We start from the raw sequence: 56535 nt of genomic DNA, 5'->3' as shown, positions 1-56535 counted from the left end.
GGATGGGTCTCAGTCGCGGACGTTCGTCCTCCGGCAGGGCGTCGAAAATGGCCCTGGCGAATCCGTACCAGCTCGTCCAGCCGGTGCAGGTCAGGTTGTAAATACCGGAGGCCTTCTCGATTCCGCTCACGTCTCCCGATTCGCGGTCGCTCAACACCTGGTCGAGGATGTTCGCCGTGGTCTGTGCGATCAGGCGGCTCCACGTGGGGGAGCCCACCTGGTCGTTCACCACGCGGATTTCATCCTGCTCGCGGGCGAGACGCTGCATGGTCAGAAGAAAGTTGTGGCCGTTGAGACCGTACACCCAGCTGGTGCGGAAAATGAAATGCGGAATGCCCGCCTGCTGGATAGCGGCGTCGCCCGCGGCCTTGGTGATGCCGTACACGTTTTTGGGATTGGGCTCGTCGGTTTCCCTGTAAAAACCGTGTTTGCTTCCGTCGAACACGTAGTCGGTGGAGAAGTGCACCATCGCTGCGCCCAGTTCCGCTGCGCATTCGGCCATGACCTTGGGTGCAGTGCCGTTGATGGCCATGGCACGGTCACGTTCCTCCTCGGCGCGGTCCACCTGTGTGTAGGCGGCGGCGTTGACGATGAGGTGCGGCCGCCATTCCGTCAGGTATTGCTTCAAGGCATCGGGAAAGGCGAGATCGAGTTCGGAGGAAGAGGGTGCGCGCACATCGCCGAAAGTGTCCAGAAAGGACCACAACTCGCGTCCGATCTGCCCGGTTTTCCCGGTCAACAGTATTCGGCGTGGGGCATTGTGCGTGGAGTTGGTCATCGTTTTATCATTTTAAAATCTGCACGCCCGGAGGCGTGTTGCGCCCGGTCAGGCTCAGCAGGTACGCGCCGTAGCCGTTGTGACCGTACAGCGCGGCGAGCTTCTCCAGCTGCCCGGCATCGATCCATCCGTTCTGGTAGGCGATCTCTTCCGGGCACGCGATCTTCAGTCCCTGCCGCCGCTCGATGGTTTCGACAAAGGTGTTGGCTTCGAGAAGGGCTTCGTGCGAGCCGGTGTCCAGCCACGCAAAGCCGCGCCCCATGATCTGCACCTGGAGCGCTTCCCTTTTGAGGTAATGCTGGTTGACATCGGTGATCTCCAATTCACCACGGGCTGACGGTTTCAACCCGGCGGCGATGCGCACCACCTCGTTGTCGTAAAAGTAAAGGCCGGTCACGGCATAATTCGAACGCGGCTGTTTCGGTTTTTCCTCCAGGCTCACCGCCCGGCCGTTTTTGTCGAACTCCACCACTCCGTAATCCTGCGGGTTGTTCACCCAGTAGCCGAACACCGTTCCACCGGAGGGCTGACGGCTCGCCGCCTGCACCATGCGGTCGAGTCCTTCACCGTAATAAAAGTTGTCGCCGAGGATGAGGCTGCACCCGTCGTTGCCGATAAACTCTTTACCGATGATGAATGCCTGTGCCAGTCCTTTCGGTTCCGGTTGCACCGCGTATTGGAGGTTGAGCCCCCACTGGCTTCCGTCTTTCAGGAGATTCTGGAACTGGGGCTGGTCGTGCGGTGTGGTGATGACGAGGATGTCGCGGATACCCGCCTGCATCAAGGTGGAGAGCGGGTAATAGATCATCGGCTTGTCGTAAAGCGGAAGCAACTGCTTGCTGACGGCCAGCGTCAGGGGATACAGCCGGGATCCGGTTCCGCCTGCCAGGATGATGCCTTTGGTGATCATCGTTGAAACCTCAGGGTTTGGAGAGTCCGAGCCGTTCGCCGCGATACGCCCCGCTGGTCACGCGTTCGACCCATTCGGGGTGGTCCAGGTACCACTTCACGGTTTTGCGCAAGCCGGAATCGAAACTCTCGTCCGGCTTCCAGCCGAGTTCGTTTTGGACCTTCGTGGGATCGATGGCGTAGCGCCGGTCATGCCCCGGCCGGTCCTCGACGAAGGTGATGAGTTTTGCATTGGGTTTGTGTGGTGAACCGGGAACCATCTCGTCCAGCAGGCGGCAGAGCGTCTGCACCACTTCGAGGTTCGTTTTCTCACCATGGCCGCCGATATTGTACACCTCTCCCGGTTTGCCATTGGTCAGCACGCATTCCACTGCCTTGCAATGATCTTCCACGTACAGCCAGTCGCGAACCTGCCTGCCGTCGCCGTAAACCGGGATCGGTTCGCCGCGCAGGACTTTCTGGATGGTGAGCGGTATCAGTTTTTCCGGAAACTGGTACGGGCCGTAGTTGTTCGAACAGTTGGTGGTGAGCGTCGGCAGGTTGTAGGTGTGGTGGTACGCACGCACCAGGTGATCGGCCGCCGCTTTCGACGCCGAATAGGGCGAGTTCGGGGCGTAGGGCGTGCTTTCAGTGAACGCATCCGTCGGTCCGAGCGATCCGTACACCTCGTCGGTGGAAATGTGCAGAAAGCGGAACATGTTCTTTCCCGGGTCCGGCAGAGAATTCCAATACGTTCGCGCGGCCTCCAGCAGTTCGAAGGCGCCGACGACGTTGGTCTGGATGAAATCTCCGGGCTGGTCGATGGAGCGGTCCACGTGCGATTCGGCGGCGAAGTTCACCACTGCCTGCGGCTGGTGCTCGGCGAACAGCTGGTTGAGGAGCGTGCGGTCACGAATGTCGCCGTGGACGAACACGTGATGAGGGTCGTCGAGGACGGACGACAGGGTGTCCAGGTTGCCGGCGTAGGTCAGCGCATCGAGGTTGACCACCTTCACGTCACCACGGCGCAGCAATCCCAGCACGAAGTTGCCGCCGATGAATCCCGCGCCGCCGGTGATGAGGTAAGTTTTCATGAAATTCCCAATGAGTGCACCCGATATGTTTCTTTTCGGAAAATTTTGGTTTCTACATTAGATTTGTGAAGCCAAACCCCGGAATTCCCGGTCACATTGTACCACGGGGCAAGTTATGATAAACAAAGCTATCGGGTCTATGTCCAGGGGGACGGACACGATCTGGAATCTCCTTATATAAGGAAAGCTTTTTTGAAGATCGCACTGGCGCAAATCAATCCCACCATTGGCGACCTCGAGGGCAACGTGCGCAAGATCCGACTGGCGTACGAACGCGCCAGGGAAACTGGCGTGGAGATGGTGGTGTTCTCGGAGCTGGCGGTCTGCGGCTACCCGCCCAAGGACCTGCTCAACAAAACCGATTTCCTCATCCAGAACCGGCGTGCGCTGGACGCGCTGGTGCAGACCCTCACCGGTCCCGCCGTGGTGCTGGGTCACGTCGGCGAGAACAACGGCGCCGCGGGCAAACGCCTGACCAACGCCGCCACCGTTTTTCAGAATGGGAAAATTCTTTTGCGTGCCGACAAGCTGTTGCTTCCCGACTACGACGTATTCGACGAGTCCCGGTACTTCTCTCCCGGGGAATGCGTCCGGCTTCTCGACTGGAACGGTTTGAAAGTTGGCATCACCGTGTGCGAAGACATGTGGAACTACGCGGGCTTCTACGATCACGGGCCCTACCACCGCAACCCGGTGCAGGAACTGGCCGACGCGGGCATGCAGGCGTTGATCAACATCTCCGCTTCGCCTTACCGCACGCGGCGCTGGCAAACGCGGCGGGAACTCGCCCGGCACATCGTGAAGGAAACCGGTGTGCCGCTGGTGCTGGTCAACCAGGCCGGCGGCAACGACGACCTCGTGTTCGACGGATACAGCTTCGCTCTCGATAAAAAGGGAAATGTGCTCGCGCAGGCGAAGGGGTTTGAAGAAGACCTGGTGACGGTGGATTGGAAGACGGGCGAAGGGACAGTGCACCCGGCATGCGAATCGGAAGAGGAGGAGATGTTCCACGCCCTGGTGCTGGGCGCACGTGATTATTTGAGCAAGTGTGGGTATTCAAAAGCGGTGATCGGTTTGTCGGGCGGCATCGATTCCGCCGTGGTCGCCGTGCTTGCGGTGCACGCGCTGGGTGCAGACAACGTTCAGGGCGTGAGCATGCCGTCGCATTACACCGACCCGGTGAGTGTGACCGACGCCGAACAACTGGCGGCCAACCTCGGCATTGCCTATTCGGTGGTGCCGATCCGTGAATTGTTCGACACCTATAAGAAAACCCTCGCCCCCTTGTTGGGAGAAGGACCGGAGGACGTCACGGAGGAGAACATTCAGGCGCGTATTCGTGGCAACATCCTGATGGCGGTGTCGAATCGCACGGGGAGCATGGTGCTTTCCACCGGAAACAAAAGCGAGATGGCAGTCGGTTACTGCACGTTGTATGGCGACATGGCTGGGGGACTCGCTGTGATCTCCGACGTACCCAAGATGAAGGTGTATCAGCTGGCGCGGTGGATCAACCGTGACCGGAAGGTCATTCCGGCGAACATCCTGGAACGTCCGCCGACAGCGGAGCTGCGTCCCAACCAGACCGACCAGGACAGTCTGCCGCCGTATGAGGTCCTCGATCCCATCCTCGAAGGCTATATCGAAGGCCACCTGTCGCCTCAGGAACTGGCGGAAAAAGGATTCGACGCGGAGCTGGTGCGGGAGATCATCCGCAAGGTGGACAACAACGAGTACAAACGCAAGCAGGCCGCCCCCGGCCTGCGCGTGACGTCCAAGGCCTTTGGCAGTGGACGCCGCCTGCCCATCGCCCAGCGGTACCGTCCGGGCGAATGAATTTGTTTCCTTTATTTGAAGAAAGCGCGGATGGCGGCGACCACGTGTTTCTGCTGGGCTTCGGTCACCTCGTTGGCCGCGGGGAGCGCCAGCACTTCGTCGGCTGCCTGCTCGGAGACGGGGAAGTCGCCCTTCTTGTGGCCGAGATCGGCGAAGCATTCCTGCAGGTGCAGGGGCACGGGGTAATAAATCTCCGTCATGATTTTCTTTTCAGCCAGGGCGGCGCGCAGGGCGTCGCGTTTGCCGTCACGCACGCGGATGGAGTACTGGTTGAACGTGTGTCCGGGTACCACTTCCGGCGGAAGGCCGATGACCGTATCCAGCCCCGCTTCTGTAAACAGCCTGGTGTAACGTTGCGCGTTGGCGCGACGGAATGCCAGCCAGGTGTCGAGGAAAGGGAGTTTGGCGCGGAGCACCGCCGCCTGCAGGGCGTCGATGCGAAAGTTGCCGCCGATCAGTTTGTGGTAGTACTTGGGTGCGCCGCCGTGGACGCGCAGGATTTTGCATTTTTCGAACAGAGCCGCATCGCGTACCGTCACCATGCCGCCGTCGCCGAAGCCGCCCAGGTTCTTCGTCGGGAAGAAGCTGTAGCAACCGAAGTCGCCCATCGATCCCGCCTGCTTTCCTTTATAGGTCGCGCCCGTTGCCTGCGCCGCGTCCTCGAAGACCAGCAGGTTGTGTTTTTCCGCGATGGCGTTGATGGCGTCCATGTCCGCGCATTGACCGTACAGGTGCACCGGCATGATGGCCCGGGTATTCGGGGTGATCGCCGCTTCGATTTTTTTCGGGTCGATGTTGAACGAATCCGGCTCGATGTCCACGAACACCGGTTTCGCGCCGGTGCGGGAGATCGATCCCGCCGTGGCGAAGAAGGTGAAGGGGGTAGTGATGACCTCGTCGCCTTCGCCGATGTCCGCCGTCATCAGTGCAAGCAGCAGCGCATCGGTTCCTGAAGAAACTCCCACCGCATCGGTCACGCCGCAGTACGCCGCCATTTCCTTTTCCAGTTGTTCGACCTGCGGGCCGAGGATGAAGTATCCCGACCGGATGACCGACATCCACCCCGCCTCCGCGCCTTCCATGATCTGCGGATAGGTAGCGAGGATGTTGAGAAGCGGCACCGCCGGTTCCGGTTGTTCCGCCTGTGCAAGAACGCCGTCCAGTTGTTCCGGGGTGATCACGGTGATGTCCGATTTGGGGAACGCCGCCGGTTGTGTGGTGATGATGCCCTGCAATTTGTGGCGCGCGGCCAGTTCGAGCGCCAGGGCGTGGGAATAGGCAGGGGCATTGGATTTCAGGCCGGACTTCAATTCTTCGCCGGTTACGGGCATCAGGGTGACGGCGGAGAGGAAATCGCCCAGCGCTTTTCGCGATTCATCCGCCTTGCCGGTGGCCGACAGCCGTTCCAGGATGAGCGGTACGGAAGAAGCCATCACCCAGGCCTGCATGTCGCGCCGGTTGCAACGCTCCAGCACCTGGGTTTCCTGATTTTGCACCGCGTGAATGACGTAATCGTCGAACAGAAGAAATTGCATGGCGAGAAGTGACTGGTAAAGGGTTTGTGGATGTGCCGGGGACGTGGCACAATGGTTATTCAAGCCGAAGATTGTACCACGCACTGTCGTGAAAACGGGAAGGAATCCCGGAGGCCTTTGTTATGATCGACGAAATCAATTACTTTCCCAAGCGCGACCGCTTTCAGAAAAAGAAAAAGCCGGAAGACGACTGGAACGAGTTGAAAAAAAAACGGGCCCGGCAGGACGCGCGCAAAAAGTCTGAAAAAAATCCACCCCCCGCCACCCCGGACTCCCCGCCCGAGAAATAATCCATTCTGAAACAATGAGTTTTGTTCTGTTCAGCGGCTGTTTTTTTACCCTGTCTTGGTTGTCGCTGTTATGGGGATGGTATATACTTCCCTGAACTCAAAAACCGAATATCCATTCACCAGCTTTGGAGCCTCCCATGTGGTTCAACAGGAAAGACCGTTCATTCTCCTTTTTGCGATGTCTGATGTTTGCCGGAGCTGCGCTGTGGCTTCTGGGTTTTCCTATCCCGTCTCAGGCTACCGCCGATAGCGCGGAGGCGTTGATCCGGGAGGCCGATGCGGCCTTTGACAAAAAAGAATACCCGGTGGCGGAAAAGCTCTATGAGCAGGCGCTGGAGTTGGACCCGGACAATCCTCGGGTCATGCACTCGCTCGCCCAGGTCAAGACCGTTTTCAAAAAGTACGACGAGGCGCTCAAACTGGTGAACCAGGTGCTGGACATGCCCATCTCCGGCGGCCGCACGGTGATTGTGTACCGCAAGGGATCGTCGGAAGGCGAGGAAGCGGAACTGGTGGATGAAATCGTGCTCCCCCCCCAACGCACCAACAGCAACATGCGCAATTACGTGGACATCAAGGGCAACGACCCGATTCCGCATTACCGGCTGTTCTTCAAGGAAAAGAACCGCATGGAACTGGTGCCGCAATCGGTGGTGACCCTCAAGTACAAAGGGGTCCTGCGTGCGGTGTACCAGCAGGTGGCACTGCTCAAGACCCAGATCCAGAAAGCCATGATTGCCAAGGCAGGTTCTTCCGGTGAAGGGGAAATGGTGACTATCAAAGGAGGGTGTTTCCAGATGGGAAGCAAGCAGGGAACGCCCGCCGAGCAGCCGGTTCACGAAGTGTGCGTGGATTCCTTCCAGATGGACAAGTATGAGGTGACGCAGGCCCGGTTTCAGGCGGTGATGGATCGCAATCCTTCGGACCACATCGGCGCCAACCTGCCGGTGGAGAGCATCACCTGGAATGAAGCCAGCCAGTATTGCCAGAAGCAGGGCAAGCGTCTGCCCACCGAGGCGGAATGGGAATACGCCGCGCGCGGAGAAACGCAGACGCATTTTTACTGGGGCGACACGGTGAAAGGCAACGAAGCGAATTTCTGTGACAAGGCCTGCGAGCTCAACATCCGTGTCGCGGCCATCGACGATGGCTACCGGACCACCGCGCCGGTCGGCCAGTTCAAACCGAATTCCTACGGCCTGCACGACATGGCAGGAAACGTGGCGGAATGGACCGCCGACTGGATGGATGAGAACTACTACCGGTCCAGCCCCAAGGACAATCCCAAAGGACCGCGCCCGCTGGACAACAAGGTGGTGCGGGGCGGCGCATGGAACACCACCGCCGGGTTCCTGCGCAGTTCCAACCGCGCGGCGTTCCTCCCGGACTTCCGCAACCCGGGGGTCGGGTTCCGCTGTGTGAAGCCGATGAAATGAGGCTGGAGGGAAGGCGGGCTCAGTCCCGCCACCAAAGGCTGTAGAATCCGCTGGGAATGTGGTAACCCTGCTCTTCGTTATGCAGGTACATCTCGCCCGCGTCGAACTGTCCCCGGTTCGGCTCCACAAGATAATTCAGCATCATGTTCTTGAGCGTGAGCGCCGAGAAGCCCGGCGAGTGCGTGGTGAACAGGATGAAGCGCGGTTCGCGGCTGAGTACGTTGCGGCACCGTTGCAAAAGTTGCGGCAGGTCCTTCTCGATTTTCCAGACTTCCCCCTTGGCGCCGCGTCCAAACGTGGGCGGGTCCAGGATGATCCCTTCGTAAAACCGTTCGCGGTTGTGTTCCCGCTTTAAAAACTTCAATACATCGTCTACATACCAGCGCACCGTGCGGTCGCCCAGGCCGGACAACTCCAGGTTCTTGCGCGCCCAGTTGACCGAGGCTTTGGACGAATCCACATGCGCCACGCTCGCGCCTCCCGCGGCGGCGGCCAGCGTACTGGCGCCAGTGTAGCCGAAAATGTTGAGCACGTTTTTGGGATTGTCCTCTGGCAGGGCTTTCAGAAAATCGCGAATCCACAACCAGTGCGCCGCCTGTTCCGGGAACAAGCCCATATGGCCGAAGCCGGTGGGCTTGATTTCGAAAATCAAATCCTGGCAGGTCAGCCGCCACGCGTCTTTCGGCAGGCCGGGACGGTTGTGCCATTCACCGCCGTAGTCCTTTCCCTTGGAATAGGTGTACTCGGAGACGGCTTCATCCCATTCCTCTTTCGGCAGGGTGGCAGGCCAGATGGCCTGCGGTGCGGGACGGATGAAGCGGTGCAGGCCGAACTGCTCCAGCTTGCGCCCGTTGCCGGAATCGAGGAGACGGTAATCGAACCCGTCTATGGGATAGCGTTCCGTGTAGGAAAGAAGAGTGGATGAAGACAGGCGATTCATGCGTGGAATGATATCACATCAAACGAAAGGGAAGGGACTGCCGTCAATCAGGACGCCTGCCGAACGACCGAGGGAATATTTTTTCCGGGCTCGGGCCAGCTTTTCAGGATGAGGTCCACCACTTTCAAAAGCTGTTTCTTGCTTGCGCCGCTTTTTGCCTGTACGGCCAGGCCGGAGTTGATGGTCATGAGGTAACACGCCAACGCTTTGGGATCGCAGTCGGGCGGAAGGTCGCCTTCCTGTTTCGCCTGCTCGAAGCGTTTGGCGATCCATCCCTCCGCCGTGCCGCGCATCCTGGCCATCATCTTGCAGATTTTTTCCGATTCCGGGCTGGTCACCAGAGCTCCCTGGATCATGAGGCAACCGTTCGGCGACCCGCGGCGGGTGATCAGCTCCACTTCTCCCGTCAGAATACTTTTCACCACTTCGCGGACGGTTTCTTTCTTTAGCGCGTCGTGGTAAATGTGGCCGTTGACCTCCGCGTAACGCTCGATCGCCTGAAGAAATAAATCTTCCTTGTTGCCGAAGGCGGCGTACAGGCTGGGCGCTTTCACCCCGATGGCTTCCGCCAGAAGAGCGATGGATGTGCCTTCGTAGCCGTGCCGCCAGAACAGGTGCAGGGCGGTGTCCAGCGCCTGGGTCTTGTCAAAATTTCTGGGGCGTCCCCGTGTCATGGTATTTCTTGAATATCTGTTAAAAAAATGGATTGACTTCGAAAGCAGGGTAGCATATATTTTTAATGATTGCTAAAATATTTGCCGGGTACCTGGCTTGCGCTCAACTTTATACCGACGCGTCGGCCATAGAGGGTGCAGGTGCGAGGTCAAGTGAGGTGCGGTGTCGCCGATAAGATTTCAGAGCTTCCGATACCCGGTTTTCCCGCGTTTCTTTACCGGTCCATCCCGATTGCACAATACAACCCCGCAGCCCTGAGTGCCAACAGGAACACTGCGTGGTGAGGCTGCAGCGATTTTTTTGTATTTGGTGTTCCAGTAGCCGATAATAAAATCAATCACTTATTATGCAGGATTTGAATTGAACGACAACAGCCAAAAGCCGAGCCGCTGGATTCCTCTTCTGTTTCTGGGTGTTGTGTTGGGGGCTGTTCTGTTTGTCGCCGCCTGCCCGCAGCCGCAATCGGAAGAGGTGCGTCCGCAACGGCGGGAGTTGCAACTGCCGGTGCAGGTGGGCCATGTGATCATCAAGGATGTGGTTGATGAAATCCGAACCGTTGGGAACATCGCCGCCGAACAGCGGGTGCTCATCACCGCCGAGGTGGAAGGCCGTGTTCGCCGTTTGCCTGTTGAAGAAGGACAGACCATCCGCGCCGGCAGCCTGATCGCGTTGATCGATTCCCGCCAGTACCAGCTGAAAGTCCAGCGGCTGGAGGCGGACCAGCGCACGGCGCAGAAGGAATACGAAAAGACGCTCACCGGGGCGCGGCCGGAGGACAAGGAAAAGCTGGAAGCGCAGTTGAAAGCCGATGAAAGCGCACTTGAGCTCGCCATTAAAGAAGAAAGGCGTTTCCGCAAGCTGGTGGAAGACGGCGTGGTGCCGCAGTCGTCTCTGGACGAGGCGGTGGACCGCGTGCAGCGCGCGCGGGAACAGCTTCGTTCCAGCCGGGCGGCGTTGAAGGCGGGAACGCGCTCCCGCGATGAGGACATCCTGCAGGCGAAATCGAATCTCGACAGCGTCACCCAGCAGCTGCGGCTGGCCAAACTGGATTTGTCGAAAACGAAAATCCTCGCGCCGTTCGACGGGGTGGTGATCGGCAAACGCATCGAGGTCGGTGCCTTCGCCTCACCGGGCACGGCGGTGATTGAGATGATCGGGTCGTCCAAGCTGAAAGCGGTGCTGGAGTTGCCGCAGAGCTACCGCAACAAACTGCGGAACATTTCCTCCGCCGAGTTCCACGTGGTGGACCTCGGTCTCCGGTTTGAACTCAATCACAATCTGAGCAATACGGTACGCGTGATCCCGGACGCCAACATTTTTTCGGGCAACATCCAGGTTCAGATCGACCTGCCCGATGCCAACCCGGCGCTGTTCCCCGGCCTCACGCTGGAGGCGAAGATCCGTTTCGATACGCGAAAGAATGTGAAGCACGTTCCCTCCATTTCGCTGGTCATCGGCGAGCAGGGAACGGTGGTGTACATCGTGGATGAAGGAAAAGCGAAACTGGTGCCGGTGCGCGCCTTCAAGGAACACGAAGGATTGGTGGAAATCGATGACTTCACACACCAGCTGACGCCGCAGGCGGATCTGATCATGCGCGGTTCCGGTGCGGTGTTCCCGGGTGCGAAGGTGTTCCTCACCAACCCGGAACCGAAGGCGGAACCCCCGTTCAATTCTGCGGAAACCAACAAGGCGCCGAAGCCTTCCCAGGACTCTGAAACCTGATGAAGCTGGTCGACCATTCCATACGCAACTACCACACGGTGACCGTCGCCGTGGCCCTGGTGGCGGTGATCGGCGCCATTTGTTACAACATCCTGCCGCGCCAGCTGACCCCCACCGTGGACAAGCCGCTCATTGAGGTAACGACCGAATACCGCGGCCTGTCGCCGAACGAAGTGGAACGCAACATCACCCGCCGCATCGAAGACGAGCTGGAAAACGTCGAGGGCCTCAAGAAGATGACCTCCACCAGCAAGCACGGCGAGAGCACCATCACGCTCGAGTTCGACTGGGGCGTGGACAAGAACACCGCGACCATCGACGTCAACAACAAGCTGCAACAGGTTAAGGACCTGCCGGTGCTCGCCGAAAAGCCGGTGATGAAGTCGGTCTCGACGGACAATTCGAATCCCATCATGTGGATCATTGTCGAGAAACCGAATCCCGCCATGCCGGATATCAGCCAGAACTACATGTACAAGGTGGGCGAGGACATCATCGTTCCCTTCCTGCAACGGGTGGACGGGGTGTCCGAAGTTTGGCACTTCGGTGGCGAGGAGCGGGAGATGCGCGTCGAGTTCGATCCTTATGCCGTGGCACGCCTGCACCTGACGTACGACGACATCATTAAACGCCTCTCCGACGAAAACCAGAACACCCGCGCCGGATTCCACGATGAAACGCACCGCGAATACACGGTGCGCACGCTGGGCGAATTTACAAGTCCGGACGACATCATGAAAACCGTCATCAAGCGCGATGGCGATAAAACGATCAAGGTGAGCGACTTCGCCACCGTGGTGGACGGGTTCAAACGCACCACTTCGTTGGTGCGCATCAACGGACGTCTGTCCAATGCGTTCGGCATCATCCGCCAGCCTGGGGCCAACGTGGTCCAGACCTGCAACCTGTCGGCGCAGGCGGTGGACGAATTGAACCGGGAACTGCTCAACCGGGGTATTCCCATGCGCCTCAAGGTGGTGTACCAGGACGTGACGTACATCAATGAAGCGATGTACCTGGTGAAATCCAACCTCGCACTGGGGGCGACGCTGGCGGTGGTGGTCCTGCTGTTGTTCCTGGGATCGCTCCGCTCGGTGCTGATCGTCGCCATCAGCATACCCACCAGCCTGGTAGCCGTGTTCATCATCCTCAAACTGCTGGACCGCAGTATCAACATCATTTCTCTCGCGGGCATGGCGTTCGCCGTGGGCATGGTGGTGGACAACTCCATCGTAGTGCTCGAAAACATCTACCGCCACCTCACCATGAAAAAGGGCGTGCTGAAAGCGGCGTACGACGGCACGGTGGAGGTGTGGGGGGCGGTGCTGTCATCGACGCTCACCACCCTCGCGGTATTCCTGCCGATCGTGTTCATCGAGGAAGAGGCGGGGCAGTTGTTCCGCGACATCGCCATCACCATCAGTGCCAGCATCGCGTTGTCCCTGCTGGTGTCGATCAGCGTCATCCCGACGTTGACGACGCTCCTCATCCGCCTGAAACCCGGCGAGGAATACAAGCCGGGATTCTTCCACCGCAAGGTGTTGTGGCCGGTGGTGCAGTTCGGCAAGGGAGTGCACTGGTCGTACGGACGCATCATGCACCGCCTGCTGGCATACGGTCCGGGAAAAACGGTGCTTAAAATCGGGGTCGTGGCCGGAGTCGTGGTGCTTCTCATCTGGAGCGTGACCATCCTGCCTCAACGCGACTACATGCCGTACGGCAACAACAACATGGTATTCATGTTCATCGAACCGGTGGCCGGCACGCGCGTGGATGAAAACATGAAGTACATCGCCGACTACGAAAAGGAAATCGTGCAGATGGATGACGTGGAAAACAATTTCCTCGTGTTCTCCACCGGATTCAACGGCGGCGGCGCCATCATCAAGGAAGAACTCGCGCGCGGCCAGCGCGGCGAGGTGAAGATGGCGGTGAAATCCGACGAAATGGGAAAACGCATCTTCGCCATTCCGGGTTACCGGTTCGCCTTCGCCGTCCAGCGGCCCATCTTCCAGTCGGCGTCGAAGCAGTTTGACCTGGAGATCACCGGGCCGGACATGTTCAAACTGAAGGACGTGGCCCTTCAGATGATCGGCAAAATCTCCGGCATGACCGGCGTGCACTCGGTGAGGCCGGAGTTCAAGTTCGGCAACCCGGAGCTGCGCTTCATCCCGCGTCGCGCCAACGACGCGCGGCTGGACATGGGCGTGCCGGAGATTGGCGACATCATCGAATCACTGAACGCGGGAACGTACCTGGGCGAGTTCAACGACCAGGGGGAGCCCATCGACTTCGTTCTCGTGCAGCGCAATCAGGGCACGCTGGGGCTGAACGATTACAAGGCCCTGCCGGTGTGGACGGACAACGGCCTGATGACCAACCTCGGGCACCTGGCGGACATCGACATCGCCGCCGGTCCGGCGCGCATCGACCACATCGAAAAAGAACGCGCCATCACCCTGCTGGTGCAGGTGAAAAAATCCTCGCCCATGCAGCAGGTCATCGACAACATCGAAAACGAGGTTCTGAAACCGACGCGGCAGACCCTGTCTTCGGATTACGGCCTGCGCGTCGGCGGTTCGGCGGACGATCTTGCGGCGACGGAGTCCTCCCTGCTCAACAGTTTTTATTACGCGGTGGGTTTCATCTACCTGCTGCTGGTGGCACTGTTCAAATCGTTCATCCGGCCGTTCATCGTTCTGCTCACCGTGGTGCTGGCGGTGTCGGGGTCGTTCTTCGGCATCGTGCTCAACAACGAATACCAGAAGACCAACATCCGCGAATACCTGAAAGAGTTCAATGTGGAAAACCCGGCGGCCATGCTGGAAGACTGGAACTGGATCACGTTTGACATCCTGACGCAGCTGGGCGTCATCATCCTCGCGGGCATCGTGGTGAACAACGCCATCCTCATCGTGCACCAGATGCTGAACAACGTGCGCGCCGGGATGGACGAACGCGAAGCGCTGGCGACCTCGTGCCAGACGCGCCTGCGTCCCATCATGATGACGGTCATTTCCTCCGTGTCGGGCATGATGCCGCTCGCGTTCGGCGAAGGTGCGGGGACGGAACTCTACCGCGGTATGGGCACGGCGCTCATCGGCGGGCTGGTGTTCTCGACGTTCTTCACGCTGTTCCTCGTGCCCGTGCTGATTTCACTGATGGCCGACCTCGGCATCCACACGCGAAAAGAGGACCTCGTCAAAGATTCACTGGAAGACTCGACTCCCCCCACCGCCCAGCAACCGGCGCAATAGTTTCCGCTGCGGTCAAATCTTTGGTCAATCTTCCAGGATGGCCAGCACGAGGTCTTTGCGGCCTTCCAGCTTGGGAAGCTGTTCCTTGTCCGCCACCCGGCGGGCCATGTACGGCACTTCCTGAATGAGATACTCGTTCATCTCGCCCGTGGTGATGGTGCGGTCCTGATTGAGATCGGCCTGCCCCTTCAATCCCAGCAGGAAAAAATACGTGAACAGGCTGTGGCCTTGCTTGTCCAGCCAGGTGCTGACCTGGTCGTTCTGCGCGCTGGTGAGCACCGCCGTGTTGGACAGCGGCATCGGTCGCGATTGCGGAACGGGGACGATGGCGCTGGCCCGATTGAACAAGACGCCGTCGGGAGTCCGGCCGGAGAAACAGGTGTCGAGCACGATCACCGTTTCCTGCGAAGGAATCTTTTTCAGGTTCTCGTAGAACAGCGAAACCGAAAACCCGGACTGCGAAATGTAGTCGAGGTCGGCGTCCACCGGCACGAAGTACAACTCCTCGCCCGTCACGCCGGGGATGCCATGCCCCGTATAATAAATGAACACGCGGCTCACGCCAGGCTTCACCCAGCGGAACAGTTTGCCGCGGTGGTCCTGCGCCGTGCCGAACAGCGTGGCGAAATCGCCTTTGGTGGCGTCTTCATAGGTGATGATGTTGTCCGGGTAAAACCCCATGGTGCGGATGAGGTAGGTCTTGATCATCTCCAGGTCGCGGTGCGCGTGCTCCACCTTCGGGATTCCTTTTTTCAGGTACGTCCGGTTGCCGATGAGGAGGGCGATGTCGTCCCGCCCCGCCGATTTGCCGATAGGGATCTGCTCGCGGGGATCGTTCAAAAAGCGTCCGGCCGTGGAAAGGGTGCCGGGCGCAAGGCGCGTTTTCTTTTTTTGATGGAACGCGACCTGCGTGTCCTCCGGCTGGACGCGCGTGTTTTGCGCCAGGCTGGGATGCGTCGAGACCGCGTTGGCCAGCTTGATGGCGGCGGCGATGATGGATCGCTCCAGGCTGATCTTGGTGCGGTACTGGGCTTCGCGGTAGTCGTCGATGCTCGACGGGGTGGAAAGCCCCAGCGTGCGGAGTGCGGCGGCGACGTCCATCGCCGGGTTCAGGGTGCGTTCGTTCAGCGTCGAGCGTCCGTGGGTTTCGACCTGAAAGATGGTTTCCTGCGTTAAAGGATCTTTGCCGGTCAGCTTCAGTTCGAAATACTGCGTTTCACCGACGAATTCGGGATAGAGCAGGATGCCGTAACCCGAAGCCGTGAATTCCTTGTCCGCATCCTGCACGACCACGTCCACGAACACCTCTTTCAACGTTTCCCGGAGCAAATGAGTGAGGCCGTCGCCGATTTCCAGTTCGTTGAACACCTTGTCTTCCATTTCTGCCGGAATGAGAAGGAGGGCGGTCAAATCGTACCGGGTTTCGGGAAGCGATTCCTCGACCGGGTATTTGTTGTGAGTGAGTTCGGAATCAATGGTGCCGCCGCAGGCGGTGAGGAAACCGAATATAAGGAATAACAGAATGGACTTTAAAATTCGGCGCGGCGAGAGGCCGCGGCCGGTTGAGCAGACAGGCTTGGTGATGCCGTTTCGGGAGCGCATGGCCGGTGGTTATCCAATTCAGGGCTTACTAAAAAGTATAAGGCCTGCGCGGGGGTTGTCAATTCAGGCAGAGGCGAGTGGCCAGTCTTCGGGTGCGGGGCTTTCGAGGGTGAGGGGCTTGCCGGTGGTGGGGTGCTGGACGATCAGTTTGGAAGCGTGAAGGGCGATGCGGCCTTCGGGAAGAGTCGATTGGGCGCGGTACTTGGCGTCGCCCACCAGCGGGTGACCGAGAAACGCCAGCTGCGCGCGGATCTGGTGAAAGCGTCCGGTGTGCAGTTCCACCTCCACCAGGCTGGTCCCGCCTTTTTTCTCCAGCACGGTGTAGGTCAGTTCGGCCTGTTTCGCCTGCGGCGTGGGGCGCGGGAACACAGTCGCCTTCATCGACTTCTCTTTCCTCAAATAATGCACGAGGCGTTCGGTTTCCTTTTCCGGCACGCCTTCGACCCACGCCAGATAAAATTTTTGTGCCGTGTGATTGCGGAACTGTTCCGACAATCTGGAAGCCGCTTTCGAGGTGCGCGCGAACAGGACGACGCCGGAGACGGGTCGGTCCAGCCGGTGCACCAGTCCGAGATACACCTTTCCGGGTTTGCCGTATTCGTTTTTGATCCAGTCGCGGGTCCGGTCGAGCAGGTTCGGCGCACCGCGTACGTCCGATTGTGTCAGCAGGCCCGCCGGTTTGTCCACGGCGACGAGGTGGTTGTCCACGTACAGGATGGTGAGGTCGGGGGTGGCGGAATCCTTCACACCGGCAGGTTCCGTTTGGCTTCCGCTTCCTTGCCCGGAATGTACGGCGGGGTGACGATGCCGCAGGAGATGATGAACTTGAGGCCTTCCTCGACGGTCATGGAGAGCACGGTGACGTCCTCCTTTGGCACGAACACGAGGAAGCCGGAGGTGGGGTTGGGCGTGGTGGGCACGAACACGTTGATGAGGTCTTCGTCGGTGAGCGCCTGCACCTCGCCGCGGGTTTCGTTGGTGACGAAGCCCAGCGAGTAGATGCCCTTGCGCGGGAACTCGACCATCACCACCTTGCTGAAGGCCTTGGTGTCGGTTTGCGCGATGGTGGTCACCACCTGCTTGGCGCCGGTGTAGATGCTGCGCACGATGGGGATTTTTTCGACAATGGTTTCCCACACCTGCACGAGTTTCGCGCCGAAGATGTTTTTGGTGAAGATTCCGATCAGGAAAATGAACAAGAGCGTCATGATGACGCCGAGGCCGGGCAGGCGGAAGTCCGGCGGGATGGGCGCGCCGGCGAAGATGAGCAGCTTGGTGAACATCGGCGACAGCCAGTTGTCCAGCGTCTTGAACAGGAAGTTCAGGATGAAGACGGTGAACGCGATGGGCAGGGTGACTAGGAGCCCGGTGATGAAGATGTTGCGAAGTCGCCGTTTGAAGTCGGTAATCACGAAATTCCTGGAAAATATCGGACGGCCGGCGGGCCGGGATGACGCTCCCCCGGAGGGTGGATTCCGGGAAGCGGTACGGTCTTCATTATATAGAGGCGGTGAGCGGCTTGGCAAGCGGGAAGGAGAAGGGGGCAAGGTCCCGAAAAAATTGGGCTTGCAGGAACGAAAAGTTCTGGTAAGATCGGGGAAAACGAACGCAAAAACTGGAATTCGGGGCTGTGGCGCAGCTGGGAGCGCGCTTGAATGGCATTCAAGAGGTCAGGGGTTCGATCCCCCTCAGCTCCACTTTTGTTTATAAGGGGTTACGGCGATTGCTGTAGCCCCTTTTTCGTGGACTGTAGCCAAATTGTAGCCAGCTTACCCGGAAGCGCTTGCATTGTTGCCGTTTAGGGCTTCAATGGCTTTGCGTTTCATCTCCGGGTTGAGGTGAGCATAGCGTTGCGTGGTGGTGATGTTGGTGTGTCCCGCCAATTCCGCCACCACCTGCAACGGCTGACCGGCCTGCACCAGGCGGGAACAGAAGTCATGGCGCAGGTCGTGGAAGCGGAAGTTCTCCACCTTGGCCCGCTTGCACAAACGCCTAAACGCCAGCCCCACCCACCCGCGATGCAGTCCCCTGCCGTCGATCCAGAAGACCCGGTCGATTTTCAGGTTGCGCACCTTATTGAGCGCTTTCAATTCCTGATAAACCGCGTCTGATAGCGGAATCCAGACGGGGTTTCCGTTCTTGGTATGCTCAATCTCAATGGCACGCTTGAACAAGTCCACTTGATCCCAGGTCAGGTTGCAGATGTTGGACAGGCGCAGGCCGGTTTCGCGGGCGATGATCACCACGGATTTGAGCCAGTCGCCCCGTTTGTCCAGTTCCGCGAACAACCGCTTTTCCTCTTCCGGCTTCAGGTAGCGCACGCGCTTTTTGGAGCCGGGAGGAATAGTGACCTTCTCGAAGGGATTCTTGTCCAGCAAATCCCATTTCTTAAAGGCCAGGTTGAACGCATGGCGGAGCAGGTTCAACTCGTGGTGAATGGTGACGTCCGACACGCCGTCATCCCGCCGTTTGGCTATGTAATCTTCCAGCCTGCCCGGCGTCACTTCCGGAAGCAAATCCTCTCCCAGAAATTCGTTGAGCTTTTTGGCCAGATAGCCGTCGGTTTTGAGGGATTCGGGACGTTTGTTGGACTTGGCGTAGCGGTGCCGGTACATCTCCAGAAGACCGGCTACGGTCAGATACTCACCCTCTTGCTTTTCAAAGAACTTCCCTTCCTGGATTTCCGCCCTGATCTTGGCTTCAATCGCCTTGGCCAGTTTCTTATCCTTGCCGAGGCTCTTGCAAATGGGCTTTTTGCGTCCAGGAATGGTGATTTTACACCAATAGACATTTCCTCGTTTGTACATAGGCAACTCCTAGTCACGAGGCGTCTTTTGGCCACTATCACAAAGGATTATGACCAAAATCGAGAGGCCTTTCCAATGATTTTTTTCGCTTCCCGCTCCGCGTCCACAGTTTTGACGCGGCTTTGCTTAACAAATTCTTTGATTTCTTTTATATGGAACCGCAACGCTCCGTTGAACTTGTAGGCAGGGATTTTCCCGGACTCCACCCAGCTATAAATGGTCTTCTCCTTAACCGACAGGTAGCGGGCCAGGTCTTTTACTGTGATGAAGTCGCGTTCGGTCATTTATGCTTTACCTGATTTGTCGTTTTCATCCGAGGACCAGAACGTATCGTTCCACTCCCTCTTTTCTATGAACATGTCCGTGGCTTTTATGCCGACCTTATAGGCCAGAGTGAAAAAGGCCACGAGAACAATGGCGCGTCCCAAACCATGATCCAAAAACACGGCCCGGAGAAAATGGCCGGTGATGGGATTATCCAGTAGAAGCAAAGCCACAATGCAAAGGAACACCGACACGCCAGCAGATACAATAAAAACCATCCCTGTCATGACGTTCCTGAAGAGTTTTCCGGCCTGAGTTTTGATAAGTGCCGAATCAGGTTCCTTCTTGTGATTTTCAGTCAAGGATCTGGAAGACCTCTCACCGGCCATCTTGACTGAGAAGTTTCTCGTCAACAGACCCGCCAGGACCAAAGACAGGATAAAGGCGAAGCCTTCAAATATGGTTTTTGCAGGGCTGGACGTTTGAGTCAGGTCGATGGAAAATAAAACATCGGCCAACACAGTGATCGAGCCGAAACATAACAAGCACAGGAAGAAGCAAAAGATAAAAATAGTGGCTTTGACCAGGGTTCTAAAAAGGGTTGTGAGCAGATTTTGGATCGTTTGCATCATATGTCTCTCCTTTCTGTTAACGTTTGAACGGTCATTGGCCTTCCGCCCACTGAAGGTTTAAGAGGGCCGGGAGCAATCGCTCCAGGTTGGTCCGCGCAAACGCCCAGGGATTGCCCCCTTCCGGCACGGCGAATGCGGGAAAAAGATGAAAGTCCATCCACCGGCAGGTTCCCGTGAAGAAGGACACATTGCCCGTTTTGGGATCGTATTTTCCAAAATTCAGGTCCCTGACATTTTCATAATGGAAAAGCATCCATTGCGACAGCCCCGCCACCACACGGTAATACTCGGTGCGTTCAGCTTCGAAGCAGAAGTCGTTAGAGAAGTCTGCATCAGGTGGTGACTCAGCCAGGATGCACAGTTCCGGAAAATACAAAGTCTCACCACAGAACGGGCAATTCCCCCAATTCAGAGCGGCGCTGATCCGGGAGGCATTCCAGTTTCCGGAAAGCTCCAGAGTGTCGCCGTCGGTGATGGTTATTCCATTGACGTCCAGGCCGCAGGCGGCACAGATGGTCTTGAGCCGCCGGTCCGTTTTTTCCAAACGGACATTGAATGGAAACGGTATTTTGCTCATAGTGTCTCCTTCTTTACCGGAAGCCACGCTTCCACGTTTGCAGATCGCGAATTGCTAAAACATCCCCTCATTGCTCACTGTCCCGTTCAAACAGTTTCCCGAGCAACTGGATGACTAAACCAACGCAGGCACCCCCGGCCAGTCCAGCCCAGGGGCGAAGGTGTTCCGGAATGCCCGCGACGAATCCGTCCACGTCCTGTCTGGAAATCCCGAAAAATTTAAAAGCGGCAACCCCGATGATGAGGATCAGAAAGGCCGCCAAAGCCCGGGTGATGACCCATTCGAAAAATCGCACCACCCGCCACCGGATACCCGAAACGACATGCTCCACAGGCGGAGGCGTGTTCCCAGCTTGATTGCCGTCGCATAGTTTTGAGACCTGGCGGGCCGTCATCGATTTTGTCCCTAAAATCAGGAGAACCAGGGCAAGCAAGAGCAAAAAGAGGTAAATCCCTGAACGGTTTTCTTCTTCGACCACCATATCCACCATTTGGGAAAGGCCTATCAGGACAATGACGGCGTAAAGTCCCAGGACGAACAGATTCCAGACAAGTACCGCCCCATAGATTGCGTTCCGCTTCCAGCCGGTGACCGGTGTTTGGGAAGCCTGTAAATTTGGATTGCTGCCGGGCGTTGAATGCTCTCCATGACCCCACACCTGAGGCATGACGTCGCGAATCCAGATGTCCACACCCTGAAGCCGGTTGAATAATTGATTGGCCCGCTCCAGTCCAAAGATTGGCGGGAATTCAAAGTAACCCTGGTAGTGGTTTAAATAAATTCGATACGAATCCCGGTAATAGCGGTTCTTTCCGGGTCTGTTCAGCATCTCTTCCTTTTCTGCTTCCGGATGCTGGATGATCTTGAATGCGTAGCCTTGATGTCCCCGCTTATAGGCCTTCCATCCGGTGAAGAAAGTCCGGATGCGAATGGAATCTTCGGAGAAGATGATCCTCACGCGGGCCTTTAGGAGGAACGGAAGAATGACATAATGCAGAATGGTCAGGCCCAGCCCCGCTTTCAGGACTTGCTGTAATTCCACCGTGATTCCGAATTTGTATTCAAACAGCAGTCCGGCAATCACCATGCCCCAGAACAGGATCAGCGTGAGGGTGTCACGCGCTCTTTTCATCAAGGGGGTCATGTAATCGGCCTGAACCCGAACCTGCCTCTTTCTTTGATGGGTCGTGGCTTTGGGCCAGCCGACGAAATCCTGATTATGGTTATTCCAGGTCATCGTATTTCCCCTTGAAGGAGGTGAAGGACGGATCGTTTGAATCGAAATAACTCACGCGTTGTAAAATCATGGGTGCTTTCCCGGCGGCGATGATCAATTGCCGTTTCAAAACGTCATCCCTGGCGAACAACCGGGAGGCTTCCTCACCGGTCAGCAGATCATGCAGGGCCACGTTATCGGCCCGCGTGGCGGACATGTCATGCGCGGTATGGGTCGTGCGCTGTACGGGCAACGCCGTTTTGCCCAGGCGTTTCTGGATATAGTCCAAAGTGGTCAAATCGGCGTTTCCAAAAAACTGAAGCACGCCCGCGTTGCCCATGAAGGTTTCCCACCGTTCGCGATAGAGGCTTTTCAGTTGATTGAGGTCCTGTAAAACCGGCCAGAGCTTCACGCCGAAGCCCGCAATCTGCCCCGCCGCGTCTTCAATCTGTTTCATGTGGCCGAGGATGGGAAATTCATCCAGGCACAACAGGACCGGCGGATGCGGTTTGGCCGGTTCCCGCTCCATGGCCTCCAGAGCGAGATTGACAAACAGCCGGAGCCACCGGTTGCAGGTGCCCATCCGCCCCGCCGGAAGGCACAGATAAATCGTCAGGCCACCGGCGGCGGTCTTGAGTTCCGTCAGATCGAAGTCATGACCGCGCAAAACAGTTTGCATCGACTGATAGCCCAGAAACCGGATATGCCGCCGGATGGTGGACAGCACGCTCCCCTGCTCCCGGTCCGGTCGTTCGGCAAAATCTAAAGCCGCCGCTTCAATCGCACCGGCCAGAGTGTCGTGTTGCAGAATCCGGGCGTTGTGGAGCATTTCTTCCACCAGTCCTTCCATGGAACCCTTGCCCTCTCCTGAATCTTTGCCCTTGGAGAGCAGGTCATAGACGGTGACCAGATCGCGGATGCCTTCATAGCCGCCATAGGTCAGAACATGCAGGATCACGCCCTCGATGAACATCCGCGCGCTTTCATCCCAGTGCGGGTCCGCATTGGCACCCGTCACCACCAGGGCATCCGCGATCAGTCCCGCATCTTCCAGAACGGTGGGGCTGTCCACCTTCAGGATGGAAAGCGGATTGAATCGCGCCCGGTAAGGCGTCACCCAGTCCGGCGTTTTGGCGAACGGGTCCAGCACGCAAACTTTTTGCTTCAATCCATCGGCGCGCCGCCTTGCCGTGATACCGGCCAGTTCTCCCTTGGGATCGATCACCAGCACGCTTCCGGCGTAATGGATCAGATTGCAGGCAAGGAGTACGGATTTGCCGGAGCGCGAGCCCGCCACGGTGATGACATGGCGGTCGTCGCCGACACCGATGAGGTGCCCGTCCAGCCGCCCCAACAACACCCGGTCCGGCTGATAGGCAAAGCTTTTCAGAATGGACTCCGCCGGGAGCCATTTGGCGTTCGGCACCTGATCCAGCTCATAACCGGGACCGGTACCCTGCTTGTGGCCCGGCACCCCACGCGGGATGCCGGAGAAAACCAGGTTGGGATTTTGGGTTGTTCGATTCATGACAGCCTTTGTATAATCCTTCGATTTATTTTTTCTGCCTGAGCCAGTATCGCCAAACCGCCTCACCTGCGCATGAGGCTTAGGTCCTATAAACCCAAAAATTTTTTCTTCATGAATTTCCGGGAATTTATTCATTCCTTGTTGGAAAAACCTGCTTTTCGTTTTGGGTTCAAGACTGCGGGCGTGCTTCTCCTGATTCTGGGAGTGGCCGGTGCGGCGGCCTTTTTGGGAGATGTTTTAAAAGGAGGGGAATTTCAGTTTGCAGAGTCTTCAGAAGCTTATGGTCTAGTCCTGCTTTGGCTGGGGGCCATGCTTATCTGGATTTACCTTGAAAAAATGCGGAAAGAATTTGATGAACGTTTAATAATCCGCAAAATGTTCCAGAAGCTTTACCGGGCATACGACATCGGGCTCGATCCGGAACGCCTGTACGAGATTCTTGGTACTACCAAGGTTCGTTTTTTCCGCATTGAGGACCTTAAAAAATACGACCGGGATGGGTTTGATCCTGAAAAGTGGCATCATGCGTTCAAGACCGTTTTCGATGAGGAATTTTCTAAACTGGGCTTCACGAAAGCGGAGAAGGAGGTGGGCAGTTTGCTGGTGACCGGCATGCCTCAGGAGCAAATTGCTGAAGTCCGGAAAACCTCATTGAAAACGGTGAAAAATCAAACCACCGTGATTTACGAGAAGGCGGGAGTTAAAAACGGCAGGGAGTTGATCGCTTATTTCGTTCAGGAATTGCTCCCGTCCCCGACGGAACGCCCGGACTAAAAAAATGTCTGGCCTCATCGAGGCGCAATAATAAGGAGGAGATTGATTCCCGGTTTCATTTTGTAATGCGAAATACAAAACGCCGCCGTGCATTTTTAGTGGCTCAAAAGTGGACACCGATGATCCGGCGTGATACAGTCGTGTTCCCTCCTGAAAATGTTAAGACAATCATAAAAATTTCGCGTTACGATAACTGCAAGTTGTGCGCGGTCTGCCATTTCTTAACGAAAGGTTGCAGACTTTTCCGCGCCAACTTGCCAAGGGGGAGTGCTTGCCGCCCCCCGTTGGATCCCCCAGGCCAGCACCCGAGCCGGGTGCTATCAGGGCGCTTCGCCCCTAAGAACCCAGACCAGAGTCAGCGTCTCTGGACACGCTCCGGTGGAGGAGGAGAATGAGCGAGACACGGAAACGTCAATATCGGGTGACCATCCGCTTGACGGAAGCGGAGGCCGCCGAATTGAACAAACGGGCCGATGATTCCCGTTTGACCCTGGCGGGTTATTTCCGGTCCGCCGTCATGGACACCCCTCCTCCCCCTCAATCGCGCCGTCCGCCGGTGGACCGCAAGGAGCTTGCAAAACTCCTCGGCGCGATGGGCCGCATTGGCAGTAACATCAACCAGCTTGCAAAAGTTGCCAATGCGGGATCATGGCCGGAAAGCGCATCGCTCCATCAGGCGTGCGAAGACATCCAGTGGATGCGCCACGCGCTGATGCAAGCCCTCGGCACCAAAACACAAAAGAGGCCTCGACCGGGACCATGATCCTGAAAGGCTCTCAGCGCGGAGGAGCCCGCAACCTGGCCAATCACCTTCTCAATCAGAAGGAGAATGACCATGTTGACGTCCACGAAATCCGTGGACTGGCCGCCGAGAGCCTGCGGTCTGCCTTCCTGGAAATCGAAGCGGTGTCCAAAGGCACCCAGGCAAGACAGCCCTTTTTTGCCGTCACCTTCAACCCCCCTCCTCACGCTGACATCACTATCGACCAGTTCGAGGGGGCCTTCGCCGCCGTCGAGCGGAAGATGGGGCTGGAACACCAGCCCCGCGCGGTGGTGTTTCATGAAAAGCAGGGCCGCCGCCATGCGCATGTCATTTGGTCCCGCATCGACACGGACCAAATGAAGGCCATCCCCATGAGCCATTTCAAGCGGAGGCTTCAGGACGTCAGCCGCGACTTGTACCTGAAGCTGGGCCTGGAAATGCCCGACGGCTTGAAAAACCGCAAAGACCGCGATCCGCTCAGCTTTGACCTTCAGACCTGGCAACAGGCCAAGCGTCTGAAGGAAGACCCGCGCGACCTGAAACAGATCATCCGGCAGGCCCTGCAAAACTCCGATGGATTGAAAACGTTCCAGAATACCCTTCAGGCGCAGGGCCTGTTTCTCGCCCGGGGCGACAAGCGCGGGTTTGTGGTCCTGCACCATACGGGTGAGGTCATGTCCCTCACCCGTTATTCGGGATTTAAGGCCAAGGACGTGAAGGCCCGGCTGGGCACGTCGGAGAACCTGCCCAGTGTGGAAGAGGCCCGCAAGGAAATCGCGGCCCGTAAGACGCAGGCACTTAAGAAAAAATTAACGGAATTGCACCAGAAGCAGGAAAAAGAGCGCCAGCCTTTGCTGGAAGACCTCCGGGATATACGCGACCGGCACCGGAGAGAGCGCAAAGAGATGAAGGAATTTCATAATGAACGGTGGCAGAGGGAGGAATTGATCCGGGCCAACCGCCTCCGTAAGGGCATTATGGGCCTCTGGGATAGGATCACGGGCCGCCGGGGCAGAATTTCCCGTCAGAATAAACAGGAGGATCAGCAGGCTTTATTTCGCGATAAACAGGAAAAACAACACCTGATTGACCGGCAGATGGCCGAACGCCGGAAACTTCAGGAGAGATTCAAAGCCTTGCATGAGAAACAGAAGCAGGAGAAAAACCGATTCCGCTATGAGTTGGGATTCCAGATGACCAAGGGGCAGAGCAGACTTGCGGAAGCCTGGCGGGAAAAGGACAAACCCAGGGACGGGAAATCTCTCACCGATTCATGGAAGGAAGCCACCGGCACCGGTGACGGGAAAACACCCCGGTTAAAAGAACAATGGGATAAGTCCGACGGAGGTGAGGAAAAGCCCCCTCCTCTTAAAGAGAAATGGAAAGATGTGGCAAAAGGCAAGGACCGCGAAGGCCGGGAACGCACCCGCGACCGTGGCCGTGGCCGCGATTCCGGCCCAGGGCCAAGATAGTTGTTGCGCCACTTTCAATATCTCCCAAAATGTCCCTTGGAGAAGACTTGGAATGACGATCTAAATTGAGAGTTTGCCATCACCCCAAGAGATCGTCCTAGATAACGGTCCGGAACCCCGAACCACATGATCCACTTCAATTGGGAAGCCTTTTCTGGGATTGTCGATAATTAAGAACTTTTATTTCTTGCCCCCGCTTCCTTGATTGGGAGGATTAGAAGGCGGTTTATCGGGGGACCCTTGACTTGTAGTGGGTTGGTGCCCACCTTGAGGTTTTGGCTCATACCCCTCGGTAAGAGGTTTTGGTTGATAGCCTTTTTGTTCCCGGCGAGGGGCCGGTGATGATTTATCATTTTTGCTCATTTCCCATCTCCTTAGGTTTATAAGGCCAAAATTCTATCGTGCTGATTTCGCCAGCGGTAATAAGAACACCGTTTTCGCCACGCGGAGCCCATTTGTTGTTGTCATCAATATCGTAAATCCATTGTATATATAAATCACGCTCGGCAGGATCGGAGGACATGAATGATTCCTTCCCACAAAAACCGCCAAAGCGGGTTCCATCTTTAAGCGTTACAAGAACCCATTCCTCTGTCATACCGCCAAGCTTCCAGTCCCAAGCCGTCGGCATGACATGCACAGGGTTGAGATTACATCGTTTAAGGAAACGATGGAATAGTCCTTTCTGAATATTGACCCCAAGAGCCAATCCAAGAAAGGCTGGTCCCAAAAAGACCATAGTAAACCACGCTATGATTTTAAAGGAAGAGTTTTCCGGTAGGGAGATAACAAGATCAACAAAAGGGAGTGCAAGTGCATAATAAATGCAAGACACCGTCAGATACGACAGAATGGCCTCCGAATGAGGAGGCCGCCTTCCCGTTACAAACTGCGACCTTACATAAATAACAACTAAGCCAGGAACCAATAATATCAGAACCAAATATATTTCATTTAAAGACTTCATATCTGGCATTGCTTATGCGTCCTTACTCTTGCATAGGAAATGAGCCCTTAGTTGCATTTCTGAATTATGGGCAAGACCTCTAGGAATTTTGTTTCTAAGGTCATATACTTTTTCCTTATGACAGTTTCTCAACCGCTTGCCACTACCGCATGGACATTCCCAATGCCCCTTAATAGTTTTCTGAGATAAATATTTCAGGTATTTCCTTATACTTCCTAGGTCATTCGTTTCAAATAGTTCTCTATAAAAATCGAGTCTTCCATTATCCCTGTGTCTGCGATGCCCAAATGGCCATTGGTTATTAATCTCGAAATGTTGTTGGCTTAGAAAATACTGAGTAACAGGAATTTTTAAAAATGTAGCAAATGAGGGGTCGGGACGTTGGACAAACCATTCTTCGGGGACGCAAATACAGGCGGTCCCGTCTGGAGGATTTACATGGCGATCCATAGTACGCGGGATTTTCCCGCCAGTTTCACGCAATATTGGTAAGGTTTCGGGATAATAATCCGGAAAAGTTATCTCTATTTTATAACGCTTTTTAACTATCTCCAAAGTCCCCTTAACGCAGACGGCATTACCATTAATTACTACCCGAAGCCATCTGAAGGACTTTATTGCCTGTTTTACGTCTTCCAGCAATTCCGGATGACGTTGAAACCAAGCCAGTGCATTTTTTCTATTCAGACCAAGGCTTAGTGGTGGGCTGTTCGTGCTGGGCAACATGTATAGCGGCTGTTAATTGTTTAACGTGATCGGTATCATCATAGGAAGAAAGAGCTCCATAGACATCTTCCCATCCATAGCGTTCGACTTTTTTTATAGTGCTACTTGCTACACTCTGCAATTCACTCCAAGAAAAATTCAAAAGCGGCATCAAATCATTCCCTGAAGGGTTAGCCGGGTCTTCAATTATTATTGGATCTTCAGATTCTGCGATAGCTCTTAAAACATGTTCAACCTGTTTTGATAGAGATGCATTTTTTTGGTCCTTCAAAAGCTTGACGCCTAAGAGCTCAAAAGCAAACTGTTTGATTTCGAGGCTATTCTGCACTCGCCACAATTTTAGGAGGGATAAGGCGTCTGTGACGCCACTTTTTTTAATATGGTCAATATGCACCTCCAAGTTTGTTTTTAGGCGACCCTTTTCGCCACCATTTTGATATAAAAAACAGTCCGAAATTTTTGTGTCAGTATAACGTCCCGGAACCACATCAACATGTGTATAGGTTCCTTCACTATCAGGCTCGGCACTCAATAGTCTTATGGCGGAAGTTTTTTCTTCGATTTGATAATGCCCCCTACTAAGCACCCGGGAAACGTTTCTATATAATTCTTCGAGGGTTTCTCCTGCTTCTGTTTCATCATGAGGAAAATAGCACACCAAATCCACGTCGTAGGAATCCTTAATAAGAGTTCCTTTTGCCTTAGAGCCTCCATACCGGATCTTAGCCGTTGGGAAGGATTCTTTGAGAATCCTCTCTACCTCATCACGCGTTTTCCGTAATTGATTCATCTCTTCGCTATCATCATCCAATCTCTGCGAATCTAAAACCTTCTTTAAATAATTATCGCTTGTCATATTTAGGACACCTCAATTTGAAAATTAAAGCCACCTGCGGCCCTATCGTAATCATACACACATAGCGCAGGATGAACCTTTGGCAACCTTTCCCGCCCACACAGCACTGCAACGGGGGCTGGCACTGCTGGAAAAAGGGCGATTTTGTCAACGGCACCATGTTCCCTCATAATGGCACCCAATGTTTCCTGGTAAACAAGCCTGAATGCTTCAAGATCATTATTTTGCTTTAGGAAAGTAGGTGTCGGCGTTTGATTACTCAAAACGATTTCATATACTGATCCTTCTTTAACAAATTCATCGGGGATTGTGGAAATATCAATGGTTCCACTCAATGAAAGCAATAAACCGACCGGACCATCCGCCGGACCTTCTATGCGGCGAAGAAGCTGATACTCTGCCGGAGTTCCACCGGTTTTCCATGTCCAGTTTTCAGTATCACGATGTCTTTGAAAGAAATCAGTCGGAATTTTATTGCTGAGATTATTTCCTAGTACAATAAGCATCGCTATGGGGCCAATACCAAAAACTGAGACATGCCCTACTTTTTCTGCATCACCGTTGGTTTGAAATAAGGTTGCTAGTTTCTTTTGAATGAGCTCTTGGGCAATATCTAAAATATTAGCTTCGCTACCTCCTGCAAGATGGCTAAGATCAATTATCGTTCCAGGCAAAGAAGCAGGAAAACGTGGAGCCAGGGCCTCCCGGATATCATTGTCAGGGATGTTTATATTCTGCCCCCCTATAGGAGCCTTAAAAATGACTAGCGCACTACGCATATTGGGTCCTTGGGACGTCGCCAATATGATGCGATCCTCATGGGACCGCTTCATATCTTCAAGTATATTCCGTAGAAACTCTTCGGGATGATCGTCAACCAGCTTATGGCATTTTGGGCACAATAACATGAGGTTGGTAATGTCATTTATATCCTCTGGACGGCCAAGGTCATCACCTCGTGGTCCCAGGCATTTAAATGCAACAATATGAGCTGCTTGAGCAAAATTCCCAGGTGTTAAAGTAAGGTGATGCTCCATAAGATAATCGTTACACCCAAGGAATTCACAACGACCACCTGAAATAACAAAAAGATGCCTTCGAGTTTTTTCATCAATATTTCGGTGATCGACCTGCTTAACCGGGGAGGATGAGCCTCCCAAATTAAATTGAGTTATTGTTTTTTCACGTCTTCCCACGAATTCCTCTAAAAATAACCAATACTCAAAATGTAAGCTTGGGTTACCCGACTATAAAGTGGCTTAAGTAACCTTATTTTGGTGCCCCTCCTTTTGGAGGTTATTAGGGTTAAATAAGACTTAAAAACCTGAAAAGCAAGGGTATGGGTTGATTTTGCCACAAAAAAAATTCTAAAGCCCATGAGCTTTGCTCAGGATCCATAAGTCAATATAAGCTTTGGAGGTTCTTGCGCCGAGCCCTTCGCCAAGCAGAATAGTGAAAACCAGCCTGTCCTCTGTATGGCCTTTAAATTTCTAATTCTTCCAAGCTTCAGGATTTTAAATATTTAAGGTTTCGAGATTGAAGTTTGCATGAATTTTAGAATTTCAGTTTTTTGAAATGCGAATTATGAAGAAACCGGATTTTGAAAATTTAAAATTTTTCAAAACTTCAATTCTTCAGGAGCACGGTTTTGAAAAATAAAAAGACCTTGATCCCGAATAAATAAACTTCTAAAGTTGAAAAGTGTGGAAGAGTTTAAGTTTTAAAATTCTTTCAGACTTCCTTCCTTCAAGACTTCAGAACTTCACACCTTCAAGTCTTCAGTTTCAAAGCCTACCAAAGATGGGAAAGCACCATGCAAATCATATCACTCATAGCTCAAAAAGGCGGGACGGGGAAAACCACCCTGTCCCTGTCTTTGGCCGTGGCCGCGCATCAAGCAGGCCGGACCGTGGCCATCATCGACCTCGATCCCCAGGCGTCCACAACCAATTGGGCGGACCGGCGGGAGGAGGGGGCTCCGGTTGCCATTTCAGCGCAAGCCAGCCGCCTCCAAAGCGTGATCGACACCGCTCGCGAAAACGGGGTGGACATGCTGATTATCGACACTCCGCCGAAATCCGAATCCGCTTCCCTAGCGGCGGCCCGCGCGGCGGACCTGATTCTGGTTCCCTGCCGACCTCAAATTTATGATTTGGAGACCATCCCCGCCACCAAAGAAATAATCAATCTGGTAGGGGACACGCCCGCTCTTGTGGTTTTGAACGCCGTTCCACCCCAGGGACGGCGGCACGAAGAGTCTGTACAGGTAATCCAAGATATGGGCTTGCCGGTGGCGTCGAAGTATTTCGTCCAAAGGGCCGCGTTTGGGGACGCTCCCAATGCGGGTCTGACCGCCCTCGAATACGATCCCGACGGCAAAGCCGCCAGTGAAATTCGAGAGCTCTACCGGATGGTGTCCCATATGTTGGACACGCAAGTTTCAGAGGATAAAATCAAGGTAGCAATATGAGGTCAACAATGGAAAGAAAGAATCTACAGGACGCCCTGCTTAAATCCGCAAACGGTCTGACCAATGAAGAGGCGGCCATTGTGGTGGAGCCAGAAAGGCAAGAAGTCCCCGAGCCAAGGCCCGTGCGCGCAAAGGTCGCCAAGACGGGGAAGGTGAACGTGACCGGTTATTTTGATCCGGAGGTAAAATCATCCCTGCGGCTGATCCAGGCCAAAACAGGAAAAACCATTCAGGACATTCTGGCCGAAGCCCTCAATGACGTGTTCGCCAAATACAAAGTCCCTGAGACCGCGCCCAGAAACTAAAGCGGGTATTTTCAAATTTGAATACGAGTGTATGACGGGATTCCCAGTTTTGGGAATCCCGTCATACGATTCTACCTTCCGGAGGCCATGGAAAAACCTTTGTCAGGCACGCTTCGTTGAGAAGCCGCTCCGTTTATAGCTTTTAAGGGAAGGGTTGCCAGTCCAAATTCTTTCGGTCAAACTTTTCTATGAGTCGATTCCAGACTCAATGCCGTTCCGGCATTCTGACTAACTCAAACCAAAGGAGGGAAATCCGCTCAAAAAAAGAAAGCCAGGCAGGGCCTGGCCGAAATTAAAAGGAAACTTGTTCCACAACAAAAAATAATTCCTAAAAACGAGTTTCCTTCATTTTTGAAATCATTGCAAGCGATTCTTGCAACAAAATTTTATTGTCTTTTTTTCAGGTGGATTTTCTCCGATTATCTAAAGGAGAGAATGTTATGTTTTATTCGCTATCGTCAGTGTTGCGCAATCAATCCGCGATTGCGCCACCTACCTATATATCTGGCCAACCGCAGAGAAAATCTTTGGCGCGTCCTTTCGATAACGGAACTTTTGTCCTGCCTTTAAAACAAAGTTTTCTCAAAGATGCGCGGATCATGCCGGGAACGGTCCGGATGTTGGCTCTTCTGGCCGGTTGGACCGGACGAGGGGACAAGCCGGTTGTTGAAACCACCAAAGGAATTCTTGCAAAACATCTTGGACGCGGCGTCCGGCAGATATACCGCTATCTTCAGGACGCCATGGAGGAGGGGTATTTGCTCTATTCCTGCACCAAGAACCGGCTGGGCTACATCACCGGCATTAAAATATGGATCAACACCCTAGCCATTCGGAAGAGCACGTCATCTAAACCTCCCAAAACCCGCAGAAAACAGGACTGGACTCAAAAGGCCGACACTAACAAGAAATTAATATTAAATAAGGGAGACGATGCCGTTCTATGGAAAAGGCTGGAGGGGTTAGCGCAGTCCGCCGGGTTTGAAATGCCGCCAACCGCACCCGTTTAGTCTCCTAACCTTAGAGTTATGGAAATCCATTCGCCGCATTCTGCTTGGCAAGGAAGCCATGAGGCCGGGACTGTTCTTAAATGGTTTAAATAGAGGAAAAGTCCGCCATCCATCTTGTCAGGACCAACGTCCCGTGCCAATCTCTAACCATGAAGATCAAAATACCAGGCATCATGAATCTGGAACAATTCTCGGAGCGGTTTCAAATCGCCGTAGCCCAGCTTGAAGAATTAGGGGTGAGGCAAGTCGCCCGGTGTAATATCTATTTGACGCCGGTGGACCAAAAGGGAGAGGAAATCCACCTTTGGGGCGGCCACACCAAGCCCATCAAAGAGATCGAGATTAAACCCGAACTCGCCGAAAACCCCGCCAAATTAACCGTCATTAAAAAGGACCGGTAAAAGCCCCAGCCGAGCTTTCCCTTGAGGGAAAGGCAAAAAGGGTGTCCAAAATCTATGCTTTACAGATGTACGTTTAAAGCGTACACTTAGGTATGAAGATAAAAAAAGTCCGCCATCGAGGATTAAAGCGGTTCATCGAGAAAAACGATCCTAGCGGCCTTCCATCCGCCAAAGTGGAAAAAGTCCGGGATATTATCACCGCTCTCGTGGTGGCGGAAAGCCCGAATGATTTGCCGGTTTTTCCGGGATGGCGTCTTCATAGGCTTAAGGGCGACCGCAAAGGCCAATGGAGTATTTCCGTGACCGGCAACTGGCGGATCACCTTTGTACTGGAAGATGACACGATTCAGGAATTGAATTTGGAGGATTACCACTGATGAAGAATATAGGAATGATACCCTCACACCCAGGGGAATTTGTCCGGCGGCAGGTGCTGGAGCCGCTTGAATTGTCCATCAGCCACGCGGCTGAAATTCTGGGCATACGGCGGGCTACCTTGTCAGACTTGGTCAACGGGAAAACCGGCCTGTCCCCTGAAATGGCGTTCAGGCTGGAAAAAGCGTTCGACGTGAAAATGGATTTTCTCTTGCGCATGCAGGCGCTCTACGATACCGCCCGCATGCGGCAATCCGGGAAGAGCATTGACGTGGCCCGGTTTCATCCAAATTAGGTAACAGGTCGCCTAATAAATGAAAGGGAGAGCGATGACGAATTGGAAAAACCCCATACACCCCGGAGAGATTCTGGATAATGATCAATATTGAATATAATTTTCACTTTAATTGTCTGGGGTAAATTGTATGGCTGAGAATTTTTATGGAAAGCCAATATTAAATTCACCGTATGCGGAGCCGATACGTCACCATGCGTTGGATGAAGATGGTCAACCCACAGACCAACCTCCAATAGAGGGACGACGGAGGTCTGAGCATATAACGCCTGTTCCTAAACCCAGAAAACAAAAACGAAAATTTTCTGATCCTAAACAGTCTACCCTTGGCTTAACCGGCAATGACGGCATATCGACAGAGGAGCAAGAATACAATCCTACCCCTATTATTAATGAAATCCGTTCCTATGTCGGGGCATGGCGTAACATACCAAGCCCGAACGATTGGGGCGTAACCCCGGCCACGGCAAGACTTCTTCAACATTGGCGACACCATGATTTCCAAGGGATTCGACCCTTCTTTTGCCAAATTGAAGCGGTTGAAACAATAATCTGGCTTACCGAAGTGGCCCGCAAACATAAGGCCTATAAAAAATTCTGGGATCATATTGAAGGAGCTAATGAACAGGCCAACCCAAATCTTATCCGCCTGGCAATGAAAATGGCGACTGGTGCAGGTAAGACCACGGTAATAGCAATGTTAATGGCCTGGCAAACGGTAAATGCCGTTCGATTTCCCAGCAGTAAAAATTTTACACGTGGCTTCTTAATTGTTACTCCCGGCATCACGATTAAAGATCGATTACGCGTTCTCATGCCAAATGATCCAGATAGTTATTATAAAACCCGCGAACTTGTTCCAAGCGATATGCATGAGGACATGAACAAGGCCAAAATCGTAATCACCAATTATCATTCATTCCAGCTTAAGGAACTTATTGACACCAACAAGGTAGGACGGTCCCTTCTTCAAGGACGAGGCGAGCCGATTAAAACCAAGGAAACCGAAGGGCAGATGGTCCGCCGAGTGGCGGAAGAACTTATGGGGCTTAAAAATATCATTGTTATCAATGACGAAGCACACCATTGCTATCGTGAAAAACCAAACAACCAGGACCTTGGTGACTTAAAAGGCGATGAGAAAAAGGAAGCGGAAAACCAGAATAAAGCCGCACGTCTTTGGATAAACGGGATTGAGGCTTTTAAACGCAAACTTGGGGTTACTGTTGTTTACGATCTTTCAGCAACACCATTTTTTCTTCGAGGTTCTGGATATGTTGAGGGCACGCTATTCCCTTGGACGGTAAGCGATTTTTCCCTGATAGATGCGATTGAATGCGGGATTGTGAAATTGCCTCGGGTGCCGGTGGCAGACAATATCCCCGAAGCCGAAACACCGATATTCCGTGACCTCTGGGAGCACATTGGCAAGGAGATGCCTAAAAAAGGTAGGTCAAAAGGCGGAGCCGATGTAAGTCCACTTGATCTTCCATCAAAACTACTTACAGCCTTGCGCGCTCTATACAACCATTATGAAGAAACTCACCAGAAATGGCAGGAAGCAAGCATTGAAACCCCGCCGGTATTTATCGTGGTCTGCAATAACACTTCTACTTCAAAGCTTGTTTATGAATGGATTGCAGGTTGGCAACGCCCCAATGAGGACGGGGAACTTATTTTCGAACATAACGGTCATTTACCATTATTCCGGAATTTCGATGAGCACGGTAACCGACTCCATCGACCTATAACCCTCCTGATCGACAGCGAACAGCTTGAATCCGGAGAAGCCCTGGACAAGGATTTCCGCGAAGCCGCTGAATTGGAAATTGAACAATTCAAGCGTGAATTGAAACAGCGTTCTGGATCAGGCGATGTGGGCGAGGTTTCTGATTCAGACCTGCTACGCGAAGTCATGAACACCGTAGGCAAAAAGGGACGACTTGGAGAACAAATCCGGTGCGTCGTTTCGGTTTCCATGCTCTCAGAAGGTTGGGATACAAATACAGTCACGCATATCCTTGGGGTTAGGGCCTTTGGCACGCAACTTTTATGTGAACAAGTCGTGGGACGTAGCTTGCGTCGTTATTCCTATGAGCTTAATGATGAGGCTCTATTTAATGTCGAGTATGCAGACATTATGGGAATCCCCTTTAATTTCACGGCCAAGCCGCAAGTGGCAAAGCCTGTACCGCCGCGCCCAACTGTTCGAGTCCAGGCTGTCAAAGAACGTTCTGAACTTGAAATTGCCTTTCCGCGTGTGGTGGGATATCGGATCGACCTGCCGGAAGAGCGTTTGAAGGCGGAATTCAACCCCGATTCCAGGCTGGTGTTGACGCCAGAAATGGTCGGTCCCGGCCAAACTCTATTGGAAGGCATTGTCGGTGAGGGTGTCACCCTGACGGTGGCTGAATTGAAAGAAAAACGCCCCAGCACTATTTCCTATGAATTGGCCAAACACATTCTTTATTCCCATTTCCGGGATGATGATGGTGAACCGAAATTGCACCTGTTCGGCCAACTAAAGCGTATTGTCCGACAATGGATTGACGATGACTATCTTGAATGCAAGGGCGGCACCGGCTCATGGATGTTGCAATATCTCGATATTGCCAATGAAGCCGCTGAGCGCATTTACCACGCCATTGCCGGAACCATCGGTGATGAGAAGAAAGTTCTGGCGGTTCTTGACCCGTATAACCCCAAAGGCTCCACCGCCCATGTTGGATTTCAAACCAGCAAGGATTTATGGACGACCGCTCCAAATAAATCTCATATCAATTACGTTGTCTGCGATAGCGACTGGGAAGCGGAATTTGCCCGCGTTGTGGAACAGCATCCGCGCGTTATTTCCTATGTGAAAAATCAGGGCCTGGGTCTGGAAATTCCCTACAAAGACGGCTCCACGGCCCGCCGTTATCTGCCGGACTTTATCGTCCGGATTGACGACGGGCAGGGACCGGATAATCCGCTCAACTTGATCGTGGAGGTCAAGGGTTACCGCAGGGAAAACGTCAAACTGAAATCCGAAACCATGCGGACCAAATGGATCCCCGGAGTGAATAATTTAAAATCCTGGGGACGATGGGAATTTGTAGAGTTCAGCGACGTTTACGAAATGGATACGGAATTTAAATCCCTCATAGATGGGGTTATTGAAGGGCAGGAAAAGGTGGCATGACCAATTCTGAACCTGATAGAGAACAATCCGCTACTGAAGAGATGGAATTTATTCCCTTCCATTTTGATGTGCCCGATCATTCCCTGCCTTTGTATCAATTTATTGACACAGCCAAAAACACACAATCCATTATTGATAATTTCAACCAGGAGTTTTTTGAAGGAAAGGTTAAATACCAAATTTATGTGGTGACCCCAAGAGAGGGTGGCCTGATCGAGATATTAGGAATTCTCGTTTCAGTGCCGGGATCAGTCTTGGCCTTTCTAAGCACTGAAATAGGAAAGGCATTTACCAAAGGGCTAACTGGCCAAGAGCCGATATTTTGGGCCGAGCGATTTGGAAAAAATATAAAAGAATATTTTTTACAAAAAATTAAAGGGTCGTCAGACAAAGAAAAAGGGGATGAGGAAATCGCCCCTTTGGACGGAAAGGAAGAGCAAAAGTTTGCTGCCTTAATTATTGTTCAGATAATTATTGGTTTTTTGAAAAAGGAGCCTGAAATACTAGAACCCCTCGGCCTCTCGAAAGAGAAATTCTGGCCAGCATATCGTGCCAAAAACAATATCTATCAGGGATGTATCGACAACCCGGAAGTGAAGGGGCTTGGTTTTGATACAACGCATACATTCCCCATTACACGAAAAGAATTCCCCAGATATATTGTTGAGGTTCCTCCGGAAATTGAGACGGAAGAGGCTGTCCCGGATCGTAAATGGGTGGTGGACACCCCGCATATAACCGTATATTCACCTAGCTGGAAGCGGGAAAGCCGGGGATGGCGGGCCGATACCAGGAATTATCAAGATGTCGTTTTTTCTATCGAAGACGAAAACTTTTGGGCGCATGTGGAGGTCAAAGACATTAGACCTGACATTAAGGATAATATGCATGTTCAATGGGCCTATCCAGAAGGAAGTGGAAAGCCTTCAGGAGTAAGGGTCTTAAGGGTACTAAAGTACAATGGAACCAAAATATCGGACCCGCTGACGGAAGAACAAATTAAAGTGGAGTTGGAAAATTATTCCGTGGAAAAAGACGATCAAATGGATTTATTTGAAAACGATGATGACAATTCATCTTCACAGGAAAACCAAGAGGGCTGAAGGGTATGGCAAAAAGAAAGACTTCAAAATCTCCGAAACAGATTGCGGCACTGAAGCATGAGGATGCCAAGCGGAAGAATATTCCAACGGTGGAATTGCAGTCAGCGGCCCAACGCATGGAGGAGATGGAGCCCGCCCCGCCGGTTACCTATAAGCGGAACAAGCCTCTGTCCAAGGGGGAAACGCGCCCCCGCGACCCCGACCTGGACCCACAAATGGTCTGGAAGGGTACCCGTGTCCGTTTGACCAAAGAACAAATAAAAAAGGTCACCGAAAAGGGCTATGTCGATCTGGACGAAGCGCAAATTGTCTGGCGAGGCAAGGACCAGCAGGACTGGTCCGACCTCGTGGTTCATGCGCCCCCTCTCTACATTCAGGAGAAAATCCACCCCAAGGCCATCATTGATGATTTAAAGCGGCAGACGGAAGAGGCCCGACAGGACAAACAAACGGATATGTTTGACCTGTTCGCCGATTTCAACGGTATCGACCCGGAAGCCAAGACGGAGTTTTACGCGCATGACCAAAACTGGTCCAACAGGATGATTCTGGGGGACAGCCTGCAAGTCATGGCAAGCCTTGCTGAACGAGAGGGGCTACGAGGCCAGGTTCAGTGCATTTATTTCGATCCGCCCTATGGAATTGGCTTTAAATCAAACTGGCAAGTTTCCACACGGTCGCGTGATGTGTCTGATGGAAAGATGGATCACATAACTCGAGAACCTGAGCAGGTGAAAGCTTTCCGCGACACCTGGAAAGATGGCATTCACTCCTACCTGACTTATTTGCGAGATCGCCTCACGGCCATGCGAGATTTGCTAACTGATAGTGGTTCAATTTTCGTTCAAATTGGTGATGAAAACGTCCACCGTGTACGAGGGTTGATGGATGAGGTATTTGGCGAAAAAAACTTTATTAGCCTTATTGCTGTCCAAACCACTACAGGCTTTGAAACCAACTACCTCGGCAACATTGCAGATTATGTTTTGTGGTATGGAAAAGATAAAGATAAGGGAAAAGCACGCACCCCATATTATCGTAAGGAATTTGAATTGGGCCAAGGTAATGCTAAATGGCTTATGTTTGAAGATTTTTCGTATCGTGGAGTTAAGGCTACCGAAAAAAGAGGTGAAGAGCAGATTCCAGATAATGCCCGCCCCTACAAGCCAGATAATATTATCTCTCAAGGCAGGTCAAAAGAACCACAACCTTTTTTTTATAATGGCAAGAAATATGATAGTTGGGAGAAAAACTCCCATTGGAAAGCCTCACATCCTGTCGGAATGAACAGACTTGCAAAAGCAGGCCGTATTCATGTTGCTGAGAATTCTATTCAGTATGTGCGGTTCCACACAGATTTTGATGTTGCAGTGCATGGAAATATTTGGACAGATACAGGATCAGGGAACTTTACTGATGATAAAGTCTATGTGGTGCAAACTAATGCAAAAGTAATCGAGCGTTGCATTCTTATGGCTACAGATCCCGGCGATCTAGTTCTGGACCCGACCTGCGGTTCCGGCACCACGGCAACAATGGCCGAACAATGGGGGCGACGCTGGATCACGGTTGATACTTCTCGCGTTGCGTTGGCCTTGTCTCGAGCGCGGCTGATGGGCGTTCGCTACCCCTATTATTATCTTTCTGATAGTCCAGAAGGCCGGACTAAAGAGCAAGAGGTGACTGGCAAAATTCAACCTGATACGCCCACCCATGGTGACATACGGCAGGGTTTCGTCTATGAACGCGCACCTCATATCACACTTAAATCTATTGCCAACAATGCTGAGATAGACGTGATCTGGGAAAACTATCAGGAAAAAATGGAGCCGGTACGTGAAAAACTGAACAAGGCTTTAAAGAAGAAATGGGAAGAATGGGAAATCCCACGTGAACCCGATGAGGGCTGGTCCAAAGATATTCAAAAGTTACATAAAGACTGGTGGGATTTACGGATCAAGCGTCAGCAGGAAATCGACAAATCCATTGCCCAAAAGGCGGATGTAGAGTTCCTGTACGATCGGCCTTATGAGGATAAGTCCCGTGTCCGCGTGGCGGGACCGTTTACCGTTGAAAGCCTCTCTCCACACCGCATCGTGCCATCAGATGAAGCTGAGTTACTCCAAAATAGTGACCCCGCTAAGAAAAATAGCAAATCGAAAACGAAACAGGTCGGTGAACCTCTCACCGACTTCACCCAGATGGTGCTGGAAAACCTGAAACACGCCGGTGTCCAGCAGGCGGCGAAAGAAGACAAAATAACATTCACCGCGATGGAAGGTTGGCCGGGGGACTATATTGCCGCCGAGGGGCATTTCATGGAAGGCAACACCACAAAACGCGCCGCCATTTTCATCGGGCCTGAATTCGGCACCGTCAGCCGCGCCGATTTGACCGCCGCCGCGAGGGAGGCTTTGGACGCGCGGTTTGATGCCCTGATCGCCTGTGGATTTAACTTTGAAGCGCATACCTCAGAACTCAACAAGCTTGGTCCCTTGCCAATCCTCAAAGCCAAAATGAATCCCGATCTGCATATGTCCGATGAACTCAAAAACACCGGCGCAGGCAATCTGTTTATCATCTTTGGGGAACCGGACGTGGAATGGGATTTTGACAAGGACGGCAACATTGTCGTTGAGGTTCTGGGGATCGACGTATTTGATCCCAAAACCGGTGACGTTCGCGCCAGTGGCAAGGATGATATCGCCGCGTGGTTTATTGATACCGATTATAACGAGGAAAGTTTTTTCGTACGCCACGCCTATTTCTTGGGAGCCCAGGACCCTTACCAATCCCTCAAAACCACCCTGAAGGCTGAAATCGATCAGGAAGCCTGGGAGACCTTATACCGTGATAAATCCCGCCCATTCCCCCGCCCGGAAAGTGGGCGTTTTGCCGTGAAGGTCATCAACCACTTCGGCGACGAAGTGATGAAAGTTTTTGCGGTGTAGGAGAAGAATAATGGGAAAATATATTGTCACTGACTTAACCAGATTTTCAAATCCAGATATGGTATGTACCGCCGTTATTGATATGGATACAGGAGATTGTTTAAGGCCGATGCCTTATTTTGAGAGCAGCACTGTTGAGAAACTGAATATGCATCCTGGTGCAATTTTAGAAGGAAATATTACTTTAAACTCAGGTGCGGAAAAACCGCATATAGAAGACGCATCATGGAGCGACTTAAATTACACGGGTGCCGCATCAGGGGATGAATTTAGAACTATTTTGGATGAATCGTTGTCTGATTCTGTTGAATCTGGCTTTGATATAGCATTAGTTGAAAATCAAAAGCACATTCCCGTCGGGGTACATGCGCAATGCTCTATTGTTACGATCAAATTATTACCAGCCGCACTAAGCATCCACGAGGATCAATACAAACCTGGAAAGATTAGAGCTTCTTTTACTGATGCCGAAGGCCACTACTTTAGTTATTTATCTATAACTGACAGGGGCTTTTTTGACTATGCAAAGCAACATCAAAACGATGGACAACTTAGAAACGTTAGGCAGTTTGTCCAATCACAGGAAGAATTATATTTGAGAGTCGGCCTAAGTAGACAGTATCAGAATCCAAACGATGGTAGAAATGGTTATTGGCTACAAGTAAATGGAATTTACACATTTCCAAACTTCTATCAAGAGATAAGGAAATATTAGTGATGCATAATACCATTTTCACAGTCGGCCACTCAACCCATGAAATGGAGAAGTTTGTCAGATTGCTAAAGATGTATGACATTACGGCTATCTGTGATGTGCGGTCATCACCTTACAGCCATTATAACCCCCAATACAACCGAGAGAAGTTAAAGGCTAGCTTGCTGGAAAACGGGATTAAGTACGTTTTTCTTGGAAAGGAGCTTGGTGCTCGAAGTGACGATCCGACTTGCTATAAAGATGGAAAGGTTCAGTATGATTGTCTTGCAAAAACAGAACTTTTTAAGATAGGGATTGAACGATTATTGAAGGGTGCCAGAGATTATAATATTGCATTAGTTTGCGCTGAAAAGGACCCTCTCGAATGTCATCGAACTATACTCGTTGCCCGCGAGCTTGAAAAAAAGGGACTTTCAATTTTTCATATTCTTGGAAACGGAGAGATTGAGACGCACGATGAAGCGATGGCAAGGCTCATTAAAGGCCTAAATTCTGGTCATGCTCACGATCTATTCATATCAGAAGAAGACATTCGCAATCAGGCTTATTCAAGGCAGGCAGAAAAGATTTCCTATACTCTTCCAGATGATGGTGATGAGAGTCCCCCTACGAACATGAAAGCGGCAAAATGAAGATATTTACCATTGGTTTCACAAAAACCTCAGCAGAGAAATTTTTTGACCGGTTAAGAAAATCTGGAGCAAGAAAAATAATCGATGTTCGCCTGAATAACGTTTCTCAGTTGGCAGGCTTTGCTAAGCGCGATGATCTTAAATATTTTGCAGATAAAATTTGTTCTGTAGGCTATGAACACCTACCAGTATTGGCTCCCACGAAAGATATATTGGATAAATACAAAAAAAATAAAGGCTCTTGGGATGAATACGAAAGAAGCTTCTATCATTTGATGGAGAAACGTAAAATTGAGGAGATTGACAAGGAAATACTTGATGGTGGCTGTTTACTGTGCAGTGAAGACAAGCCGCACCACTGCCATCGGCGATTGGTCGCTGAATATCTCAAAGATAAATGGGGTGATGTAGAGATTGAACATCTGTAATAAATAAAAGAGAGATAACCAATTAGACAATGAAATTCTGTATTGCCGATAGCTTTCCCACCGCCTTACGCAAATTAACCGCACAAGAGCAGAAAACGGTTAAAACAACGGTTTTTGATCTTCAATTGGACTCATCCTCACCCGGTCTTCAATTCCACCGAATTGATAAATCTAAGGACTCCAATTTCTGGTCCGTGCGTGTCAGCCGCGATATCCGCCTTGTGGTACACAAAACATCGGAAAGCTTTTTAATCTGCTATGTAGATCACCACGACGATGCATACAAATGGGCAGAACGCCGAAAAATCGAAATCCACCCTAAAACCGGCGCGGCACAGATTGTTGAGGTGCGAGAACGAATTGAGGAAATTCCGGTTTTCAAATCAGTTGAGGTAGAAAAACCGGAACTAACCCAACCATTACTGTTTTCCCATATTGTCCAGGAAGAATTACTGGAATATGGGGTGCCGGAAGAATGGCTGGATGACGTTAAGGCCGCAACCGAAGACACTCTTTTTGACCTTGCTGAACACTTGCCCCAGGAAGCCGCCGAAGCACTTCTGGACCTTGCCGTGGGCAAAAAGCCGGAAGTGGCAATTACTCAGGAGCCGGTTACCACCGATCCTTTCTCTCACCCAGATGCCCAACGTCGTTTCAGGGTTTTGGAAGATGTAGGCGAACTCAAACGGGCATTGGATTACCCTTGGGATCAATGGATGGTCTTTCTTCATCCTTCCCAACGCCGTGTCGTGGAGCAAACCTTTAATGGACCCGCACGGGTTTCGGGCTCTGCGGGAACTGGAAAAACTGTGGTGGCCATCCACCGGGCCGCTAATATCCTGAAAAAGAATCAAGATGCAAAGCTATTATTAACTACGTTTTCCCTACCACTGGCCAATGCTCTTGAAAGTAAGCTTAAAATCCTAACTGGAGACGATAAATCCATTGTGCCGCGCGTAACCGTTTTGCCCTTTCGCGGCGTGGCACACGATCTTTTCACTCTGGCTTTTGGCTATCATCCTCGTGCAGCTTCGGAAGAGCAGGTACGAGGATTCCTAGAGTCTTCCGCGCGAGATTTGGGTATTAAGAAATTTACCACGCGGTTTCTGGTTTCGGAATGGACGCATGTCGTTGATGCATGGCAAATTGACACCCTTGAAGCTTATCGCGACGTGCCACGTCTGGGACGCAAAAACCGTATGAGCACCAGCAAACGTGAACTGATCTGGCCAATTTTTGAACAAACGCGAAGGAAACTTGAAGAGCAGGGAATAATGTCGTGGCCTGAAATTTTCGGAAAGGTTACAGCCCATTATACTGATAAGGAACACAAGCCATTTACACATACAATTATTGATGAAGCACAAGACCTCGGCGTACCGGAGTTAAGAATGCTTTCTGTTATTACACCGGGCGGACCAGACTCGCTGTTTTTTGCAGGCGATCTTGGCCAGCGGATTTTTCAGGAGCCGTTTTCATGGAAGTCACTTGGCGTGGAAATCAAGGGACGATCCCAGACACTCAAGGTGAATTATCGCACTTCCCACCAAATACGGAAGGCTGCCGATTTGCTTTTGCCCAAGCTTGTGCGCGATGTTGATGGTAACGAAGAAGATAGAACTGGCACGGTGTCGATCTTCAATGGTCCCGAGCCCGAAATACAGACATTCGATAGCCAGGAACTGGAAATCGCAGGTATCGTGAACTGGATGAAACAGGGAATGAAAGACGGCGTAGAACCGGCGGAAATCGGTATTTTTGTCCGAACCAAGAATGAACTCAGCAGAGCCCGAGAAACTGTAAAACAATCAGGCCATATCCCTTTGGAGCTTTCAGAGCGGGCGGAGGAACCGGCGGGCCGGATTTCCATCGGAACGATGCATTTGGCAAAAGGCCTTGAGTTTAAGGCAGTCATCGTTATGGCCTGCGACGATGAAATTCTTCCTCTTCAGGAACGTATAGAAACCGTCGCCGACGAATCCGAATTGGATGAGATTTACGAAACGGAACGGCACCTGTTTTACGTTGCCTGTACGCGAGCCCGCGACCGGTTACTCGTAAGCGGCGTAAAACCCGCTTCCGAATTTTTTGAAGATCTAGGAAGACAAAAGCCAGAGATGGCAAATTAAGGAAACAAAACGTATTGCAGAATTGGTTTTAATTTAAATCTGTTAAAAGCTTACCAATTTACTTCTGTCCCGAACAAGTGATCCAAACAAAATCGGATAATAATCATTATAGGGAACAAAAATTAACCGGGTTTTTCCGGGAATAGATTGGGCATCCACCGGTCGGCTAGTTTTGCCGGAAAAGCCAGTCGAAGAGGTGCCCGTGGACTTTCTGAAGTAAGAACACCCTCCTTTAGCAAGGCAGAAGTAATTCTGCGGGCTTGACGGTCCCCAGCTCCAATGATTTCGGGAATGTCTCCCCGTGGAAGCTCCCCACGATAGAGCAGGGCGTCCAATACTTTTCCTGAATGGTCAGGCAACGTTTTCATCCGGATTTCTTCTTCGACCCAAAGTAAAATGCGGGTACGAAGACGATCCGGTTGGACCAGTTCTTCCATAAACTTTACTTGGTCACGACATACTTCCAAAAAATAAAGCGTAAATTCCGCCAAACCTTCTTCGCTTAAACTACCACGTCCATCTACATCGTTTCGCCTGGGCAAGTCTGCCTGCTGTAATAAACTTTTGTATTTATCCACGCTTCGGGCGAGCCCTCTTGCAACCGACCAGACCCCGCCGGTATCCAGTGTTTCAAGCATGGCCGCATGAGACATAAGTCGAGCCACACGCCCGTTCCCATCAATAAAAGGATGAATCCAAACAAGCCGATGATGGGCGGCTGCGGCAACCAGGATGGCCTCGGATTTTCCTAAGTTACTGTATGCATCTTCAAATCGTTTCATGAAGCGGGATAGGGCTCCAGGACTAACCGCATAATGTTTGCCCACTCTAACATCCCGCTCCCGGAGTTCACCGGGGATTACCCTGATCTTCTCCTTATTGTCATTGTCTGGGTATTCAACCCAAAGTAAATCTTCAGGCAGGTTTTCACAGAAACGGCGGTGTATTTCCATTAACCCATCGACCGTGTACACTCGTCCAGCTAAACCGCCTTCATCAATCCATTGTTGGCAAAGAATATGGGCTTTGGCTTCTATTTGTAAGTCACGCTTTTTGGGGTCCTGGCTGTAATCATTTTCCATGGACCGCTCAATATCAATAGGATGCGTATTGTGGTCCTCAATCAGGTTGCTGTAATAGCAGTTCATTGTCCGGACGAGCTTTGCGAGAGCCTGGTAAATGCCCGGAGGCAAACTGCGGCGGAATCCTGAGGATTTGGATGCCAAATCCATGGCAATATCCATGAGCTGAGGCCTGTGCCTGGAGCCTTGGGATATGATCAAAGGCTCCATCAAACCAAGGGTTTCGCCCCTATCTTTCGCCGTTTTTTTGTCCGGTTTCATGTCCGCTTAAATGTCCGGTTAATAATAACAATAACTTATTATATAACACATAGTTATTAAATTTAAATGGTTTTTTGATAGCCCCTCTAAGTCCGCTATATTGGTAGCTTTATTGCCAGGTTTAAGGAAGGGGATCAGGAAAAAACGGGATTTCTTATGAGCCAAATTGCAGCCAACTCACGCTGATATAGGAGTGCGAATTGTTATTTTGCGGTTCCACGTGCCACGATAAATGGATGTGATAATAAAGATTACGGAAATTCACTCTTCTTCATCCCAGATATAACTGATATTTTTTCTTTCTCCCGGTCTGGGGAAAAAGCGTTTCTGCGTGTTTATATAGATTTTCAATTTGCTGATCGTGTTGGCTTAGCTTTCGTATGATGTCTTCATTGTTGAGAGGAATTGCCGAAGATTTACAAAAGTTCTCATAATATTAATGTTCACCTCTATGGCCCGGTCGCTATGAAGAACAGTAGAAAACATGACCACACCTTGCTCTGTAAAAACGTAGGGAAGAGTTCTGCGCCCACCCCAACTTGAGGTCGCAAAATGCGACTTCAAGTTTTCAAACCCATCCAAATTCAAGGGTAGGCGCGAATTTGATTTTCCGAGGTAACCCAGAAAAAACGCCGCCGAGCTGAAGTGGGGAGACCCGGCGGCGCAATATTTATGTAGTAATGAATAGTTTATTCTCTGGAGATTAAAATTTAATAAATTTAGACAATTCCCCTTTTTTCCTGTTTTTTATTTCCTTCCCGTAATTAAAACAAACAGGGCCTGTTTCCATAAATAAATTCTTAACTTCCTTTTGATAGGATTGTTGGGAATTTATTGTGTGCAGGGAAAAAGTATGGGAATTAATCTTAAAGACGCTTTTGCGGCTAACGCTTCGCCGCCTGATATGAAAATTTGGCAGGCCAATCCTGTTGGGCAGAAAACCTTGCTTGCCCTGCATTCTGGGAATGTTGCCGGCGTAAATCTGGCCGACCACGGCCCGGACGGCAAATTACGTAAAGAAGAAGAGGAAAAAGACCGTAAAGCCGAATTGTTACAGGAAATGACGGCGATGATCCACCAACAATTTCTTGAGACCATTTACGAGGTCCGGGAGACAATCGACGACGCCCGGCAATTCTTTCAGGAAAAACTCAATGATCTTGAACGCGATGAAACGGAATTCTACAAAGATGTTATCGCCCTTTCCAACGGACAGACGGTTTATCCGGATGCAAACGACCCCAGCCGGTATTATGTTCAGGATGAAAACGGGCAATGGCAGGAATTAATCAACGAAAACCAGCTTGAAGAGGCTAGGAAAAACCATGAAGAAATGGGCTCCGCTCGCACCAAACAGGCCAAGGACGCTTGGGATAACTACGAAGCCGAGGTGAAGAATGCCCCCCAAGCCATAGATGATGCTGAAAACAGCTTAGAAGGGCTTCAAGACCAAGTTGATAAAGGCATCATATCTGCTCAGGAGGGGCAAAATCAGGCTAAACAAATTGGCCAAGATATAGAGAAACTAGAAAAAGGGTTTAATGTTGACTTCAACAATGCAACATTTGGAGGAAAGGCTGAATTCGTGGGGAGTGTAATAAAAACTTCTGAAAGTGAATACAAGCAGAGCAATGAACAGGGAAAGGTCTATTTAGATGCAGATGACGATTTGTTGAATGACAGCTATGACTCGTCAATATCCAACTCTACGTCATTTCCCTCCCCCTAAAAAACTCATCTGGCCACCGGCTTTGGCCCCGGCGGGCAGATTTCAAGCATACGCCGGGCAATATGCCACGGAACGGTTTTCTTGTATTTCGTTTCCGGCGTTTTTTCTTCGACATTCGCCTTGGCTTCAATTTCAGCGAATAGTCTTAAAATGGACTCATTAGAATGCCCAAAAATATCCTCCATACACTGAGCCCTGGAATTCTGTCCCCTTTGTCTCAATTTTATATAAAGGTCTATAATCGTATTTTTAAAAATTTCTCTTTTCTCACCTTTTGTCATTTTGGCATATTGAGCAAAGGACACCAGTTTGGGCGGTGTATGATCTTTGACTTCAACTTGTATTTCCCCTTCCGCGAAGGCCGTGCCGCATTCAGCAGAGAAAAAGAAAGCGAAGGCCAACATACCGGAAATCAAAAACCCTCCGGTTTTCTTGCGCAAAGACGTAGAATAGGGATTGGACGCAATCGTTACGGGAGCGCGATTGGTTCCGGGTAAGATCGTGTTGCTCATAGCTCACTCCCTTCCAATAAGGGAGCCCTTCCTTTGCATATTCCATAAAAATTCCTTCTCTAAAAAATTGATTTGGTTTATAGTGACTTAGAAAGTTTCAGTAGTTTGAAACTTTATCCATTCGGAGCCTCTTGAAAAGGGCTCCCTTTTTGTGCATGGTGTTCTTTGGACACTGACTGGCATGGGAAGGGAATCCTGTGAAAATAGGCTACTTACGTGTTTCCACCGAAGAGCAAAGGCCGGACCGTCAGCTTGACGGGCTGAAGGGCCTTTGCGATGAAGTGCACCTAGAAAAACTCTCCGCCACCAGTAAGAAACGCCCTGTTTACCAGAAAATCCTGAAGAAACTGAAAGCCGGTGACACACTGGTTGTGTGGGATTTGGACCGCGCGTTTCGCTCCACGGTGGACGCCCTCCTAGAGAGTGAAAAACTCCGGCAACGCGGTATTGAATTCCAGATTGTCACGCTTAACGTGGATACTTCTACGCCTTCCGGGGAATTGATCTATACCGTTATGGCCGCCTTCGCACAGTTCGAGCGGCAAAACCTGATCAAACGGACACGCGAAGGCATGGCCGCCGCCAGACGCCGGGGCAAGCATATCGGGCGGCCTTACAAACTGGATTCCGCCGATGTAACCCGCGCCCATACGGAAATTCGCGCAGGAAAATCCACCATCATGAGCATGGCCCGCGAACTGGGCTGTTCCCGTGGCACCCTCTCTCACGCCTTCCAAAGATTCGATCTCAGCCTTTAAGTCCAGTTGGAACAAATTCCCTTTGTGTTCGTTCCTTTCAGTTTAATTTCTATTTCCCCTTTCCGGTTTTCTCAAATTTCATGCTTTGTCGCCGGTCGCGGCTCATGGTCAATGGGCGGCCCGCACCGCCACCGTGTTGCCCGTGACCTCTCACCTTTTTCGACCGGCGGTTGCCTTCGCATGTTGAGAAAAACCTAACGATAAAGGAGAAAGAAAATGCCAATATCTGAATGCGATCACTGCGGAGGAACCTATCACTGGAAATGGAAAGAAGCTTTCGATAAATTCGGCTTCGGAGATGGAGACGGCCAGATCGAAACCTGGCAGGTCGCCGACGCGCTGACGGGTGCAGGCTACGAAGTCAAGATAAAAGCCTGGGGACTTCACAACACCATCATCACCTCGATCAAGAAGGCCGGGAAGGAAATCATCCCACATGATACCTGCATCTTGGGCTACGACGATCCTAGGGAATTCCTTCCTCAGGATGTTGTGAAACTTTTGGACGAGGCTTTACCAGGGTGACGCCCCGCCACTAACAATAAAACGGCCCTCCATCGAGGGCCGTTTTTAATAGCCGGGGAGCATTGGCTCCAGGGCGGAAATGACGGCGGCGATTGTTTTGCACGTCCCGTAGAAACCGGCGGTGACGGCGTTTCTTTTCGCGCCGGGCATCCTGTTCCTGAATGGAGCCGTCAAGGATGAGAAGCATGACGATAAGCCAGAACAGGAAATCATTGAACGGAGTTTTTGGTGAACTTGCGGTTGAGAAGGCGGTTGTAAGCGATTCCATAATTTTTCTCCTCTTTTCGAGGTCCGGACCATCCGGGCCTTTCTTGAGGCCGCGAACAGCACAGACTTGAGGAGAACCGCACCCGAAAGGGTTGCAACGGAGAGGAGAAGTGCTCCGCGCTTGCCGGTCACAACACAGGGTTTGCTAACTTGTGGCCTTGAAAGGCCTGGTCTGGATTGAAATGTGAGGAGAAAAAGGAAGCGTTTTTTTTATCGCTCGAAAGCGCAAAAGTTTACCGGTAACGATGAATGCTTTTCACAGAGTTATCTACCAGGCTTGTTGGAATTGTGATGGCATTCGGTATCGGCTTGAGAGGAAGGTGGTCGCTCCGCCGTTTCTGAGGGTGTGCACATTGATTTTCCAAAAGCGTATCGATAGTATCCCGAGCATAAATATCGCCCAGATTCTTTTTCTGAGCCCTTAGGGATTAAATCGATAACTGAGTTATTTTCCATATTCTATTTTGCATTTTTTCATAAAAATTAGTTCGACAATATGATTTATATATACTTTCTCAGGATTAAATTTATTTCGAACCATTGAAATCGTGCCTAAAAACATTCTAACAAAACCTTCATCACTTCTATTATTATGATATTCAAGAATGCATTTAGCGGATTCATTATTCCCCTTATTTAAAAAAGCTTGATAAAACCTTTTCGCTTCTTGTGTTACAACCTTTGCCCTTTGGTCTGCACTCATCTCTACAAAATCGGCCACAGTCGGCCCCCTTTCACCGAAGACAGTTTGTTTCTGCTTTTCATCCGCGAAAGCTGGGCCGGAGAGGGACGCAGTCAGAATGCTGGCGGCCAGAAAGCTTGAAGCGTATTTATTAAGGGGAAGATTTGGCATTTTATGTAAACCAACAGTTCAATTTAATCGAGTGGGTCAAATCGCACATCAAAAGCCTCCTTCACTTGGTAAGGAATGGAGAATAGCGTTTCATGTCGGCTCTCCTGAAGAATTTTATGATTGCCCAAATTGTATAATATTCGCGATGCCAAATCCATAATAAGCTTTCCCGAATTTTTAGTCTTTCTTTGGTAAGCCGCGAAGAATATCCTTTGAACGGAAGTGGTTTTTCCCCCTCCTTTCGCCGAAAATCGTTTCCCGTTTCCCCTTCCTTGTAGCCCCAAAACCACAAGGCTATCCATCCTTTCCTCTGCCCGCTTTTTCCTTGTGGTGGCCTGATATCCCCGCTTTTGGGCGGTAGCCCATTCCGCCTGAATTTCCATTGAACGCCCTGACCGTGGCCGTACCGGACGGGTGTGTCTGAAGCACTGCCCCGGGCCTTTCGGGAAGCTTGCCGGAAGCGGTTGATTGACGCGCTCGGTTGGTTTTTCTCTGGGCTTGGATATCGGGTTCAATTGGTTTGCGTTTCGTTTCTCCTTTTGGGCAACGCGCCCGGCGGCTCCCTCCTTAGACGCCTTTCTAGGACCGGCACCTCCCCCCGCAACAGGGCCACCGGCTTTTTTCCCCGCCTGCAGCTTCCTCGCGCCCGGTTCCCTCCAAAAAAGTCCGTTGGCTTTCCTGTCTTCCGCGTTTCTCCAGCCCGTGCGGGTGCGGGGTTCGGTTTGGCCGGTCCTTCTGGCGAAAGCCGTAAGGAGCCGCGATGGGCGCGGCCGGATAACAAAAAGGAGAAACATCATGAACGCAACCAAAACCAAGAACCCGATTCAGGACATCCATACCCAGATCACCAACCAGATCATTGCCGCTCTCGAATCCTGCTCCGGCAAGGTCACGCTTCCCTGGATCAAGGCCGGGGCCTCATTGGGCCGTCCGGTCAACGCGTCCACGGGCAACGCCTATAAAGGCATCAATGTCGTGGCGCTCTGGGCTGCCGCCATGGCCAAAGGCTACGGAGACGGAACGTGGGCCACTTACAAACAATGGAAAAAACTGGGCGCGCAGGTGCGCAAAGGAGAAAAGTCCAGCCTCGTGGTTTTCTACAAGGAAATGGAGGTGGAAACGGAAAACGAGGACACCGGGGAAATCGAAACCGGAAAACGCTACTACGCCCGCGCTTCGTGGGTCTTCAATGTCACTCAGGTGGACGGCTGGACGCCGCCGGCAGTTCCGGCGGCTGATCCGGTGGCCGTGCTGGACGGCGCAGAGGCTTTCGTGGCCGCAACCGGCGCGGATATCCGCATCGGCGGCAACCGGGCCTGCTACAACCCGGCGGGCGATTTCATCCTCATGCCTCACCGGGAATTCTTCACCGGCACGGACACATCTTCCGCGACCGAAGGCTGGTACGCGACGCTGTTTCACGAGCTCACGCACTGGAGCGGCCATGACAGCCGGTGCGCACGCGACATGACCGGACGCTTCGGCGAGGCTTCCTACGCTATGGAAGAGCTGGTGGCGGAGCTGGGTTCCGCTTTCCTCTGCGCCGATCTGGGCGTGACGCCTTCCCCGCGTCAGGATCACGCGGAATACATCGCCAACTGGCTCGACGTTCTGAAGAAAGACAAGAAGGCCGTCTTCACGGCGGCCAGCAAGGCCGATCAGGCGGCGGCGTGGCTTTTAGCTTGAATTAAAAAGTTTTCAAACTTAATTACTTTTTAAATAAACTAACTTAAATAAGGTAATATATTAAAATGGTCATTCTTTGGGCGTTGTATTTCTCCCTCTCATTTTATAGACTATATATAAGTACATTTGTCAAAAACTTGACATTGTTATAAATTATTATTAATTAAATTAAGTTGCTTTCTTAAGTAAACTTAGAAATTATCTATGACGCTGGAAAGTAATATTCAAGAGGGTGAAGGATTTATAGAATGGTGTAAATCCCTTAAGGAAGGCGAAATAGAATCAATTTATTCTGGGATCGACCAGCTTAAAGATAAAGGCTCTTCATTAGGATTCCCCGTAAGTCGTAGGGTTCGAAATCATGAAAATCTTAGAGAACTTTTTGTTAGACATACACAAGAGGGGGGATTGATTAAAAACTTCATTATTTTCTATGCAATTGAAAATAATGAGAGTATAGTGCTTTTAGGTGGGGGTGACCCTACGCTGGACTTTCGTTTTTACGTGAGGAATGTGCCTGAAATGTTGAGGCAACTGAAAGTATTTAGGGAGAACAATAATGACACAATTAGCTGACCGTTTTAAAAGAGAACCCTTTAATTTAAGTGATCGAAAAATTAAAGAAATCCAAATTGCTAATATCCGCAGAGAGCTTGAAATGGCTTTGGTGACAATAAAATTTTCTGACTTACTTGATGATCGTTACCAAGAAATGAATGCCTTATTTAGTAATATTAAAATGTCTGATCAGGCTTTGCGCCCATTTGGAGATAAACAGTTTACTTATGACGGATTACGTGGGCCAATAAATCAAACGGAAATTAATCGGTTCGTGGAGGAAATACCAGAAGATGAGGTAATGCCTCTTTGGGATGTTCTTCGTCCAGTTTTGTACCGATTAAGAAAAGAAATGGCTGCTCAAGTGGAGGCCTACAAAAATAAAAAGGCTAATGCCCCCGCACATAACTTTTAATTCTTAAAAAGGTTTTTCTATATTAAAACCTAATTGAAGAACTCGCTCAGAAGATCGAAGCGCCCCCTCCACCCAAGCTTGTAAATCTGAAAAGGCTTCTCCGCAAATAAAGACCTGTTCATTTTGTATAGGTTTCCAGGATCTTTCCAATATATCCTGATCGTTGGCTCCAATTCTCCATAGATGGTCTCCCTGTCCTTTACCACTAGTTCCCCACGCATTGTATGTGGCAAAAATCGGCTCTGGAACATTATTTAGTCCAAATAATAACTTTAATTGTTTTTGAATGTGGCGAACTAATATTTTAGAGCATTTTTTTAGTGAAGGATCTAAAGTTACATCTCCATATAGAGATCCAATAGATTGTAGTTCATGCCAAAAAGAAATATTTGTTGAATCGCAATAGACCGTAATTGCTTGGGCACTATCATTGCGTTGATCATTTGAAAAGAAATACACTGAATTCAGGGGAAGATCGGTAAAGCACCCCCCATGGCTAATTCCAAGAGATGGTTCCCACCAGTTTTCTCCATAGAATAAATTTATTTTTGTTAAGGGCATATGAATAATTTTGTCTAAATGACTTTTTAGAATATTAAGCTCGTATGTGTAATTTTTGGAAAAAAGAGGGGAGTTATCAATTAGTTTCGTTAGTGGATTGACTGGGAGTGCTAATATTAAATTAGAGCAATTGTATTTTTTTCGGTACTTATGGTTCGTAAAAACTGTATAGCCACTATTGCTTTTTTCAATTCTTTCCGCTGTAATATTTGTGTGAACTTGCCCATGCTCTGAACTTTGTATTTGCAATCTTAAGGCTTCTGGAAGTGCTTGAAACCCATCCCTAAGGGTAGAAAAATCTTCTTGAAAATTAGCTAATAGTTGGAAGGCGGAACCGGCATTTATAAGCTCATAAAATGGTGATCCAAAGCCTGACGTGTCAACCAACATTTTAACGCACTCATTGGAGAGGCCGTATTCGGATAAGATCGTTCGAAGCCCTAAATTATAAACAGGCTCAAAATTACCGCCAGAGAGTCTGAAAATGCCCTCTGTTCGGAAATAACTCCACTCTTCCGGGGTATTTGGTAACCATCCCCGCCCCTGAGAATCAGAAACAATTCTTAATAAAATATTTTTGATTATTCCGCTAGGTAATATATTTTTTTCGGCAGTTTCTAATTTGTATATTTCAGACCAGGTAGAATTTGATCTTTGATTATCTTCTTCACGTGAAAACCCTCTCCCGCGAATGTAGAAGCGGTTTTGATTGTCACCCATGCCAAATGGAATTATTGTTCTTTCTAGGTTTAATTGACCGATAAGCTTGTGAAGCAGGATGTGTTTGTCTAAAAAACGCATCCCCCCTTCTTCCACTTGGATGTCAATATCATTGCCTAAATGTACTTGAGAAGTGGCAAGCCTGCCTCCAATCCTCCCTTGAGATTCAAGAATGATGATTTTTTGCGAAGGCTTATTTCCTAATAGCCTCCAAGCAGAATACAGACCTGCCACTCCTCCTCCTATTATTAAGACATCGCAATCATGCTCTTTTTGATTAGGTCCATCTGGTTTCATTTGGATAATGCCTTAAGGGATTACGAAATAAGCAGCTATTCTCTAAGCCATAGAGTTTATTTCCTTAATTTCTTTGATTAGGCTGTGTTTGGCTGCAAAGTTTTTGACCACCTTTTGGGTTGCATTTGATATTTGATTTATATTGTCTTCACTTAATTTATTTAAATGGATTCCAGATTTAATAAGGTTATGAATAGAACTCTTCCTTTCAGATTCGGCTCGCGTTGCGAAATTCTCGCAATATTTTTTCATGGCTAATTTAATAGAAGTTTGTTCTTGTTTTTTCAGTTTTGAAAAAAAATCCGCCCGGATTAATTCGAAGTTTAGGAGATATCTATGTTTGGTACAGCTTACAAAAGAAGCATGTTTATTCCAGCTCATTCTTATAAAATTAAATGGAGAGTTCTCTACCGCATCAATTATTGAATTTTTAAAACTAACAGAAACATCATGATATGGAATTACGATTGGGGTTGCCTTTAAAGATGAAAATATTTCTTTAGAAATTTGTGCTCCGTCTATTCTTATTTTTAGGTTTTGAAAATCTTCCAAGGTTTCTATGGGTTTGCTTTTAAGTAAAGTATCTCTGGAGCCCACCAGGGAGTAACCTAAGACGATTAAGTTCGTTCTTTTTAAAATAATGTCTTCAATTTTTCTCGTTATTTTTGTATTAGACGTCCATACTCTTTTATAGTGCGTAAAGCTATTATAGAGGTAGGGCAAATACATTAAACTGGCCTCAGGAACTAATTTAACGATTGAACTTGTTCCAGCAATATGTAAATTATTGTTCATTAAGTCTTCAATAATTAAAGACTCATCCTGATATGGAATGATTTTTACAATTAGATTGGATGACTCTCTAATTTCTTTTGTAAAGGCGATTTCGATTTCTCGAAAAAAATGGTTGTCAGGCCATATGCTTCCATATTTTAGGATAATGTTCATAGGGAATATTCTCATGCCAAAAGTTTTCATATTATAACTAATTTAAAAACATTTATATATTCCTTACGTTTTGATCATAGATGTTTAATTTAAACGGTCAGAAAATGGTGAAATCTTGACCGATAAACTTAAGGTTTCGAATGTTCAAGATATTTACAATTGTAGCCAAATTGTAGCCAAAGGGCTCAGAATTGGCCGGAAAATCCGGAAAATTCAGGAAACAGGTTTTCTCAAATCCCGGTTCCGGCTACAGTCTGGCTACAGTTGATAGTGGCGCAAAAGACGCCTAAAACATTAAGGTTAGACGATTTTTGCAGGTCCCGTTTTAATCCCCTTATTACTTTTTGGGAAAACCTCCCTGCACAGATGGCATTCAAGAGGTCAGGGGTTCGATCCCCCTCAGCTCCACCAGCGTGCCGCTGGACCCAGCATGGGAACATGCTTGGGTTCAGCGGCTTTTTTTGTTTTATACAGGCCGTTTCCCCTGCTAAAGGAGACGAGGGCGGACCGGTCCGGTTTCAAGTAAAAACAAATCTCCCCGCTATTCACCCGGCCTCTCCGGGATTCAAGGCCTTCCCATCCGGGTTCCGACTCCAATCATTCAAATCCCTGTAAAGCTCGTTTTTTCTACGGAAGTATTGAAATAAAAAGAGACCATAACCATATTTAAAAATAGTCACTCTTTTTTGTTAATGGTCCTGTTCCTTTCGTTTGCTCCCGCTTGGCCAAA

The 56535-nt window shown here is 51.0% G+C and carries 54 protein-coding genes and 1 tRNA gene (1 of these 55 cut by a window edge); 28 read left to right on the top strand and 27 right to left on the bottom strand.

Annotated elements, in window-relative coordinates:
* The 3 genes in view from rfbD to rfbB are tightly spaced (at most 10 nt apart) and all read right to left on the bottom strand, a layout consistent with a single transcriptional unit that may run on beyond the window.
* A protein-coding gene (rfbD, locus tag ACTRXA_RS11590; protein WP_442427351.1) for a dTDP-4-dehydrorhamnose reductase crosses the window boundary here: on the bottom strand, window positions 1-778 show its 5' portion. Its footprint begins 155 nt before the window's first position; the window shows 778 of its 933 coding nt (coding positions 1-778); its start codon is at window positions 776-778; its stop codon lies beyond the left edge, outside the window.
* Window positions 779-785: 7 nt separating this feature from the next.
* Window positions 786-1688 carry a glucose-1-phosphate thymidylyltransferase RfbA gene (rfbA, locus tag ACTRXA_RS11585; protein WP_442427350.1) on the bottom strand — a complete coding sequence of 301 codons (903 nt, stop codon included), beginning with the start codon at window positions 1686-1688 and terminating at the stop codon, window positions 786-788.
* 10 nt (window positions 1689-1698) lie between these two features.
* Entirely contained in the window at window positions 1699-2760 is a 1062-nt protein-coding gene (gene rfbB, locus ACTRXA_RS11580; protein ID WP_442427349.1) for a dTDP-glucose 4,6-dehydratase, read from the bottom strand.
* Window positions 2761-2952: 192 nt separating this feature from the next.
* On the opposite strand from rfbB, the gene ACTRXA_RS11575 reads away from it, so the two are divergent.
* Complete coding sequence (locus ACTRXA_RS11575) at window positions 2953-4596, top strand: NAD+ synthase (RefSeq protein ID WP_442427348.1); 1644 nt, start codon at window positions 2953-2955, stop codon at window positions 4594-4596.
* An 11-nt stretch (window positions 4597-4607) separates the two neighbouring features.
* Here ACTRXA_RS11575 and ACTRXA_RS11570 read toward each other — a convergent pair whose 3' ends face one another.
* Window positions 4608-6131 carry a DegT/DnrJ/EryC1/StrS family aminotransferase gene (locus ACTRXA_RS11570; RefSeq protein WP_442427347.1) on the bottom strand — a complete coding sequence of 508 codons (1524 nt, stop codon included), beginning with the start codon at window positions 6129-6131 and terminating at the stop codon, window positions 4608-4610.
* A 122-nt stretch (window positions 6132-6253) separates the two neighbouring features.
* Here ACTRXA_RS11570 and ACTRXA_RS11565 point away from each other — a divergent pair, with 122 nt between their 5' ends.
* Window positions 6254-6421 (top strand): hypothetical protein, encoded by a 168-nt coding sequence (locus ACTRXA_RS11565; protein WP_237100504.1) that lies wholly within the window; start codon window positions 6254-6256, stop codon window positions 6419-6421.
* 185 nt (window positions 6422-6606) lie between these two features.
* Window positions 6607-7857, top strand: coding sequence for an SUMF1/EgtB/PvdO family nonheme iron enzyme (locus ACTRXA_RS11560; protein ID WP_442427346.1), 1251 nt, complete (start codon window positions 6607-6609; stop codon window positions 7855-7857).
* 19 nt (window positions 7858-7876) lie between these two features.
* Here the strand turns inward: ACTRXA_RS11560 and ACTRXA_RS11555 are convergent, their stop codons facing one another.
* Together ACTRXA_RS11555 and ACTRXA_RS11550 are read right to left on the bottom strand one after the other, a co-directional pair.
* On the bottom strand, window positions 7877-8797 hold the full coding sequence (locus ACTRXA_RS11555) for a class I SAM-dependent methyltransferase (RefSeq protein ID WP_442427345.1): 921 nt from the start codon (window positions 8795-8797) through the stop codon (window positions 7877-7879).
* Between the two features lie 47 nt (window positions 8798-8844).
* A complete protein-coding gene (locus tag ACTRXA_RS11550; protein WP_442427344.1) occupies window positions 8845-9471 on the bottom strand; it encodes a TetR/AcrR family transcriptional regulator in 627 nt (208 codons plus the stop codon).
* Between the two features lie 361 nt (window positions 9472-9832).
* Here ACTRXA_RS11550 and ACTRXA_RS11545 point away from each other — a divergent pair, with 361 nt between their 5' ends.
* Window positions 9833-11197 (top strand): efflux RND transporter periplasmic adaptor subunit, encoded by a 1365-nt coding sequence (locus tag ACTRXA_RS11545; RefSeq protein WP_442427343.1) that lies wholly within the window; start codon window positions 9833-9835, stop codon window positions 11195-11197.
* Window positions 11197-14454 carry an efflux RND transporter permease subunit gene (locus tag ACTRXA_RS11540; protein ID WP_442427342.1) on the top strand — a complete coding sequence of 1086 codons (3258 nt, stop codon included), beginning with the start codon at window positions 11197-11199 and terminating at the stop codon, window positions 14452-14454. Before ACTRXA_RS11545 ends, ACTRXA_RS11540 begins: the two co-directional genes overlap by 1 nt.
* Before the next feature lie 24 nt (window positions 14455-14478).
* Here the strand turns inward: ACTRXA_RS11540 and ACTRXA_RS11535 are convergent, their stop codons facing one another.
* The 3 genes from ACTRXA_RS11535 to ACTRXA_RS11525 all read right to left on the bottom strand — a co-directional run bounded on the left by ACTRXA_RS11535 (window position 14479) and on the right by ACTRXA_RS11525 (window position 17468).
* The gene (locus tag ACTRXA_RS11535) at window positions 14479-16056 is read right to left on the bottom strand and encodes a caspase family protein (protein WP_442427341.1); all 1578 of its coding nucleotides are present in this window, start codon (window positions 16054-16056) and stop codon (window positions 14479-14481) included.
* A gap of 63 nt (window positions 16057-16119) precedes the next feature.
* Entirely contained in the window at window positions 16120-16803 is a 684-nt protein-coding gene (locus ACTRXA_RS11530) for an RluA family pseudouridine synthase (RefSeq protein WP_442427340.1), read from the bottom strand.
* The gene (locus ACTRXA_RS11525; RefSeq protein WP_442427339.1) at window positions 16800-17468 is read right to left on the bottom strand and encodes a DUF502 domain-containing protein; all 669 of its coding nucleotides are present in this window, start codon (window positions 17466-17468) and stop codon (window positions 16800-16802) included. Before ACTRXA_RS11525 ends, ACTRXA_RS11530 begins: the two co-directional genes overlap by 4 nt.
* A 212-nt stretch (window positions 17469-17680) precedes the next feature.
* Between ACTRXA_RS11525 and ACTRXA_RS11520 the strand changes: the two genes are divergently transcribed.
* Window positions 17681-17753 (top strand) — tRNA-Ala (locus tag ACTRXA_RS11520).
* A gap of 72 nt (window positions 17754-17825) precedes the next feature.
* Here ACTRXA_RS11520 and ACTRXA_RS11515 read toward each other — a convergent pair.
* From ACTRXA_RS11515 to ACTRXA_RS11490, 6 genes are all read right to left on the bottom strand, one after another.
* Window positions 17826-18863: a tyrosine-type recombinase/integrase gene (locus tag ACTRXA_RS11515; RefSeq protein WP_442427338.1), complete on the bottom strand. Its 1038-nt coding sequence runs from the start codon at window positions 18861-18863 to the stop codon at window positions 17826-17828.
* A gap of 47 nt (window positions 18864-18910) precedes the next feature.
* The gene (locus ACTRXA_RS11510) at window positions 18911-19147 is read right to left on the bottom strand and encodes a helix-turn-helix domain-containing protein (RefSeq protein WP_282010440.1); all 237 of its coding nucleotides are present in this window, start codon (window positions 19145-19147) and stop codon (window positions 18911-18913) included.
* The gene (locus tag ACTRXA_RS11505) at window positions 19148-19759 is read right to left on the bottom strand and encodes a hypothetical protein (RefSeq protein WP_442427337.1); all 612 of its coding nucleotides are present in this window, start codon (window positions 19757-19759) and stop codon (window positions 19148-19150) included. It abuts the gene before it with no gap.
* A 31-nt stretch (window positions 19760-19790) separates the two neighbouring features.
* A complete protein-coding gene (locus ACTRXA_RS11500; RefSeq protein WP_442427336.1) occupies window positions 19791-20336 on the bottom strand; it encodes a hypothetical protein in 546 nt (181 codons plus the stop codon).
* Window positions 20337-20403: 67 nt separating this feature from the next.
* Window positions 20404-21573: a hypothetical protein gene (locus ACTRXA_RS11495; RefSeq protein WP_442427335.1), complete on the bottom strand. Its 1170-nt coding sequence runs from the start codon at window positions 21571-21573 to the stop codon at window positions 20404-20406.
* Entirely contained in the window at window positions 21560-23080 is a 1521-nt protein-coding gene (locus ACTRXA_RS11490; protein WP_442427334.1) for a type IV secretory system conjugative DNA transfer family protein, read from the bottom strand. The genes ACTRXA_RS11495 and ACTRXA_RS11490 overlap by 14 nt, the downstream gene beginning before the upstream one ends.
* Before the next feature lie 111 nt (window positions 23081-23191).
* Here ACTRXA_RS11490 and ACTRXA_RS11485 point away from each other — a divergent pair, with 111 nt between their 5' ends.
* From ACTRXA_RS11485 to ACTRXA_RS11475, 3 genes are all read left to right on the top strand, one after another.
* Window positions 23192-23854 (top strand): helix-turn-helix transcriptional regulator, encoded by a 663-nt coding sequence (locus tag ACTRXA_RS11485; protein ID WP_442427333.1) that lies wholly within the window; start codon window positions 23192-23194, stop codon window positions 23852-23854.
* A 391-nt stretch (window positions 23855-24245) separates the two neighbouring features.
* Window positions 24246-24617 (top strand): plasmid mobilization protein, encoded by a 372-nt coding sequence (locus tag ACTRXA_RS11480; protein WP_282010446.1) that lies wholly within the window; start codon window positions 24246-24248, stop codon window positions 24615-24617.
* Complete coding sequence (locus tag ACTRXA_RS11475; RefSeq protein WP_442427332.1) at window positions 24614-26089, top strand: relaxase/mobilization nuclease domain-containing protein; 1476 nt, start codon at window positions 24614-24616, stop codon at window positions 26087-26089. The genes ACTRXA_RS11480 and ACTRXA_RS11475 overlap by 4 nt, the downstream gene beginning before the upstream one ends.
* A gap of 349 nt (window positions 26090-26438) precedes the next feature.
* Here ACTRXA_RS11475 and ACTRXA_RS11470 read toward each other — a convergent pair whose 3' ends face one another.
* From ACTRXA_RS11470 to ACTRXA_RS11455, 4 genes are read right to left on the bottom strand one after another with little or no spacing between them, the layout of a single operon-like run.
* Window positions 26439-27065 (bottom strand): DUF6338 family protein, encoded by a 627-nt coding sequence (locus ACTRXA_RS11470; protein ID WP_442427331.1) that lies wholly within the window; start codon window positions 27063-27065, stop codon window positions 26439-26441.
* Window positions 27066-27068: 3 nt separating this feature from the next.
* On the bottom strand, window positions 27069-27782 hold the full coding sequence (locus ACTRXA_RS11465) for a hypothetical protein (protein ID WP_442427330.1): 714 nt from the start codon (window positions 27780-27782) through the stop codon (window positions 27069-27071).
* Window positions 27736-28638: a nucleotidyltransferase domain-containing protein gene (locus ACTRXA_RS11460; RefSeq protein WP_442427329.1), complete on the bottom strand. Its 903-nt coding sequence runs from the start codon at window positions 28636-28638 to the stop codon at window positions 27736-27738. Before ACTRXA_RS11460 ends, ACTRXA_RS11465 begins: the two co-directional genes overlap by 47 nt.
* A gap of 2 nt (window positions 28639-28640) precedes the next feature.
* The gene (locus ACTRXA_RS11455; RefSeq protein ID WP_442427328.1) at window positions 28641-29834 is read right to left on the bottom strand and encodes an SAVED domain-containing protein; all 1194 of its coding nucleotides are present in this window, start codon (window positions 29832-29834) and stop codon (window positions 28641-28643) included.
* Between the two features lie 617 nt (window positions 29835-30451).
* Between ACTRXA_RS11455 and ACTRXA_RS11450 the strand changes: the two genes are divergently transcribed.
* The 13 genes from ACTRXA_RS11450 to ACTRXA_RS11390 all read left to right on the top strand — a co-directional run bounded on the left by ACTRXA_RS11450 (window position 30452) and on the right by ACTRXA_RS11390 (window position 44633).
* The gene (locus tag ACTRXA_RS11450) at window positions 30452-31108 is read left to right on the top strand and encodes an AAA family ATPase (RefSeq protein ID WP_442427327.1); all 657 of its coding nucleotides are present in this window, start codon (window positions 30452-30454) and stop codon (window positions 31106-31108) included.
* Between the two features lie 8 nt (window positions 31109-31116).
* Window positions 31117-31413, top strand: a complete 297-nt coding sequence (locus ACTRXA_RS11445) for a ribbon-helix-helix domain-containing protein (RefSeq protein WP_442427326.1) — start codon at window positions 31117-31119, stop codon at window positions 31411-31413.
* Between the two features lie 440 nt (window positions 31414-31853).
* A complete protein-coding gene (locus tag ACTRXA_RS11440; protein ID WP_442427325.1) occupies window positions 31854-32423 on the top strand; it encodes a hypothetical protein in 570 nt (189 codons plus the stop codon).
* A gap of 173 nt (window positions 32424-32596) precedes the next feature.
* Window positions 32597-32824 (top strand): hypothetical protein, encoded by a 228-nt coding sequence (locus ACTRXA_RS11435; protein ID WP_442427324.1) that lies wholly within the window; start codon window positions 32597-32599, stop codon window positions 32822-32824.
* Between the two features lie 92 nt (window positions 32825-32916).
* A complete protein-coding gene (locus tag ACTRXA_RS11430) occupies window positions 32917-33201 on the top strand; it encodes a type II toxin-antitoxin system RelE/ParE family toxin (protein WP_282010455.1) in 285 nt (94 codons plus the stop codon).
* Between the two features lie 14 nt (window positions 33202-33215).
* Complete coding sequence (locus ACTRXA_RS11425) at window positions 33216-33494, top strand: HigA family addiction module antitoxin (RefSeq protein ID WP_442427323.1); 279 nt, start codon at window positions 33216-33218, stop codon at window positions 33492-33494.
* 130 nt (window positions 33495-33624) lie between these two features.
* Complete coding sequence (locus tag ACTRXA_RS11420) at window positions 33625-36675, top strand: BPTD_3080 family restriction endonuclease (protein ID WP_442427322.1); 3051 nt, start codon at window positions 33625-33627, stop codon at window positions 36673-36675.
* Window positions 36672-37778 carry a hypothetical protein gene (locus tag ACTRXA_RS11415; RefSeq protein WP_442427321.1) on the top strand — a complete coding sequence of 369 codons (1107 nt, stop codon included), beginning with the start codon at window positions 36672-36674 and terminating at the stop codon, window positions 37776-37778. Before ACTRXA_RS11420 ends, ACTRXA_RS11415 begins: the two co-directional genes overlap by 4 nt.
* Window positions 37779-37783: 5 nt before the next feature.
* On the top strand, window positions 37784-40729 hold the full coding sequence (locus ACTRXA_RS11410) for a site-specific DNA-methyltransferase (RefSeq protein ID WP_442427320.1): 2946 nt from the start codon (window positions 37784-37786) through the stop codon (window positions 40727-40729).
* A 10-nt stretch (window positions 40730-40739) separates the two neighbouring features.
* Window positions 40740-41444, top strand: coding sequence for a dual OB domain-containing protein (locus tag ACTRXA_RS11405; protein WP_442427319.1), 705 nt, complete (start codon window positions 40740-40742; stop codon window positions 41442-41444).
* A 2-nt stretch (window positions 41445-41446) separates the two neighbouring features.
* Complete coding sequence (locus ACTRXA_RS11400; protein WP_442427318.1) at window positions 41447-42076, top strand: DUF488 domain-containing protein; 630 nt, start codon at window positions 41447-41449, stop codon at window positions 42074-42076.
* Window positions 42073-42504: a DUF488 domain-containing protein gene (locus ACTRXA_RS11395; RefSeq protein WP_442427317.1), complete on the top strand. Its 432-nt coding sequence runs from the start codon at window positions 42073-42075 to the stop codon at window positions 42502-42504. The genes ACTRXA_RS11400 and ACTRXA_RS11395 overlap by 4 nt, the downstream gene beginning before the upstream one ends.
* Before the next feature lie 29 nt (window positions 42505-42533).
* Entirely contained in the window at window positions 42534-44633 is a 2100-nt protein-coding gene (locus ACTRXA_RS11390) for a 3'-5' exonuclease (protein WP_442427316.1), read from the top strand.
* A gap of 122 nt (window positions 44634-44755) precedes the next feature.
* On the opposite strand, the gene ACTRXA_RS11385 is transcribed toward ACTRXA_RS11390, so the two are convergent.
* Complete coding sequence (locus ACTRXA_RS11385) at window positions 44756-45976, bottom strand: Fic family protein (protein ID WP_442427315.1); 1221 nt, start codon at window positions 45974-45976, stop codon at window positions 44756-44758.
* 369 nt (window positions 45977-46345) lie between these two features.
* Window positions 46346-46540 carry an ORF6N domain-containing protein gene (locus ACTRXA_RS11380; RefSeq protein ID WP_442427314.1) on the bottom strand — a complete coding sequence of 65 codons (195 nt, stop codon included), beginning with the start codon at window positions 46538-46540 and terminating at the stop codon, window positions 46346-46348.
* A gap of 289 nt (window positions 46541-46829) precedes the next feature.
* On the opposite strand from ACTRXA_RS11380, the gene ACTRXA_RS11375 reads away from it, so the two are divergent.
* Window positions 46830-47705 carry a hypothetical protein gene (locus ACTRXA_RS11375; protein WP_442427313.1) on the top strand — a complete coding sequence of 292 codons (876 nt, stop codon included), beginning with the start codon at window positions 46830-46832 and terminating at the stop codon, window positions 47703-47705.
* A gap of 5 nt (window positions 47706-47710) precedes the next feature.
* On the opposite strand, the gene ACTRXA_RS11370 is transcribed toward ACTRXA_RS11375, so the two are convergent.
* Entirely contained in the window at window positions 47711-48217 is a 507-nt protein-coding gene (locus tag ACTRXA_RS11370) for a hypothetical protein (protein WP_442427312.1), read from the bottom strand.
* A gap of 197 nt (window positions 48218-48414) precedes the next feature.
* Between ACTRXA_RS11370 and ACTRXA_RS11365 the strand changes: the two genes are divergently transcribed.
* Window positions 48415-48975 carry a recombinase family protein gene (locus ACTRXA_RS11365; RefSeq protein WP_442427311.1) on the top strand — a complete coding sequence of 187 codons (561 nt, stop codon included), beginning with the start codon at window positions 48415-48417 and terminating at the stop codon, window positions 48973-48975.
* 216 nt (window positions 48976-49191) lie between these two features.
* Entirely contained in the window at window positions 49192-49500 is a 309-nt protein-coding gene (locus tag ACTRXA_RS11360; protein ID WP_442427310.1) for a hypothetical protein, read from the top strand.
* A 10-nt stretch (window positions 49501-49510) separates the two neighbouring features.
* Here ACTRXA_RS11360 and ACTRXA_RS11355 read toward each other — a convergent pair whose 3' ends face one another.
* The 3 genes from ACTRXA_RS11355 to ACTRXA_RS11345 form a co-directional block, all read right to left on the bottom strand.
* Window positions 49511-49768 carry a hypothetical protein gene (locus ACTRXA_RS11355; protein WP_442427309.1) on the bottom strand — a complete coding sequence of 86 codons (258 nt, stop codon included), beginning with the start codon at window positions 49766-49768 and terminating at the stop codon, window positions 49511-49513.
* A gap of 444 nt (window positions 49769-50212) precedes the next feature.
* Window positions 50213-50620, bottom strand: a complete 408-nt coding sequence (locus ACTRXA_RS11350; protein ID WP_442427308.1) for a hypothetical protein — start codon at window positions 50618-50620, stop codon at window positions 50213-50215.
* Between the two features lie 23 nt (window positions 50621-50643).
* Window positions 50644-51003, bottom strand: coding sequence for a hypothetical protein (locus ACTRXA_RS11345; RefSeq protein ID WP_442427307.1), 360 nt, complete (start codon window positions 51001-51003; stop codon window positions 50644-50646).
* Between the two features lie 412 nt (window positions 51004-51415).
* Between ACTRXA_RS11345 and ACTRXA_RS11340 the strand changes: the two genes are divergently transcribed.
* The 3 genes from ACTRXA_RS11340 to ACTRXA_RS11330 all read left to right on the top strand — a co-directional run bounded on the left by ACTRXA_RS11340 (window position 51416) and on the right by ACTRXA_RS11330 (window position 53279).
* Window positions 51416-52306: an ArdC family protein gene (locus tag ACTRXA_RS11340; RefSeq protein WP_442427306.1), complete on the top strand. Its 891-nt coding sequence runs from the start codon at window positions 51416-51418 to the stop codon at window positions 52304-52306.
* A gap of 204 nt (window positions 52307-52510) precedes the next feature.
* Window positions 52511-52882, top strand: a complete 372-nt coding sequence (locus ACTRXA_RS11335; RefSeq protein WP_442427305.1) for a type II toxin-antitoxin system RelE/ParE family toxin — start codon at window positions 52511-52513, stop codon at window positions 52880-52882.
* Window positions 52866-53279 (top strand): hypothetical protein, encoded by a 414-nt coding sequence (locus ACTRXA_RS11330; protein WP_442427304.1) that lies wholly within the window; start codon window positions 52866-52868, stop codon window positions 53277-53279. The genes ACTRXA_RS11335 and ACTRXA_RS11330 overlap by 17 nt, the downstream gene beginning before the upstream one ends.
* A 3-nt stretch (window positions 53280-53282) precedes the next feature.
* Here the strand turns inward: ACTRXA_RS11330 and ACTRXA_RS11325 are convergent, their stop codons facing one another.
* Together ACTRXA_RS11325 and ACTRXA_RS11320 are read right to left on the bottom strand one after the other, a co-directional pair.
* Window positions 53283-54857: a flavin monoamine oxidase family protein gene (locus ACTRXA_RS11325; RefSeq protein WP_442427303.1), complete on the bottom strand. Its 1575-nt coding sequence runs from the start codon at window positions 54855-54857 to the stop codon at window positions 53283-53285.
* 42 nt (window positions 54858-54899) lie between these two features.
* A complete protein-coding gene (locus ACTRXA_RS11320; protein WP_442427302.1) occupies window positions 54900-55805 on the bottom strand; it encodes a TRAP transporter substrate-binding protein in 906 nt (301 codons plus the stop codon).
* Window positions 55806-56535 lie beyond the last annotated feature (730 nt).

Origin of the sequence: Nitrospina sp. P1_D6 (assembly GCF_052156615.1) — a bacterium.
Taxonomy (GTDB): domain Bacteria; phylum Nitrospinota; class Nitrospinia; order Nitrospinales; family Nitrospinaceae; genus Nitrospina.
Note: the sequence above shows the minus strand (reverse complement) of the source record. Positions and strands in the feature narration are given on the sequence as shown.

What these genes read in the sequence shown, in the direction of transcription:
- ACTRXA_RS11370 (WP_442427312.1), bottom strand. Translation starts at nt 48,217, where the DNA reads ATGAGCAACACGATCTTACCCGGAACCAATCGCGCTCCCGTAACGATT.
- ACTRXA_RS11510 (WP_282010440.1), bottom strand. Translation starts at nt 19,147, where the DNA reads ATGACCGAACGCGACTTCATCACAGTAAAAGACCTGGCCCGCTACCTG.
- ACTRXA_RS11425 (WP_442427323.1), top strand. Translation starts at nt 33,216, where the DNA reads ATGATACCCTCACACCCAGGGGAATTTGTCCGGCGGCAGGTGCTGGAG.
- ACTRXA_RS11395 (WP_442427317.1), top strand. Translation starts at nt 42,073, where the DNA reads ATGAAGATATTTACCATTGGTTTCACAAAAACCTCAGCAGAGAAATTT.
- ACTRXA_RS11465 (WP_442427330.1), bottom strand. Translation starts at nt 27,782, where the DNA reads ATGTTGCCCAGCACGAACAGCCCACCACTAAGCCTTGGTCTGAATAGA.
- ACTRXA_RS11385 (WP_442427315.1), bottom strand. Translation starts at nt 45,976, where the DNA reads ATGAAACCGGACAAAAAAACGGCGAAAGATAGGGGCGAAACCCTTGGT.
- ACTRXA_RS11405 (WP_442427319.1), top strand. Translation starts at nt 40,740, where the DNA reads ATGGGAAAATATATTGTCACTGACTTAACCAGATTTTCAAATCCAGAT.
- ACTRXA_RS11440 (WP_442427325.1), top strand. Translation starts at nt 31,854, where the DNA reads ATGTTTTATTCGCTATCGTCAGTGTTGCGCAATCAATCCGCGATTGCG.
- ACTRXA_RS11560 (WP_442427346.1), top strand. Translation starts at nt 6,607, where the DNA reads ATGTTTGCCGGAGCTGCGCTGTGGCTTCTGGGTTTTCCTATCCCGTCT.
- ACTRXA_RS11470 (WP_442427331.1), bottom strand. Translation starts at nt 27,065, where the DNA reads ATGCCAGATATGAAGTCTTTAAATGAAATATATTTGGTTCTGATATTA.
- ACTRXA_RS11450 (WP_442427327.1), top strand. Translation starts at nt 30,452, where the DNA reads ATGCAAATCATATCACTCATAGCTCAAAAAGGCGGGACGGGGAAAACC.
- ACTRXA_RS11420 (WP_442427322.1), top strand. Translation starts at nt 33,625, where the DNA reads ATGGCTGAGAATTTTTATGGAAAGCCAATATTAAATTCACCGTATGCG.
- ACTRXA_RS11410 (WP_442427320.1), top strand. Translation starts at nt 37,784, where the DNA reads ATGGCAAAAAGAAAGACTTCAAAATCTCCGAAACAGATTGCGGCACTG.
- ACTRXA_RS11485 (WP_442427333.1), top strand. Translation starts at nt 23,192, where the DNA reads ATGAATTTCCGGGAATTTATTCATTCCTTGTTGGAAAAACCTGCTTTT.
- ACTRXA_RS11320 (WP_442427302.1), bottom strand. Translation starts at nt 55,805, where the DNA reads ATGAACATTATCCTAAAATATGGAAGCATATGGCCTGACAACCATTTT.
- ACTRXA_RS11390 (WP_442427316.1), top strand. Translation starts at nt 42,534, where the DNA reads ATGAAATTCTGTATTGCCGATAGCTTTCCCACCGCCTTACGCAAATTA.
- ACTRXA_RS11345 (WP_442427307.1), bottom strand. Translation starts at nt 51,003, where the DNA reads ATGGAAATTCAGGCGGAATGGGCTACCGCCCAAAAGCGGGGATATCAG.
- ACTRXA_RS11505 (WP_442427337.1), bottom strand. Translation starts at nt 19,759, where the DNA reads ATGATGCAAACGATCCAAAATCTGCTCACAACCCTTTTTAGAACCCTG.
- ACTRXA_RS11435 (WP_442427324.1), top strand. Translation starts at nt 32,597, where the DNA reads ATGAATCTGGAACAATTCTCGGAGCGGTTTCAAATCGCCGTAGCCCAG.
- ACTRXA_RS11570 (WP_442427347.1), bottom strand. Translation starts at nt 6,131, where the DNA reads ATGCAATTTCTTCTGTTCGACGATTACGTCATTCACGCGGTGCAAAAT.
- ACTRXA_RS11460 (WP_442427329.1), bottom strand. Translation starts at nt 28,638, where the DNA reads ATGACAAGCGATAATTATTTAAAGAAGGTTTTAGATTCGCAGAGATTG.
- ACTRXA_RS11360 (WP_442427310.1), top strand. Translation starts at nt 49,192, where the DNA reads ATGCCAATATCTGAATGCGATCACTGCGGAGGAACCTATCACTGGAAA.
- ACTRXA_RS11355 (WP_442427309.1), bottom strand. Translation starts at nt 49,768, where the DNA reads ATGGAATCGCTTACAACCGCCTTCTCAACCGCAAGTTCACCAAAAACT.
- rfbA (WP_442427350.1), bottom strand. Translation starts at nt 1,688, where the DNA reads ATGATCACCAAAGGCATCATCCTGGCAGGCGGAACCGGATCCCGGCTG.
- ACTRXA_RS11515 (WP_442427338.1), bottom strand. Translation starts at nt 18,863, where the DNA reads ATGTACAAACGAGGAAATGTCTATTGGTGTAAAATCACCATTCCTGGA.
- ACTRXA_RS11400 (WP_442427318.1), top strand. Translation starts at nt 41,447, where the DNA reads ATGCATAATACCATTTTCACAGTCGGCCACTCAACCCATGAAATGGAG.
- ACTRXA_RS11495 (WP_442427335.1), bottom strand. Translation starts at nt 21,573, where the DNA reads ATGACCTGGAATAACCATAATCAGGATTTCGTCGGCTGGCCCAAAGCC.
- ACTRXA_RS11415 (WP_442427321.1), top strand. Translation starts at nt 36,672, where the DNA reads ATGACCAATTCTGAACCTGATAGAGAACAATCCGCTACTGAAGAGATG.
- ACTRXA_RS11555 (WP_442427345.1), bottom strand. Translation starts at nt 8,797, where the DNA reads ATGAATCGCCTGTCTTCATCCACTCTTCTTTCCTACACGGAACGCTAT.
- ACTRXA_RS11550 (WP_442427344.1), bottom strand. Translation starts at nt 9,471, where the DNA reads ATGACACGGGGACGCCCCAGAAATTTTGACAAGACCCAGGCGCTGGAC.
- ACTRXA_RS11335 (WP_442427305.1), top strand. Translation starts at nt 52,511, where the DNA reads ATGACGCTGGAAAGTAATATTCAAGAGGGTGAAGGATTTATAGAATGG.
- ACTRXA_RS11490 (WP_442427334.1), bottom strand. Translation starts at nt 23,080, where the DNA reads ATGAATCGAACAACCCAAAATCCCAACCTGGTTTTCTCCGGCATCCCG.
- ACTRXA_RS11350 (WP_442427308.1), bottom strand. Translation starts at nt 50,620, where the DNA reads ATGCCAAATCTTCCCCTTAATAAATACGCTTCAAGCTTTCTGGCCGCC.
- ACTRXA_RS11330 (WP_442427304.1), top strand. Translation starts at nt 52,866, where the DNA reads ATGACACAATTAGCTGACCGTTTTAAAAGAGAACCCTTTAATTTAAGT.
- ACTRXA_RS11325 (WP_442427303.1), bottom strand. Translation starts at nt 54,857, where the DNA reads ATGAAACCAGATGGACCTAATCAAAAAGAGCATGATTGCGATGTCTTA.
- ACTRXA_RS11475 (WP_442427332.1), top strand. Translation starts at nt 24,614, where the DNA reads ATGATCCTGAAAGGCTCTCAGCGCGGAGGAGCCCGCAACCTGGCCAAT.
- ACTRXA_RS11375 (WP_442427313.1), top strand. Translation starts at nt 46,830, where the DNA reads ATGGGAATTAATCTTAAAGACGCTTTTGCGGCTAACGCTTCGCCGCCT.
- ACTRXA_RS11430 (WP_282010455.1), top strand. Translation starts at nt 32,917, where the DNA reads ATGAAGATAAAAAAAGTCCGCCATCGAGGATTAAAGCGGTTCATCGAG.
- ACTRXA_RS11445 (WP_442427326.1), top strand. Translation starts at nt 31,117, where the DNA reads ATGGAAAGAAAGAATCTACAGGACGCCCTGCTTAAATCCGCAAACGGT.
- ACTRXA_RS11500 (WP_442427336.1), bottom strand. Translation starts at nt 20,336, where the DNA reads ATGAGCAAAATACCGTTTCCATTCAATGTCCGTTTGGAAAAAACGGAC.
- ACTRXA_RS11535 (WP_442427341.1), bottom strand. Translation starts at nt 16,056, where the DNA reads ATGCGCTCCCGAAACGGCATCACCAAGCCTGTCTGCTCAACCGGCCGC.
- ACTRXA_RS11340 (WP_442427306.1), top strand. Translation starts at nt 51,416, where the DNA reads ATGAACGCAACCAAAACCAAGAACCCGATTCAGGACATCCATACCCAG.
- ACTRXA_RS11480 (WP_282010446.1), top strand. Translation starts at nt 24,246, where the DNA reads ATGAGCGAGACACGGAAACGTCAATATCGGGTGACCATCCGCTTGACG.
- ACTRXA_RS11540 (WP_442427342.1), top strand. Translation starts at nt 11,197, where the DNA reads ATGAAGCTGGTCGACCATTCCATACGCAACTACCACACGGTGACCGTC.
- ACTRXA_RS11565 (WP_237100504.1), top strand. Translation starts at nt 6,254, where the DNA reads ATGATCGACGAAATCAATTACTTTCCCAAGCGCGACCGCTTTCAGAAA.
- rfbB (WP_442427349.1), bottom strand. Translation starts at nt 2,760, where the DNA reads ATGAAAACTTACCTCATCACCGGCGGCGCGGGATTCATCGGCGGCAAC.